The following is a 51,303-nucleotide window of genomic DNA, read 5'->3' as shown; positions in this document are numbered from 1 at the left end:
GATAGTAAGCCCTTTGACAGAGAATACGCTAATCCCCTGCTTGCGGCTTTTCTCGGAAGTGAAGTTTTCCAGCAGGATATTGTCAGACCATTGGTGTCCTGCCAGGTTCCCGCCGATGGCAATGTTCTCGCCCCAACACTCGGAAACGGTGAAGTCGGATAGGGTGATATTACTGCAAGATGTCAACCTGATACCGTACCCTGTCTCCCCGGTAGTGCCGGTATGCGTCAGCCTGTCGCCTTTAATCTGCCCGCCGACAAGGGAACTGTCAGACACATTGTAGAACCAGACTACCTGATACGCCCCGGAAGCGTTGGTAATAGCCTGTAAAATGGCATCAGCATGAAGGCGCAGGTGCACGCCGCTTTTCGGCCTTATACCTCCGTTGCCGGATGTACCCGCCGCATTGATCATGTACGTTCCGGCAGGGAAGTAGACTGTCCCACCGCCTGCCTGATAGGTGCTGGTTATAATGGCATTGATAGCCGCCGTATCGTCTGTTTCCCCATCCCCTGTAACGCTGTGGGCGGTGACATCAATCCAAGTCGGGTCAACCGCAGGAGGGTCAGGAGTATAGACATTATCAATTTTCGGGTATCGGGTATCGCACCATGTCAACAGGTCGGCGTCCGAACCGGCTAGAATATCCGGGTCGATATTGCCTGTCAGGTGGATTGCCTGAATGTCAGTTATATGGTAAGCCGCCGTCTGTGCCGTTGACCTGCCCGCAATTATGCGAAGCCCTGTCGCCCCTGCCGGTACGGTCACAATCGCGCTGGTGTATCGCCACTCTGCACCTAGGGAAGCGTCTGCAAAGGTCTTGACAACCGTCCCCATACTGCCAGCAATGCCGATGGACATAAATATGTTGCTTGTCAGTGAGCCGGAGTCAAGCCAACACCGGGCGCGGATGAACACCTTGTCCCCTGCTGGCAAAGCTATGTCCTGCCGGGCGTAGGTTGTCTTGTTCGCGGAGGTATTCGACAAAGAGTAAGAGCTGTGGTCGGTGCTAACCTCTATCGTCCCGCCGCTGGTGGTGACATACCATCCTGTCGTACCGTTGGTGAAACTGCCGTTGGCTGCTAAATCAACAATGCGGTCGTATGTGTCGGCGGGCGGGTCTGCAATAGGATTGACAATCGGTACTCCGAGTACGTCCTTGATGTTTTTGATTGCCCTGTTCGCTATTGCCCGCCGTGGCTCTGAAAGCGCAAACCTGATGTTTTTTGGTGCTGTCATAAAAAAACCACCCCTTTCGAGTGGTGAGTTTTTAACAAATGCTATTCCGTTAGTTAAATATCCCATACCCTATCTACGCCTGCACCGTACCTGGTGGCATAGAGTTTGCCGCTTGCCCTGTCCACGGTAAAAATGTCGTAGGATGTTTCATCTGCCGTGCCTGCAACTTTGGTATTTTTCTCTGCCCCTTCCGGCGGGTTATTGTAAGTTGTCGAGCTAATACTTATATTCTGTGTTGAGATTTTCAGCACTCCATCCGCGCTGGTAGAATAGCTGTAGTGAACGTCACCGGCAATGCAGGCAACGACGGCAACCGCACCCTGCGCGGAATAATCATACTCCACGCTATTGTAAGTGTGCGTCCCCCCTGCATCGAGAGCCAGCAACCCCGCCAGCAAATCAGCATAATTTGTAGTAACCTGTACCGGCACATGGCTAAAAAGCACAGTCGCCCAGTCCGTTGGCACGGCTTTCCCGGAAAAGTCAAAAGCGGTGGAAAACAACCATACTAACTGCTCCGCATTAAAACCATGTGAATTGATTGTGATAGCGTCATAGTCTAAATGGCTGTCAGTGTTTAGGAATATCGCCCTGATTTTTTGCGATGGGAAGTCGATATAGCCATAAGATTTTTCCTTTTCGGCAGGGTTTACTATCACATTGCCGGTATCCGCTTTGCCCCCTGTCCTAATGTAAAATTCAGTATTTGTCAGCCTTTCTTCGGGGTGGTCAGCAACGCCATCGGTTTCCCGTGGGTTAACATCGTGATTGCCCTTCAGCCAGAACCGAGGGGCATTCCCGGCGTATTTACTTACCGCTTCCCGAAAGGCCGCTATCTGCTGGAAGCAAGTCGTTTTGGTTGTATTGATTGTATTATTAAGTACATAATCACCGCCCAAAACCAAATAGTCGATGGCGGTTTTTTTTGCAATTTCGCTGACTGATATTAAGGCATGATCAGAGCAAGCTCTGTTGTCCACTCCGGGGTAGGTAGAATATTCTTCGCCGTAATGGAAGTCTGCCATAAACGCGACAGACAGCGTATCTGCGTTTTGTATTTCAAGTAGATTTTCAACAACTGCATCCACTTCGGTATCGACATATACCGGATACCCGCTGTCTATTGTTACAACTTTGTAAACCTTTGCCACTCCGTTATAGGCAGCGACATCTGATGATATTGATTCTGCCCCGTCAGGGACAGACAACAATCGAGTGGTTGCTTCTTTTACCTTGTATGTTATGCCGTATCCAATGTATTCAGTCGCATAGCCGGTAGCATCTTCTAAAAGCATTAAGTTGTAAAATTCCCATTCTCCAAGGTATTGCCCTGCCGTATCGCCGGAGCCTAGCCCTATCCGCAACTCTACTTGGCTGGTGCCCTCGGCGGTTGCAAATTGGCTGTGAACAATTCCATTAGCATTCCCCGCCCCGGTAGTAATGTTAACGCCGTTTTCAAAAACATATATTGCCGGGCCGTAATCCGGTGCAAAATTCATTGTGATTTGGTAGCTTGTTGACGGCTTAACAGGGATGAAAGCTGATACCCTGTAGAGATAACCTGTCGCCCCTGTGGTCTTTCGTTTTGCCGTAAACCCTGTGGCAGTTTTCGCCAACACTTTTACATTTGTCGCGCTGTAAGAGGTTGGGGTGCTGACAGATTGCCAATCCAACTTGTTCTGTGTTTCAATAAAAATGTCTGCATCCCCAAGCTCCGACACCAAATCAACCTTAACAAGTTTTAAATCGGTATCGGTAAAAACATAGGGGAGTGTTCCTAATTCCCTGTACCCGCCATTGTCCTTATTGTGTTCTTCAAACAATTCCAGTTCTTCCGTGTCGATCGTAGATAAATCAGTTTCAGACACTGGCAATTCTACTTCCCCGCTTGCCGAACAGTTGGAACAGGTTGCCACCCCATCTGCGTAGGTGATAAAGTCGGCGGCTGTGACAATCTCAGGGTTCAGTTCTGCCCCGCAGTCGCAGACAATTATACTGCCGTCCCTCAGTCTCATCTCAACCACCCTAACCCGCCTAATCTGTTCATCGTGCCGTCAAACCAAGTAGGTATGTTGTTGTCACACCATGTCAGCAAATTAGCATCGGAAAGCGCGAGTTCGGGCAGGCCGATTATCGGTACCAGCATGACTTTTTGTACCTGCATAACTTTGGTGTTTGCTGTTGCCGCATCAGCGTAAGAGTGTTTTATTCTGATGCTTCCCGCCCCGGATTGGTTGGTTTGTGTAAATATTCCAGACAGTTTATATACGGTGTTTATCGTGGGAGTGGCGACAATTGCAGTCTCTAATATGTCACCTGTCCCTGGATATAGTTTTAAACTTAACTGCTGTGCATCTGCATTAGTTACCATACCGTAGCAGACAGCGTAGAATTTTGAACCTACACCATTGGCCCACAGCGCGCCGCCCGCCAACTGTATCTGCCCGCCGTAAACCGCCAGGTTAGTGCCAGTCCCCGTTATAGACAATATGTTATTTGCAACAGATACAGTGCTATTGGTGCCAGCCCAACCAGTAACGCCCCCGCTAAAATCACTATTGGCAGGGATGTTAGTCAGCCTAAGACTCCTTTTCAGTCCCATGACAGCACCCCCTACGCCCAGACTTTAATCTGTGCCGTGGCTCCCGTGGTGTCGGAGATAAGACCGATATATTTGCCTGCTGTGGATTGCATTTCGAGGATGTTCCCGCCTGTCAGATTCAATTTAAAACCGTTGTTGGCGGTGACTACGGTAGTTGCGCTCAATGCGAAGTGCCTCACCCATACGTTACCGCTGTGGACGTTGAGGATGATGTCATGCCCGCCCAGTTCAAACACCACCATGCCCTTGCTGATTTTGGTTGCCACGATGGTGGTAATTGCCTGGTCGTGGGAGGCTTCGCGCACAGTGATTGTCCCAACGGCAGGGGTGATGTTCTGCCCGTAGATGTCACCGAGGAATACACCGTAGATGTTGTCCCAGTTGACTTTTGTCGTCGCTTTGGCATTCGTGCCTGTCAGCGTCACGGTTTCGTAGGCAAACGCCCCTGTGGTGATTGTCGTGCCGAAAATAGTACAAAGGCCAACGTCAGATGCAGAGTCGGATATGATTTCTACACCGTCATTGGCGGGTTGGTTGGTAAATCCACTCCATGCCAGCACATCGAATATGGGGATTGGGTATGATGGAGTTCTGCCCACCTGCTTGACAGGCAAAGCCTCGGCATCCGTCAACTGATGCCCCTGTATGTCGACAGGGAGCATGATTGTGGCGCCTGTCATACTGCAATCTAATGGATTGGTTGCTGTTATATCGTTTCCGTTTTCATCTACTAATTTTGCGAGCATTTGTTTCACTCTCCTTCTTGCAGGCTTTGGAGTGCTTTAGAAACACCCCATGCCCCTCGAATGACTTACCGCACCGCTTACAGGTGACTTTCGGCTTTTGGGTAGCCGCCTTTGTGCCCTCGGCCGTTGGGCGCACAGGGGCATTCATCTGCCTTAGTTCCTGTAGGATGAGGTAAAGTAGCTTGTCTGTTTTGCTGAATAGCTGTTCTGGATTGATATCCATGTGCTACCTCCAAAATAAAGAGGGGGAAGGGCTTTGCGCCCCTCCCCAAGTTGTGTTTCCAATCCTATGAGTCTACTGCCGGTTTGATGATGCCGGAAGCGCCTAGCGCATTGCTGCCGTAGTTCTCGGCTGCTGCCAGAGCAGCACCGACAACAGGGGCGGCGGTATCGAGGATACCAACGCACAGGTTGCGAGCAACAAAGCCGGTGGTGTCTGACTTCATGTTGATTACAAGACCAGCGTCAGTGTCAATGTTGATCAGGCGGTTGTCGTAGATGTCCGCAAAGATACCAGCGCCGGTGATGCCGTCAATGCAGGCGGCAGAGTAGTTGCCGTGGATGTAGTTGCCGATAATGCGGCAGTTGGTGTGTGTGCCGACAAATTTAATTGCAGAGGCACAGCCGCCGGTACCTGCGCTAATGACGGTAGTAAATCGGTTGTTTCTAATCAGCACATTGTCTGCGCCGGTTGCCAGCGAAATGCCGATAACCAATTCTTTGTCTATCGCACTATCGCAGAACCAGCAGTTTTCAACCGTCAGGCCCGTACCGGCAGCGGAGGCGGTAATGCCTGCCGCTATATTAGCCAAAGCGGCAATAACCTTGATGTTGTAGAAACTGACATCAGCCGCAGTAACGGTAATGGTCGCCGCTGTAGCAGTACCAAGTGTGATAGTCGGGATAGCCGCACCCCTGCCGATACCAATGATGTTGATGCCTGCTGTGTCGCAAACCAAACCGGCAGCATCCACCAATGTTTCCGCATGGTAGGGCGCAACCAGGATGTTATCACCGTGACTTGCGGTACACTTGTTAATCGCGAGGTCAATCGTGGTCAGGGCGGTTGCCCATGACAGGCCGTCATATGATGCGCCGCCGTGTACGCTGTCAACGTAAAATGTCTTGCCGGGGCCGAGCAACATGCTTGATGTGGTTAGCACCTCTACTTGCGCCCCGGTTGAATCCGAAGTATGCAATGTCAAAGCCCTTCACCTCCAAAGTAAAAGTAAAAGCACCTCGCTAGGAGGTGCCTTGCCATTGTTTTATTTTGTTCAGCCTTTCCTCTGTGAAGAAAGGTTGTTTCCTGTACCATGTTTCCATGTCGGTGGAGTTCTTGCTGGAATTGCAGGATCTACAGGCAGGGATGATATTCTCACGAGTAAACCCGCCGCCATTATAAACAGAGATAACGTGTTCCCTGTGTAACCGCTTTGATTCCTTCCCGCAGTAAGCGCAGGAGTGGCTAAAGAAGTCTTTGCACATACCCCATTCTTCAACGGTTAATGTGAAGGGGAGGGATTTTTCTAGGGAACGCCGCTTGTGCCTTTTGATAATGCTCCATTCCCTGCATTTGTCTTTGTTGTTGGTTTGGTACTCTCTTTGATATTGCAGGTAATGTTCTCTGTTTTTCATGTAGGCTTTTTTGATTGACTCTTTGTGTTTAAGCGGATTCGCGATCCGACTCTTTTTCTGTTTAGCGAGAAGCACATCCCTATTTTCAAGGTAGTATTCCCTGTCTTTGTGTGGGTTTCTTTCTCGCCATCGCCTATGAATAGCCAGTACCCTATCCCTGTTTTCTGCCACCCATTTATTTTTATTAATGGACAACATCTTCTGATTTTCCTTGCTGTATGCTCGCTGCTTAGCAAGAACTTCTTCATGATTCTGCCAATGGTAATCTCTCGCCGCAGATGCCATACACTTCTTGCATACAGAGTTTAAGCCATACTTACAACCCTTGTGTTTACTGAAATATTCTTCGGTTGCTGGCAATTCCTGTTTGCATTTAGTGCAAGTGCGTGTTGGGATATTTGGCATAATAAAAACACCTCCTGTAGTGCTTCCTGATAATTTTAGTATGGGCAGGCTGTCAGGAAACAGCTTTTCGGGAGCGACCCTATCCCATGCCTATATTATACCATACTTAGGGGATTTATGCTGGAATATTTACCACACACCACCGAAAATCTGTAAATCCAGAACTGGATCTGCTATATCCCTTAATTTTCCAGCCGTCTGTGTTAAAATCTTTATCTGACTTGATTTCCAGGGGAGCCCTGTCGATCCAGAAAAGGCACTTCTTCATGTATGCGGAGTCAATCAGGAACCAGGCATCTGTATCGGTTAACCACCTGGATACAATAACGTTGAACTTATTGTAGTAGGGGTTGGCGTTATTGTCACCGCTGTTAATTTTACCCACAGATTGAACTATCTCCCAGGCATCATTTCGCAGGGAGTACGGAACGAGAAGCGTATCGCCAAACAGGTTGGCTTTCTCCCCGATGTCAGTCGTAAAGTCATTCATCATTTCTTCTGCAATTTTCAAGTTAGCAACGGTTAACGCCCCATGCAGAAGATTATCCTGTGTCGCTTCCCCTTTGCCTGTGTGCGAAGTGTGGGCGTGTGAACCCAACGCCAGCGTATCTGCACCAACACAGGTGAAGGACTTGCCCGCCAGGGTGAAGGTGGTATCGTCAGCGTAGTTAAACGGCGCATGAACGAACTTCTCCATCGTGCGGTTGTAGGCATCGATGAGGTTGCCGGATTGATTCTCCATATCGAGCAGGCGGGCATCGTCGATTGTTTCCCTGTCGATTTCAATACCCTTTTTGAATACCTGGTGGGTGAAGGTCTTGGTATAGCCTTCCTCCGGGCCTTCGTCATACGGCACAGGGCCGTTGGTTGCTACGAAGTCGCTAATGCCTGTCATGCCCGCTACAGACTCGCTGTAGTGCTTGGAAGTCTTGACGTTAAAGAGGACTTTCTTCAGCGAAGTCTTGGCGAAGTCGCCTTCCTCTTTTTCCATGTAAGCCATCAAGGGGCCTTCAAAGCGCCCAATGGCGGCATCTATCTTGCCAACTGTACTGGTTACAATCATTGTTTATTCATCTCCTTTAGGAATATTTAGCTTACGATTACAAACCGTGTTTTTGCCTTCAGGGTAGTCGAGTCGAAGCCAACCAGTTCCAACTTGCCCCCGGAAGTGTTAACAGCATCGAGAGTCAGGCCGGTCGCGCTAATGCGTAGTGCCTGGTTGCCGACAAGGGATATTGCAGACGTTATCTGCCCCGCTGATAGGGCGGTTGTACCATCGGCGGCAGTCGCGGGGGATACCAGGATATCTCCCGGCAGAATGCGAATAAAGGTAGCCTTCTCGCCGGTAGTGTTCCCCTTCACGATGATGCCGTGCGGTACGGTGGTTGCCCCGGAGAGTGTGGCGGTGGGATAGCCTGCGCCCGCTGTCAGGGCAACGAGTTCGCCGGTAGTCACTGTGGATGCGCCAACTATGCAATCTTCTGTAAACAGGCCTCGCCCGTCATATGTGCTTTCAATTGAGAACATTCTTTTTCATCTCCTTTTAAAGCCGATTAACTAACTATTGGAATCCTCACCCTGGCATCGTTGTTGCTGGAATCAAAGGAAACCAGTTCCAACTTGCCGCTGCCGCTTGCGGTAACGCCATCGAATGTCAGGCCGGTCGCGCTGCTCTGCAATGCCTGCGAACCCACAAGGGCAATGCAGGCGGTCACTTCTGCGGCAGACATGGCGGTTGTGCCGTCTGCGGCGGTTGCTTTTGCCTTCAGGATGTCGCCGGGCAGAATCCGTACAAATGTGCAGGTAGCGCCGACTATGCCGCCTTTGACTACAATCCCGTGGGGGACGGCAGTTTCGCCGCATAGTGTGGCTGTTTCAAGCCCTGCGCCTGCGGTGAGGGCGATTAACTCACCCGCCGCAAGGGTGGCTCCGGCGGCAATGCATTCCTCTGTGGTAAGCCCCCTGCCTTTGACTGTGCTTTCTATGATGAAACCCATTCGGTTCACCTCTTATCCGTAAAGTTTCTTATGGTACGCCTGTGCTTGTTTCTTGTTCATCCCCATGTCGGCATACATGGCATAGGTATCGGCAGGGATATGGATATCCCCGCCGCTGTCACCGGCCCCGTCACCCTCCGTTTTCAGGTGGGCTTTGCTGCCGATGTTGTTGAGTGTTTTTTGTTTGACTGATGCGGCAGTTCTCTTTTTCAACTCCGCACGGTTGACTGACTCGTAAGCGTCAAGCAGGGTATAGCCCTTCTTGGCTTGGGCGCAGATTTTATTCCAGACTTCCTGCCCCACCTCGGCGGCGAAGGAATCGAGGTCTTTGAACTCCGGGTACTCTGCCTGTAACTCCTTGAAATAGTTGTCCACATCGCCCATCACTTTTTGCATTTTCTCTTTTTCTGCGGTGGTTCTTATCATGCCGTTTAAGGCTTGCTGAAGCTGGTTGTTCATCTGCTCCAAGTGCTGAAGTCGCGGGTGCTGTGAGAAGGCTTGGTCAAGAGTCTGTAAAAAAGCAGGGTCGTACCCCTGCGCTTCAAGCTGCTTGAATTTGTTGGTGTACTCCTGCTGCGCCCTCTGTATCTGCGCCTGCTGCCGGTTGGTTAACTCCTGCGCGTGTGTTGCCTTTAGCGCCTGTTTGTAAGCGTCCCAGGTGTAGATGCCGTGGGATGCGCCGAACATATCCGCTATCTCTTTGTCTTTTTCTGCCAGCGCTCTCTTGGCTTCGTCAGCCTCGCGCCGGAGTTTGGCAAAGGCGGCATCTGTCTCTGGTGTCTGCTTGCCTTTTTTCTGCTGATCGACGGGTTCAGCATCAAGGGAATCTCCCTCGCCGCTTTCGTCTGCGGTATCGTCTAGGCTTTCGCCTGTTTCTTCCGTGTCACCGGAGGCTTCGGAGGTCGCGACATCTCCCATTCCGCTTTGAAAGTCGCCGGTATCAACATAACAACCGTGTCTGTGCATCATTGCTTTAAATCCGAACATAAATTACCTCCGCGTTTACGCTCGCCAGCGATATGCACCCTTTGAAGCGGGTGAGGCTTGCCGCGAATCGGCATGAGAAAAGGCACCCGGGTTGGGTGCCTTACTTCTTGGAACCGCCGCCATCCCGGAGGTCGCTGCCGAATTTGATTTTGCCGGTCGAGGCCGGTTTGCCGGTTGCTTTGCCGTAGTCCTGATTGCCGCCCACGCCCATCTGGGAGCCGCCTTTCTGTTGTCCAGCCACTGGTATCACCTCCTTAATTTAGTCCTGTAAAACACAAAAAAGCCCTGCCCTCCGGTTAAGGAGAACAGGGCTTCGTGAGCCTCTAGCTTGATTTATATTCAGTTAATTCCTTGCACCTAGGGCACTTGATGCAGATGTATTCCGTAGCGCCCCTTGTTTTTGCCAGTAGTTTGTTACACCGTACACATCTGATTTCCTGCATCGGCATTCTCCCTTCGGTGTTCTACGTTGTCGGCATCTGCCCCGGTATCTGCGGTTGTCCTGCCTGCATTTCCGCTTTTAGTTTAGCCGCCAGTATGTTGGGGTCTAGCTTCAAGCCTGCCTGCGCCCCTAGTTGAATCTGCCCATCTAAAGGCAAGTCCTTGAAAGCGATTGACGCACTAGGGGGCTTTTGCTGTGGCTGTTGCTGTTGCGCCGCCTGTGCTTCTGCCTGCGCCGCCTGTTGTGCCGCCTGCTCTTTGGCCTTCGCCCTGTCCAGCATAATCTTGGCGTTGGGGAAGCCAATGGAGTCAAGCACCGTCCAGTAGGCAACTTCATCCATGCGGTCGCCGGAGTTGTTGGCGGCATCCAGGATAAACCGCTTGTCCTTGGGAAGCCCTGTGTCCGGCTGTATCTTGATGCTCCATTCAGGATAGTACCACTCCCCGGCATCGTCGCGTCTAAGCAGCTTGGATTTGTCGAAGAATCCAAAGATGGGGTTGTTCATGGCATCCGTTTGCCGGAAGGGGCGAATGTCATCGATGTATGCCATCATAAATTCAAATATCATCTGGTAGAGTTCGGTATAGGCAATGTGCTTCTCAAACACCTTGACGCTGATCCTGCCCGCCGTGTTCTGCGCCAGCAGTTCAATCGCCCTGCCAGACATACTCGCGCCCTCTGAACGCCCCTGCGAAGCCTCTGTTATGCCTAAAGCGTCCTTGGCGGCTTGGACGTAGATAGTGTACATTTCGATCAACGACTTGTCGTTGCTTTTGAGGTCGACTACTTTGATATCACCTTGGGGGTCGTCAACTTCAATTATCTTGGAAAGGGCATTGTCCAGTTTGGCGGGGATGCCTGCGCCCTTGCGAACGAATATCTTGGTTGTGCCTTTAACGTGCTTTTCTTCTTCTATAGAAAGCATCTTCTTGATGCCTTCCTGCTGGTCGCTGATTATCTCCGGGTCTGACTTGCCGTAAAACTTCTTTTCGCGGGGGATATTGTACCATTCGATGAATGGGAAGTTTTTAGGAATAGAGCGTTTCACTGTGACCGTTTCGGTTGTCGGCTGTCCGGGCTGGCCATCCGGGCCGGGCTGTGCCGGTATCTCAACTTCCAGCGTTTCATCTTCCGATATTTCGCCAGCTTCGTCGCGGGGATAAAAGAACTTTGGCATATCCTTTAGGATTTCATCATTCACCCATGCCATCAGGCCAACGTCATTATCCTTGTCTTTGTACCAGCACTCCACCACGGAAAACAAGCCGTTTGAGGTGGCCTCGTTGTTGGTTTCCGATAATTCTTCTAGGTAGCCGTACTCGTTGCTTCCATCCTCCAACTTGTCGCGGAATTCCTCGCCGTACATCCTGCATATCTGGTCTACGGTGCGGTTGGATTCGATGTGGAACATATAGTCCATATCCTTGATGCGGTAGACATTCGGCTGTGGGATGATGTTGACCGGGTGGGGGTTAAGTATTTCAATCCTGCCCCGGTATTTGTGTGCCGCGTAGTCCGGGTTGTACCGCACTTTGAACACCGACAGGCTGTTCTTCTTGGCAATGCGTTCGTTCTCGGAGTTGATGCGTTCCAACTCCGGGCCTTCCGCAATGGCGCATAGTGTACCCTCAATCATCTTCTTGTTCTCGTCGTTGTTGCCTTCAACCGGCTCGACGGTGGGCTTAGGTACGCTTATGTCAATTTGCGATTCTATGAGTTGAAAAACCACGTTCACGACTTGGCGGGCGTTTTGAGTGCCCTGAACGTCGGTATCGTCGCTATAACGGTTGGAGATTGGCATATTGCCCGCCAGCGTTTTGACTGTTTTACTGCCGTTGTACTGTGCGTCATTGGCGGCGCAGATGTCGCGGAAGGGGCCGTGTTCGATTAAGGCATCGTCAAGGCGTTTCTTCCACTTCTCCAGCTTCGCCAGTTGCTTATCTTCTGCAATTTGTTCTTCGTCGCCCATTAGCCGTTTCACCGCCTTGCCGATTGCTTTTATTGGTTTGGGTATTTTCATCTATACACCCGCCTTTAATACCTATCAGGGTTTGCTAAAATCATCTGGTCTATAATGTCGCATTGGATATGCCCTGCAAGTTCCTGCCTTGTGCCAAAGTCACACTCAAAATAACCTGTCATTACCGAGCCGTCATCAAGTTTATAGGCTATCAAGATGGATTTAATATCGTTCTCCTTGATTACCCCTTGACACTCTCCGATAAAGGCCAAAGGAGTGTCTGCCAGCGTTGGGGGGAAATGAATGATTTTAGCCATTTACACACCCGCCTTTAGCGTTTCAAGATAATGCTGCAATGCCCTCGGATCTTCGTTTAAGTCTTTCATCAAGTCAGGAGGCAGGTCGGTTAGAATCCTGCTTTCAAACCTCTCCGTCTTGTAAAGCCGTTCCATCAAGCCATATCTCATTTCATCGAAGCTATGATCCTCCTGCGTTGTGTCTATATCTTCCGGGTTCCTATCGTCTAAAATTAATTCAGGAAATGTCCTAATAAACTCCTGACAGGTATCAAACACATACAGGCCGGGGTAGCCTTCCTCGTCAAACTTCAGCCTGTGGTGTACCTGCATCTTGCCTTGGATGCGGTTGTTCCTGCCCTTGCGCCAGAAGATGCCCTTGCCCTGGAAGAACTCGCCTACAGATGGCCCGCCCACTTGCGGCTTGGCCCATATCGCAGGGTCACCCACTCGCCACCGGGGCTTTGGCTCTCCTGCCTCGCGCTCCAAGATGCCTACCGCCACTTCAACCGGATCCATCTTCAGGCCAACATCAGGCTCGGATGCGCCGTACCATTCGCGGTATCGGTATATCCTGCCGTCAAAGTCTATTGCCCACCACCCCACAGAGAAGGGCTTGGAGTAGCCCCAGTCAAGGGTGGTGAAGCGCTCCCAGTTGGCAGGTATCTCAAAGGGCTTGATAACATGAGTAAACTTGTTGTCCGGGTTGGGATAGTTGCGCCATTCGGAAAAGGCCATACCGGCAAATACATCCCAGTCGCCATCGTAGAGTGCCCGCTTTAGCTGGTCAGGCAGGCCCAAGAGATTTGCTTTATAGAAAGGGTCGGCATCCATTAGAATCTGATTGTCCTCTACTCTGGCAGGGATGAACATACGCTTCCTGGTTGGGACTCCTGCCATTGCCTGTGCGGGGGTGGGTTCTGCCAGCCATCCCTTTTCAGGCGGCATGACTCCGATTTTCCACCGGGATTTGCACCAGCTGTGGCCTCTACCGCCAGGATTTGTGGCGGCAACCACCTTTGACTTCACGCCGCCCTTGATGTTCCTGTTTCTCGACAGCAGGTAATCATACGGCTGTATAGGGAAGTGAGTCAGTTCATCCCATGCTATCAAGCCGTATTCATGCCCCTGGTAATCTTCCTCATCCCCGGACTTGTCCAGGCTGCCAAACTGAAGCACCGCACCTGTTTTCTTGAACACCCACTTGTGCTTGGTTTCCGAGTAGGTGGCGGCGGCTTTCGAGATTAGTTCCTTGCTTCTAGGGATTGGCTTGCCTTCAAGTTGGGGGAATGTCTTTCGCAGAAACAACGAATTAACGCCGAATTGCTGGCAATATAAAATACAGGCGATTAGGAGGGCATCAGTTTTACCGCCGCCAGCGGCCCCGCCGTAGAGTATTTCATCTGCCCCCTCCGGGTCAACCACTTCCCATAAAAACCTCTGTTGCCTAGGTTGGGCTACCCACTCCCTCGTAGGTTTTTTAGTTGCCATATCAACCCTCCAATTAAAAAACAAAATAAAACCGGCCATAGATCGTACAGCCGGATTCTTATCCTACACATGGCAGGTAAGATGCTCTTTAGCGGTTAATGTAAGGTGGTAAAATTGTAAGAGTAAAGGAAATAGGCCCCCGCTACCAACGATAGGCCTATTTTCCAAGAGGAATATTGGAGGGGTTTCCCCGAAGATTCGGAAACTCTGTTTAGATCAGAGTATGCGACATGGACAGCCGTAGGGTTCGAATCCCGGCCCCTCCGCCATTTTTTATTGTATTAACACTTTAACATAAAAATCCATTATAGTCAAGTATTTTGAAGAACAAAAAGTGCTAGCAGCAACTAGCACTTAGGAGAAGATAAGATATCGCTAAATAATCTTCTGGCACTCCTAGCTTTATTATACACGAAATCAGATAATATCAACCAAACGACTAACTTTCTTCGCTCCCTCTCTTGTTGGGTAGTATAGCGGAGCCATGCTCCTTAATTTCTCTCACCCATATGCCCGGGATAACTAAATAATCATGACTTTGGTCTCCTGGATAGAGTGTGTAGTTCTGAAGTATAACTATGCACTCTTTTTTCTTTTGCAACAACAAACCATAGCTTATTTGCGGGACTAATGAACTAGAAAAATCTTTTGGGAAAGGACACCCCTCCGCACGACAAGCATCTAGCCAATGGACTTCAACAATTGGTAAGCCTTTCAAATAATCATCTCCTTAAATTGGAGGTTTGTTAACTAATTAGTGTTAGCTTTGGTTGGCAGAAATGGCCTGACTTTCCTATGACACAAGGTAAAGATTACTATTGGGGATTGTGTACTCTTTGTTTACTGGAACATTCCGTGTTTCGTACCAAAGAGAAAGCTCGTGGTTCTTGCACAACCACGAGCTTAGCAGAAGACGGAAAGAAGCGCCTTCGGGCGTTTCTTTCTTTATATTCATTGTATTATTCTACATATTTTATTATATACCTTTTTTGTTTTTTGATATATACGTGTCGTTATGGTATAATTACCCTCTTTTATTTTAACCACTCCCCCGGTTATATTCTCCCCATTGTAAATAAATAGGCGGGCGCGGTGGGAGGGCCGCGCTTTCGGTGATCAGCCTAGCCTATTAAAATTAATCTCTTTTTTTATCTACGGTGTATGTGGTATCGCAAATATCCCGCCTTATCTTGCGGATGTCCGAATATTCTTGTTCGTACCTTATCGCCTGTACCGGACTATATGAGCAGTCCCGGTTAAATCGCTCATAGTCCCTCATGTCGTTCATGTTCTTGCCGTAAAAGGCTATGTTGCAGTTAAGGTGGTATCTGTGCGGCCTGCCCTTGCCTGCGCTGAATTTACCGATAACCCCTTTATCATGTAGGGATGTCATTGTTTCAGACACAAACCCCAACGAAAGCCCCAGGTACTCCGCTATGTCGTGGGTGTTGACTGCATAACCCTTCTCCGGGTGGACCAACATAGTGCCCTGCCAGTCAAGGAATACCAGTAAATCAAAAACCAGGGCTTTTTCGCCCTGGCTCAGTTGTTTTAGTTTTACCAGTTTTAATAAGTTAGGCATCCACACTTTAGCGAACGGAGGGTTTTCTGTTCTGTGAGGCTTCTCTGTGGCACTCCTATACCCATGTGTTCCGCTGCCCTTTATTTCACCTGTGTCCGGCTCGGTAAAAGTGCGCTTAATTCTGCCGTCAGGTAATGTTGTTTCTGTCATGAGTACATACTTTTCATCAGGCATTAAACATACCCCATTTACCAGATATTAGGCTAAAAGTGTTCGCCAGCGTGAACAAAGTGTTCGCCAGCGTGAACACTTAGGGTATCTCAGCCCTTGGTATTGCTGAATCGCCCTTCTTGTCTTCTTATCTTTATGTTTGACTTGTATTGCTCATGCCCCCATAAAGGGGTGGCAGACGCAAGAGGAGGGGTGCGCCTGCCGGGAGAGAGAGGGTAAAGTTGTGAATTTTTAAAGGGTAACTCGTATGTTGCTTGTATCTGGCGCTACCCATTGATGATAAACAAAAGGGCTGGCATAGGGTTCACAGGGAGTTGTCGGAACATATGGCGGGTAGAATAAATATGGCTTGTCGTATTCCCTATTGATAATCTCCTTTATAACCTTACCGTCCTTGTCATATTCGCGGGTAATTGTTTCACTGATTAAGCGTTGCAATCTGCTCACCTCTGTAAATTTTATTTTTAAAAATTTGACTTGTGATATATGAGATTGGGTTTCTAGAAACCATCATCAGAACGCAATGCTTTAAGAATATCAAAGAAATAACAAGCGTCTGAAAAGCCTAACGCTTCCCATGCTGGAATAGGGTTGCCATCTGACACAATTTCTTTCGCTTTCTGGCATACCCGCAGCAGCCGAGTCATTTCATCTGCTGTTAGGGTGAGTTGGTAGGATGGAGTGTTGACTTTTTCTATTAGCATGGGATACCTCCTTAAAATTGATGCTGTTAGGGTATGGTGATATATACTACCCAGAGGAAACGGGACTCCCGCCCGTTGACACATGGGGGTAGGGGGTGGGGGGGGTGTCTACAATTACACATCCACCTGCCCCATCAGCGTTATGCAGCCCTGTCGGCACTGGTAAACTGGCTGCATCTGACTACCATATCTAGTATGTCAGACATAGTCAAATAGTCAGAGATTATGTCAACTTTGAGAGTGTAGTCATATCAAGGGTTACAGGGTTTATCTAGGTGACATAGCGCCTATTATCGGAACATAACTCCAAGATTTAGGAGATATTAGTCAGACTTTGGCTTGTCACCTAAGATGATGGTGATGCCGTCGCCTGATAGATCCATGTCGATACTTTGCTTGTCTGACTGGTTGAGAATGTTTTTGCCTAAGAATATCTGTAAAGCAGGGTTTTTGCCATCAATTGCAGACTTCCACTGTGCCCGGCGAAGGCTTTCCTTGCCGCCTTCCCTTTTTTGTTCGTAGACCTCCGCAAATGTTACACCATATTCCTCTTTAACTCGCCTCTCCAACGTATCAACACTAATACGCATTGTTGCGGCTATCTCTGTTTCAGTACATTGAATATTGCATAAGTCCTCAAATAGCACCTTATCAAATGGAATTACCGGCCTGCCCATCTGTGCCAATCAACTCACCTCTTTCTGCCACACCGCCATGCATCCCTTAGAAAACAATACCAACTCTATTGGCAGGTTGAACCTGTTTACTATTTTCGTGAAGGTGTCATTTATCTTTGTGGTTAATATAATGGCTTTATTAATCTTATACCCTGCTTCTTCAGCCGTAAGATAATAGTCTAGCATTTGGGATATGGCGCTATTTATTTCCCTGTATGTATTCCTAGGCTGCTTTATCTCTAATAGCACAATCCCTTTATCTTTCTCCTCAATAAGAAAATCTATCCTCGGTTTGTTCTTCCCAAACATTTTCAGCCTCACAATATAACTTTCCCGGGTATGCGATTTATAATCAATCCCAACTTCGCTGCAAAAGCTTTCCATGTTATCTTCTATGTAATTACAAAGATGTTTTTCATCCTTGAAATGGTTTCCATCGTTAAAATAATCCTTAATCTCGGATATGTCATATTCGCCATCCTGAAACTTGCAGGGCCTACCGCCTAAATTAACCTCATCAGCCATACATCTCACATCCTATCTATAATCTAGTCTTACAGCATCCATCCTAACGCCAGCTAATCATCAGCCTGGTTGTTACATCCTGTCTATCTAAGTCAATATCCCGCCAGTCAGAATAGCCAAAAGACACAGCCTCTACCCACCTAACAGCACTTTTATCAGCCATCTCTTTGGGTATCTTATCAAAGTTGCGTCTTGCCTCTTCGCTCGCAAACGCTGTGCCGGTAACCTCAATATAATCCCCATCATCCCCAAATACGCTAGCCTTAAACATTATTCTGCCTCCCGTTGTCTATTCTAGCCCTACAGCGTCCACTCTAACGCCTTATAATCATCAGCCTGGTATGTTCCCTATCCCCGCTCATCCTCACCGCCTACCCATTCACCCTGAATCTGCGTCTTATACTCTCCCTCTGCCCGTTCCACTAATTGCGCTTTTAATTCATCATCCAACTCAACTGCATTTCTCACAAAATCACCGCCTTTTCTATAGAAGCAACGCAAATTTGCAAACTTTTTTCCCCTACAGCCACCTGCCTTTGCAGGCTTTTTCAGCACATCTGCAAAAATAATTTGCAATAATGTGTTGACAAGCTAGACAGATTGATTTATCATGTAATCAAGCCAGCTAGACAGCAGGCAAATAAGGGAGGGAAATTAAAATGAAAACTATCAACGAATTTATCAACGCCAACAAAATCAGAATTACCAACGAATGGGCAGACACCAACCGCAACAATCCAGATTGGAAAGATGCCAACCATTACAAGGTAGTATTAAAAATGGACAACCGCCAACTCACAACTTATTTCAGCCAGGGCTATGGCATCAGCGGAGAACCCACAGCAGAAAGCGTTTTAAACTGCCTTGCTTCCGACACATCAGGATTTGAAAACGCCCGCAACTTTGAGGATTGGGCCAATGAATACGGATACGATACCGACAGCCGGAAAGCTGAAAGAATCTACAGGGTAATTGAAAGACAAACCAAGCAGTTAAAGCGTTTCCTTGGTGATAAATACGATGAACTGCTTTATGATACTGAAAGCCTGTAACACTTAATAAATAAAAAGGAGGCAAACTAACAATGGCACAAATTGCTCTTAGCACCAAACTATCAGTAGAAACCTACCAGGCGCTAGACGCTCACTGTAAAGCCACAGGCGCAGTTAAGGCGCAGGTGGTGGAGGAGGCAATTAAGATGTATCTGGCGAAGGGAGGCAAGAAGTAAGAATGACAAGAAATCAAATGTTTGTTGAGGGACGCGATTTATGGCATGAATACGTAAGGGTTAACGGATATTCTTTTGAACCTAAAATACAGGGGATTAAAAAACTTTCTAGATTGCTCGATTTAAAACAATGCTATATAAGAAAGTGCATCAACACATATTTAGAAGTATAGCACCCGCAAGGGTGTTTTTCTTTTCCCGCATCCGAGTAGAAAAGCAACATCCCCAAAGGGGAACCGGCGGGACACGTTGCCGCATCCGCGCCGCTTGTAAATAAAAATACCCCCGCCGATTGGCAGGGGATTGGTTACAAATACCAATTATATTTTACAGTCAACCCATAGCATTGTCAACATAATATTTTTATATACCCTCCCACACATTAACAACCACCTTTTTCTGTTGCCCCTTGCGCTTGCGCCCGCTTTTGCTACTGCCCTTAAAACACGGCACCCCCGGCGGCATAACCTCCACCTCTCGCCTGTCTGGCGGCCTTGTCTGCGACAGGTACAGCCAGCGCTCATCCTCGCCCGCATAGCGCACCAGGTATGTAGGGCATGACACGTAGCACCTAGGGCGGGTACAGCCACAGGCGGCCTGCCGTTTAGCCTGCGAAAAAAGGAGTTCCATGTCTGTCAGTTATGCCACCCCCTTATAAATCTAGTCCATTAAACAACACCACTAGCAACAACACCCCTGCGATACATAACAGCCAGCTAATCATCATCATATTCCCCCTCCCACAGCAGCAAATCCACAACCCGCCTGTTGTAATTGTCCCATACCCTGCACCGCCGCCCGCGATCAGCGCTGCACGTTTCCCAGTGCTTGCAGCAACTACATGATTTATCGTTCATGCCTTGCCCTCCTGCCCTACTTGCTCCGATTCCTCAAGCCATGCGTCTATGCAAGGCAAACACGTATAGGTCGACACAGGCTTGCCTTCCATGAACCCGGTTTCCCTTAATGCGTATGCGCCTATTGCAATCTCCGCTTCACATGTAGCACATTCATGTTGTTTGCGGCACTTTACTACTTTTTCTTTTTTATTTTCAAGATCATCATCCATGTCTGAATAAAATCCGCTATCGAGATAATCCTCTGGTTTATATTTCATGACTTGCCCTCCTGTTCGATAATCCAGAGTAACGCTTGGCCGGCAGCTTCTTCGGGGGTGTCGGCGTTGAACTCCTTTTCTACATCAAGCATAGTAATCTCTAAATATGACTTATACTCTTTTGTGTTTCTTGGATGGTATCTAAATAGCCCATACCAATGTACTCTCTTCTCAATCCCTGCCAACAGTTGGGAGAGGGAGGGCGCAAAGACATATCTATCAACCTGATCTACGACAGTAAAACAATTCATACCACTAACACAAAAGGGTTTGTCTTTGCCCCCCTTAAAAGCCCAATCGCCCTCTTTCGGCCCCCACTTCAACCCCGCCGCTTTCAGCTTTTTCGCTAACTCAAGAGATATCATATCTGCGCCCCCTTCTGCTTGGTTTTAGCCTGCAACACTAGCAGTTTGCCTATAGCGGTATCAAACTCTTTTTCATCCTCTGCCTTGTACGCATAAACAGCCGACTCCATTGCTGCTGCCATTTCGCTCATTAGGCCAATGAGTTCATCGTCATATAAATCCATTAAACTGCTCACCTTGCCACCCCTTTCACTCGCTTATCCAACATCACCAACCACCGACACCGCCCGTCATGCTGCCGCCTATCGTCCATGCAGCCCTTTTTCTCTAGCCGTTCGGGTGAGAGCTTGCGGGCAGGGTAACTTTTGGTGCAATAGGGCGTCATGCGCCTTTTGCCTTTGTGATGGCGGCTTCGAGCCTTTCCCGTGCGCAGGAATCACACAGTTTCCATGATATTGTCGGGATATTTGTGCCGCATTTTTCGCATTTCCCAATTTGCGTCCATGCGCCCCTTGTAGGGTCGCACCGCTGAAAACATTCCTCTGCCGCCTGCAACAGTTCAAAAAAACCTATCTCTACAAGTAAATTTTCAGCATCCTCATGGCACGCTTTTTTATCTGGTATGCGTAACTCATCATAAAACATTGGGTATATCATCCTTGCCACCCGCTCAATTATCGCCTGCCTCATGCCTTCACCTTCTCATAAATAATACTGCCCTTTGGAAAATATGGTTTTTCATCGTATATATTAAACTCCACTACAACACCAATATCCTTGCCGGTAGCCACATCGAAGTGGAAATCAACGATTGCCTCCATCCATTTGCCGTTATCGGCTTGACGTAGGTATGCCTGCCTCATTGCCTTACACCTCCCATATTTGCACATCTACCCTCGGATCGCCATATTCCTTGCCTGCTATCAAACTCACAACCTGACTGTCATCTGCGAATATCACCCCTGTTAAGGCATCTAGGGTTGAGCGAGTTATTTTGTCCACATCCGGCTTTACCGTGTGATAAGGGCGTTTCTTCTCGCTGACTGACTTGGGGCGCAGGAAGTAAAAATCAAGCCTGATTCCGATGCCGCCTACCCATATTTCAGGCGGGCGGTGCTGTTGCGCTGCGTAGGCTACAATCTCCTGCCACGGCTTGACTTTCGCGTTCGCGCTTGTGGTAATTGCCCTGCCCTTAACAACGAATGATTTTGTCGAGCCTTTAGGCTGCGGTATGCCGTATGCGGTAAATTGGATACGCTTGCTCATTCATCTACCCCCATCCAATCCCGCCAATGCGCCATACACCCTGAATATTCCCAAGCGTTAGGATAAGGGCATTTCTTCTTGCCGTCAGGGACACATTGAGGAGGTTTATGCCGTATTGCCCTCTCAAATAACATCTTGATAATCCTCTCCCTCTCTGCCTTCGCGCCCCGCGCCTCCCAACTGTCAATGATAGCATCCATATTCGCCTTTGCCTGCTCCCTTGTGTCGCCATACTCGCCAACATAGGCTAAATAGCCATTTCCCCCGCCCCGATTGTCGCAAAATGACTTTATTACAATCACTTCCCCGCCGCCTCCCTGTTCAGCCGCCCATAAACACTCTCATCCTCATCCCGCTTCTCCCACCACCTGCACAGCCCTATCCTACTATCAGCAATTGGCGTTTTCATGGCCTCATCATCGAGGCGCTGGATGATGGTTTTCTGTGCGGGCTTAGTCATGACAATGCCTCCCGTTCACATATGACTTCTCCCGCCGCTTTACAGTTGGTGCATTTCATGATGCCTCCACCAGCTTGCGCCCGCACATAGGACAGTAATTAATTCTAGTAGTGACGGTGTAACTATTGGCTCCATCGTTTGGGACATTCCATGTGAGAGCAGTTAAAAGGCTTGTGTCGCATGGATTCAGTTTTATATTTGATACTGCTTTATTATTAAAGCGTTGTGTCCCAATGTTTCTTGTATCCCCATATGGACTTTTATTGCAATACAAACAACTCTTATCCAAAATATCACCCTCCTATTTGCCGTTTTAAGCTGTGGATAACCTGCTTACCTTAAAATGATACACCCGCCAACTTTGCTATCGTTAAAAGGGTAATTCTGTACTTCTGGTGGCATTTACATCCTCCCTACTCCATGCGGATACCTCAACTCTGCCGACTCTCCACCGCCTGCCGGACTAATCCTGTTCCACAAGTCCAACTCGCCTGCACTATGTCGCGGGCAGGATAGCACTGTGTAAAGCGTTACCTCGTAGACTATCCCGCCGCCACCGCTATATTTGTAAGGCTTAGTTTTATATGTAGCACCCATCCTATCCAGCACATCCCCCGCCCTGTCACGAACCGCCCGCATGAAGGGGCATTTTATGGCGGTTGCGTTTTTACAAGTCGGGCAGGCGCTTTCTGTCAGCGCATCGCCCTTTCGCGGCTTGCGTTCGGGGTAATATCCCCGCATTGAGGTGATACCTGCGTCAAAGAGTGCCGATGATACCCGCCATTGTGCTATGTGCAGGGATCTAGCAGCCTTCTTGACGCTGCCTGTGCGGTAGTAGGCGGCTTTTAGGGTGTCGATGTCGGGGAGGGGCTTGGGTGTTTTCAAAACTCTAGCCTCCCTGCCCGAATAGCCGCGACAAGCATCTCAAACCCTGCCCTTGCCGCCGGTGGGACTGTATTCTTGGGCTTGTACCGCTTCAGCTTCAACTTGTTTACCTTGCTCCTGAATGCCCTGTAGCCATGCCCCGACTCTGCCGCTAGTTGGCGGTCGGGGATTTTGCCGTAGTTGGCGGTTATGTGTGCTATTTGTTGGGGTGTCCAGGGTGTTTGCTTACTAGAAGTCAAAGTCACCATCCACCACCTCCCCGCTCGCCATCATCTTCCCATCACTTTTAAATGGATACTGCACACCAGACACCGCAGGCAGCCCCTTATACTCACCCTCACCCTTCGCACATAGGCATCTGCCGTATCGCTCCTCTTTGTCTTGCAGCACCATGATTACGCCAATGTCACAGTTGGGGCAGGGCGGGTAGTTGTTAGCCATTCTCCTGCTCCTCCATTTCTTTTTCAGCTTCGTCTTTCCCATCCTGCCTAGCATTATCCAAGCACCCTTCGCATGGATCAACGGTAACTTTTAATCCATATCTGCCACTTGAAGCGGTTTCGCTATTATTACAAAGCCCTGCACCGCATTTACCGCAGAAAACCTCAAATTCAACATCAAAAGATGGCACATTCTCACGCCCCTATTCTCTTAACTTCAGCACTCCCGATAAACGCCCGCACCGCTTCAGGCAGCACCGCCTGATTGTTTTCCTCCACCATCAACGGATTGTACTCCTTCAGGAACCTGCCCTCTATGTAGGTGATATTCTCGCTGTAGCCAATCCCATCCAGCCCGCCGAACGCTAGAATTGCCTTCTGGATGGCAGGGTGCAGGGTAGAGGCAGGCTTATCGCGCCTGATGGCTTCGCGTACCTGCCCCCATGCCTCTAGTGCCGTGGGGGCTTTGTTGCCGGACAGGGACAATGCGGCTTCGCGGATTTTACCCACCGCAGGCAGGCAGGGGATCTCCTGCTGTGCCAGTGCCTTCATAAACGCCGCCTTCGCCAAGTCAGCAGGCAGATCGCCAATCATCTCAAACCATGCCTCTAGTGTGCCTGCCTTGACGGTGATGTTTGGGTAGAGGGCGGTTACGAAGGCGAATAGTTTAGATAAGTCGGATTTAGTCATGGGATGCCTCTATTTTCATTTCTATGGGTATCTGGTTCTTTTTATATATATTAATTATTTCGCTATCAGAACGAAGGGTTAACCGTCTTGCAAAATATGCACATGGCATAGCCCCTGCATTAATCGCCTCGGTATGTTGCCCACTTTTTTCGATTGCCAATAACATAAATTCTTTAATGCCCTCGATTACCACCGCTTTGTCTTCCCATCCCTCGATTGTAATTTTCATTCTTCTTCCCTCCCAAATTTTCTAATCTCATGCCATGCGTCCGGCACATTTTCAACCTGCTCATATTCATCCTCCCACCCTTTCCTATTCAACCAAGTTGCCGGATAGGGGATGTACTTGCCGCCTTCCTTTGTCCAATCGTGTGACTGTTTGCCTTTCGCTATGCTGTCAAGGATGGTTGTCAGCAGGGTATCTGTCATGCTGATTTTCGCCCATGCCTTTTCAGCGTCACCCTTGCTTTTGCGTTTAGGGTATACAGACCAGAATATATCAAAGGCGTTTTGCGCAAGTGTTTTAATAGGTTCCGGTTCTAGTTCCGGTTCTAGTTCCGGTTCTAGTTCCGGTTCTAGTTCTAGGGGGGCAGGGGCGGGACTTGTCCTGGACATTTCCCGGACAATGTACTTCGATTTACGTCTATTGAACCGTCCTTCGTCCACAACCTCCACCCATTCAACCCACAAAGGCAAGGGAATACTGGCTTTACTAGGCGGTGTCGGCTTGTCAAGCGTCTGGTGTTTATGAAAGTTCACCATATAAAGGTATGGCTTGCCTGCCGACATATAACGAATTAGTTTCTTTTGTTTAAGTATTTCATCCCGCCACTTGGCTATTTTATCAACAGTTATATCCTTGTCTAAAGGGGAGGGAAATAAGTGGAGTTTGAAAGCAAAGGGGCTATCTTCCAAACAGCCACTATCGTCCGCTAGTTGCGTTAACCCCTCATATAGCCATCGTTTATCTCTTTGCCATTGTAGTAGGTCAGGATCTATCCAGAATGTCGCCTTGATCTGCCGGTTGTGTAGCCTCATTCGCTTTATCCCTCTCGTATTCAGCAAGTTTTTTAAAAGTGTCCATCGCATACTTAACTCTGTCTTGTATGGTTTCTGTTAGCCTTTTAAAGTCAGACAATAGCGATTCTGCCGTCCTGGTATAAGATTCAGAACTTAATTCAATAACCATATTAATATTGTGTGAATAAAAATCTAAAAAATCAAAATGTCTAATAATACTTATGGCATTGTCACTTAATTTACTTCCTATTAACAAACCAGTAACATTGTCAATGTTTTTAAAACAATCGTTGGGATTATCGCTTTCTTTGCAGTGGATGATTAGATCATTCATACACCCAATGTATCTCATTATTTGCCCAACTGCGTTTTCGTCTATAACCCCCTTTTTAATCTCAATTACAACCAATGTGTTAGTTTCTTCTTGATAGGCCAAAATATCAATTATGCCATAGCTTGTTTGAAATTGTCGCTGTAAATACGTCAAGCCAAATTCTTCTGACAACACATCTTCATCTGCAAGATAATCTTCAATGTCTTTTTCTGAATAATCCATATCAACTACCCCTTTCACCCTACCCCCTAATCAACTGCCCTCCGCACTCCCTGCAAGCCCACTCCCCATCCTCATAGCCGCAAGCAAGGCAGATGTATTTAGCCATTAGATGCCTCCCTCTCTACTGGTAGCAGGCTCAACCTGTAAATTTTGTCGATAACAGACCATGCCGCTAGCCGCCCCACTTCTATTTCCTGCCATCCCACCGTAAGGTCGTTGATTGCGTTTAGCCTGTCGCGGCAAAGTTTATTCTCTGCCTCCAACTTGTCTGCTCGTTCACGGTGTTTATTGAGCGCATCACAGGCCCTTTCATATGCGTAAGCAGTTGGGTATCTGTTGCACAATGCCTCCAACTCCACTATCCTAGCCAGCGCGGTTGTGAGCAAATCGTCCCGGCGGCTCACCAGGGTAAATCCCCTTCGCTCAACTCAACGCCGCCCTCGTTCTTCATCCCAAGCAGTTTGTTTATATAGCTATTCTGATAGCTTTCCGTCCCTTTGGTTTTTGTTTTAAGCTGTACCTCAACCACCTTATCAAGCAGTTCCGGCAACACATTCGGCAGTTCGCTGACTTTTTCCAGATTCAATCCGCAGCGTCCGAGATCACGCTTCAGAAATTCAAGGTTCTCTTTGCTTTCAAGACCAGAATATCTGAAGATATGCCTGCCCTTAAATTCTTCCGGTGCTACTGCGATTAAGTCCCATTTCATTTGCAGGCGGTTTCCTTTTTTACTTTCTCCAATTTCAACTTCGTTGATATAAGCCTGATATGTTCCATCCGGCAGGTCAGCGTATTTGTTTTCTCCTGTGTCCTCTGGAATCTCTTGCCATACATCGTCAAATTGTGCTAAAGCCTCTGTGAATTCACTCATTATTATTTATCCCCCTTATTATTTTCTATGCCGTAAAAGGCATTGCTAAAGATGGTAAACATTTCACTCTCTTTGGCTATGGGTAATTCAATTATTTCAGGGATGTTACGCTTTGTTTTGTCCTTTGCTGTCCAATAAGCGGAAGGCTTGGTTTTTATTACCCTGCTTTCCACTCCTTCTTCGGTGGTTGTGTCCATATAAAGGGTAATGTCAGCAAGGTTCATTATTATTTCATTGCCTTGCTTGGAAAGGGTAGGAACGGCTTTGTTGTATGATCCTGTCCTTGTTTTGATTTCTTCAAACTTGGTATGGGATACAGCAACCAATCCATAAGGCAGTAAAGCTAGTTTGGTTATAACCCTCATAAACTCATCCCGCACCATCGCCCAGCCCTGTCCATAGTCTTTTTCAGCAGGCCAGTTTATTTTGTTTTTCTGGCAGATAAAATCAAGGCAGTATTTATAAAGGTTATCCACGGTGTCAATGATAATCGTTTTAAACTCATGCTTCCCTTCGCTTATTTCTTTAGCGAAAAGCAGAAAGGTATTCCAATCAGGAATGGGTGTATTCCATGTGGTTAATGAATTTAATCCTGGTTCTGTTGCAGCGAATATTGGGTTTGGAAATTGTGAGCAGAATGTTGATTTACCTATCCCTGGCATCCCATGTAGGTAGATGATAAAATCTTCAAGGTTTTCCTTTGGTGTGGTTTCTTTAATTGGCAGCACAGCCATTGTTATCCTCCCTTAATTCAATGTTTTGCTCTTGCCTCATATACATATCTATTGCATCAGGTTTTTGACAACAAAGAGGCATATAGGGGCAATTTCCCCAATCCATGCAGCGACTTGTATTCTTATACCAGAGGTTTTCACGTTTACACTTCAACATATCCTGTGTTAAATCCCACAGTTCGCTTTTGAACTCTGCTAAATCATCCTGTGAGCGGTATAGTTTTTCAGAGTAGAAGTAAAACTCTGGCCTTTCCTTGTAGTCTGCTGTCAGCCTGTCAAGATACTGGTAGATGGTTTCCTTTTTTGTCTGCTTAATGGTTGGCTTCCGCAGTATCCGATATATTACGCCTGCTATGTTTATTTCTAATGCTGTTTGTATGCCATGTATATAGGTTGTAACCTGTGTGTCAAGGGATAGCTTATCTATGTAGCTTTTCCCTATCTGCCCCGCTGTTTTGTATTCCACAAGCCACCATCTGCCGTCAATTAAAGCTAATCCATCCACTTTGCCAGATAGTGTAAATGATTTACTTTTTGCCCCTGTATGCGGGTTTATTATGTCAACTTCAAATATCTGTTCTGCCCTGTATTCCTCCGCTTCAGGAAAGCATCTGCCATATAATCCAAAGTATCCCTCTAATATGGCCTGTACTATCGCCTTGTTGGTTTCCAAGCTGTCAGCTTCATCCTGACTGTTTGGGAACGCTTCAGCGAATAAGGCAAGGGCATCCTCAACGCTGCCTGTTTCAAGTCCCTTGTGGACGGCTGAACCTATGCCTCTAGCTGTGTTCTGAAGGCGCGGTACTAGCAGTTCATTGTTGCGGTAATGCCATGCTTTCCGGCAGTTTTTAAACAAGCCGATTGAACTATTTGTTAGCAGCATTTTTCTCCCTCCACCCCTTGTCATATTCCCAACTGATACAGTCAATCACATCGGTAGTCCTGTCATCCTCAATGTTAAACTCCCGGTAAATCAGCGTTATCGCCTTCGCCGTACAATGCCCTGCTGTGTGATGTATGCAGGTGTTGGCGTTGCAGGTGATGTTTGTCATATAATCAGATTCCCCCTTTTCACCCTCTCCACTTTCCCTGATGGCAGCAGCACCCTATATGTGTCCCCAGTAACCCCCTCATGCGGCCCGCTGATTATCGTTAGCGGTATGCCAGGTAGCATGGCGTGTTCCACCACCATCCCCGCTGGCAGGGGTAGGTTATCCATGAGGCGGGGATCACCGTATTTAGGGCCTAGCAACCTTCTGCCTTGCGAAGCGTTTTAGATGCCGTATCTATTACGGCATATCCCACCTCTGATAAATTAATTGCTCCGCTTCTGGAAATATCAATCATAAGATCCGTTAACGCTTTCAACGCCTCGTACATATCAGGGGCGGCGGCTATCAGGTTAGCGTTTTCAACCATTTCCGGCACTGACATTGACTGCGCCGGAAGTATTACATCAAAAGATCCGACAATCGCGTTTTGCGCTGTCTCAAGGTCGAATGCTGTCGCGATTGCCTTCCACGGCCCCGGTGTAAATTTCATCTTTACCCCTCCTCAATTTTCACCATTACTTGCCTTCTCCCAAAATCCAACGCCGCCGCATGATCCTCAAACCACACATCCAGCCGATTCCCCCTAATGGCAGCCCCTCGATCTTGTACCACCCTGCGCCCTATCCCCTCAATGATTACCCAGGTTCCTTCAGGCAATACATCCCAGTCAGCCGATACAGTTTCACTGCTGGCCACTTTGCCGCTGGCCGTTATCCCTGTTTCAGAATCGCAGCAAACCGCGCAGTTACAGTATCCGGTAGCCTCGAACATCACCGCCGGCCTCTCCCCGCCGCGCGATACTTCAACTGGGGTAATTACCACCTTTGGCAAGTCGGATAGCGGAGTCCAGCAGGCTATGAGGATGATGGCGGCTAGGATGCTAGCCCTCAAATTCTGCCTTCAGCCGCAGAAATTCAGCATGACGCGCCTCGCGTTCGGGGTCGTAGGATTCGCCGGAATAGTAGGAGCCGAGTGTTTTAGATAGTGCTTTCCTTGCATCGTCTATATTTCTGAAGTCGCTTTCTCCATCTGTGCAATCGCCCCCATGATGTTTGGCATATTCACACTTGACACATCCAATCCCAAACCCATATACTTGGCAAAAATAACAAGTATCCGTAGAAAGCGGCAAGCCTCCAACTATCCCCAACAGCAACCCTTTCTTTGCCTCCATAACCACCTCTGGCCTATCAGCCTTCTCAATCGCCGCAACAGCCACCGCAAACATCCCCGCGTATTTGTCGGCGCACTCGCGCAGGGCAGAGGCTACCGAGTCGCGGGCGGTGGTGTTTATGAGGGTGGGGATGAGTTCGATATATTCAGGTTTTTCCCACCTACCGCAATTCTCTTTACAACTAACAGGCGGTTTTGCACTTTGTAATTCATGCGTATAATTGGGAGTGTCATACTCAATGCCATACTCACCGCTCTTAAAGGCCCTTACCGTACCTGTATCACCATTCCGCTTATTCCGCACCCTATCGCCCACCTTGAACATCGCTTTCTCCTCCTCCATTTTTGGCTTCCAGTTATCAGCGTCGCCGCTTGTAAGCCAACTGCACTTTTTGCAGATTTCTTCATTTTCGCCCATTAACTGTGATTCCGTCGGATGGTATCTAGCACAATCGCTACACAATCCATGTATCATTTACCCTTCCCCTCCCTCTAGTCCCTCATAATCCCTCTGTGTCAGCAGGCAGTAAAACCGCACGCCATCCAGCGTCCTCGACATCTCATGCACCGCCATCCGTCCCTGCCCAATCTGCCGGTGGACTGTCTCGCCCGGAATCTGCTCCAAGGCGCGATAGCCTAGCACGTGAACCTCGCTTTGGCTGATGGCAACCGGGACTGTTAGTTGGCTTACTGCTGCCCATGCCGCCTTTATCGCTTGCGTTGCTTCTGTCGCCTTACTCATTGACATAACCTCCGATGGCTTGTTATAATTTCAGTAACATTTTCCTTGATGCCGCCTTGTGGGGCGGTTTATTTTTTCTCAATGGCATCCCCGCAGGCGTGGCACAAGTATTTACCGCGGCCAATTGTGTAAATAAGAAACCCGCTACGACCACGAACCTCCTTGCCGCATTGGGCGCATATCCTCTTATGTGGACGGATATTTTCAAAACGAATCGCGCCTTTTATCATCCTTCGCCCTTCCCCTCCTTCCTGCAAAAATAACAAGGCTTGCTTTTGGCCCAGGTATGCAGCCGCCCGCACACAATGCACCTGTGCCGCTTGCCATATGTCTGTCCGGTATGCTTGGGCTTTATAGCGCTGCACACAGTCCATATACCATCCACAGCCACGCTGCCGTCAGCACCGCCAATTTGATGCGCCTGTCTATGCGGCTGAACCAGTCGAGGAAGCCTGCTGCTGTGTCGCGGTGGGTGGGCTGCTTGTAGATGTGACGGATTTCGTCGGATGATACGCGGCTGTTGATGTGTGTTACTGTTGCTTTCATGTGTTATCCCTCCTTGTTGCCAGCATTGATAAACTCGACCAAAGCCTGCACCGCAACAAAAGCCATAAACTGTCTGGTGCATTTAGACGCCGAAGTGATTTTGTCGCCCGTGTCAGCCTGTAGGTTAAAGTTTGTAATGCCTTCAGTCACCACCGCTTCTTCTTTCCATCCCTCAATCGTGATCTTGATCAAAATAACCACCTCGCTATCGGCTCGCCTGCCCACATCGCTAATGTCATCCAGCCGCAAAATATGACGAACGCTGCTATCCCTATTGGCATTGTGTTCCCTCCCTATTAACTAATATTGTTTCACCAAGTGCGGTAACTGCGTTGTAGTAAGCATGGTATGCCGCCTGTTCGTCTTTAAACACACCTAAATGCTTTTTTTGCCCGTTAATCTGGATTTGTGCCAGCCATTTATTAAGGGGTTTATGCCAATGAACGCCAAGGTATTTTGAAGTTTTTTCGTGGTGTCGGTTCTGCCCGTTCTGTCTGTGGGTTACGTGCCGGAGATTTTCGCGCCTGTTATCTACCCCATTGCCGTTGATGTGGTCTGTCACAAGCCCTTCTTTTTTGCCGATAATCGCATGATGCATTTGGATGTTTTCCCTTTTACCGTTTACGGTTTTTGACATCCTCATGGCGTAAAAAGTATTCCAGTGTTTAATGGCACACCACTTCCATTGGCTCAGCCATTCAAAGTCATCATCATCCACAAGTGCAACTTTACCCTGTGTCAATGGAATCTCTTTCATTGCAACTCCTCCCTTTCGTTCTCTTGTTCCTGTTTTCTCTTTCTTTGGTGCATTTCGACAACAAAAAAATAGCCAACATCCCTATTAAGGTAATCTGCTATTTTATGAGCTGTCTTTTCAGTTGTCGTACACTTGCCGTTGATGATCGCATTAAAATAAGGTATGCTAATGCCTGTAGCCTTTGCAAAGTCTGTTTGCGACATCAATTTCCGCATTACTGCGGTTGCCAGTTTGTTCCTTTTTGTAGCGTATACTGGTTTCAAAGTTTTCCTCCTAAATGTAAGCTGTTTTCTAACTCTTGAACAAATAATATCATACTTTTCGTGCTATGGCAAGAAAAAAATAATATAAATTTAATATTTTTTTAATACATTTCCTGTATCATGCTGTATAATGAAGTTTACAGACTATTTATATAAAAGGAGGTGCTTATTGTGAAGATGAAGCCTGAAGAACTACAACGGCAAGGTGCATATATGAAAAGCCTGCGGAATGACAGAGATATGACTTTAGAGGATGTCGAGGCAAAGGTTGTTGTGAATAACTCCTATCTGTCCCAGATTGAACGTGGGATCAAACGCCCCGGTACTGATACGCTTCGCAAACTCTCACAATGCTACGGTGTGCCTTTAAATGAATTGCTGGTACGCTATAAGCACACCTTGCCTGATGAAGTGCCAGAGAATAAACAGGAAGCTATATATAGGAAGATGGCTGAATTTAAGGACAAGTTTAATGAGCTGCAAAACCTGATTAACGGAATGTATAAATAATGTCGTAATTTGTCGGCAAGTGTCGGCAGAGTACCCTTTTAATTCCTTCCCCATAGGAGTATAATATTAAAAGAATATATGTTCGTTGATCCAATGACATACGGCAAAGGCAGTACAGAAGGGGAGGGGATTGCAGTTAGCCTAGAATTAATGGTAGCAGTCACGAAGTCGCTTCCTAAAGGGAAAGAATTTATCTGGCTGGCAGACTTGGGTGTGTTGATGGTGCTATCCAGTTTGGCTAAAGATAGGATGATGGAGATAATTTCAGACGCAATAAGAGAAAGCCCCTCTAAATGAGGGGCTTGTTTTTTTCTTGCTATTGCTTTTTGAGTACGATATATGGTATAATTATAGAAATATAACTTCATAAATCAAAGAATCTCCACGGCGGCGAACCGGGAGATTCAGGTGGGAAGTGCAACAGACACCGCCCAAAGAACTGTTTATTGTTATTTTAACAGTAAACATTAACTGTGTCAAGACGGTGACTGTGGAAATTCTCACAAGTCACCTTCATTTATTTTTGAGGGTTGCTAGGTGTTGGTGCAAAAGTCCTCAAAAAGCACTTCCGGGTAGCGTTCGTGATGACGTCCGGTAATGTAACAGTCGCGCCTCCAGGATAGAGCGGAATCCGTCTGCTCTTATCCCTTGTATCGAAGAACCGCCAGGATGCAAACAGGTGATGACACGCCCTCTGGACACCGCAGGGATGAGCCATGTGCAATAGAGGATTCATGTTGAGCTGTTACAGGCTGACCGAGCAGCGCACCAAAACGGCATGAGCGCAGTAATATGTGCCTCGAAGCGAACGACCGAAGCGTTATACGGATTGTTTGTTTTTGAGTATCCCTTTTTGCAAGGGGATCTCTGTCTTTACTTCCCTCGCGTTGCCGGATTGCTTGTAAGAAACGAAGTTATCAACAGAAAGGGTGCTAAAAATGAAAGATGTTCAAATTCACTATGCAGAAAAAAACAATATGCCTGACATTAAGTGGCGTGAAGAAAAAGGGAAGATGATATGCCGTGGTTATGGGAAAGGCCCTAAAAACGTGTTAGTATTGACTAGGCATGGGACAGTAGTAGTGCCACGGGGGAATATTAAATTTTGTTAATAGACAGAAAGGCTGATAACATGAACCACCTAACCATCATCGAAGCCGCCAAATACCTCAACCGCTCAACCAAAACCATCCGCAAATACATAAAGGATGGCAAGCTAACAGCCGTCATGGATGAGATACCTGGTGGGCATAGGTGGATGATACCTGTGGAATCCCTAGAAGCGTTTTTGGTATCCCCTTCCACTTCCAACGGAATTACAACGGTAGAGTTACAAGGGGTTGCACCTCCCCAGATGGGGATGGAAGTGCTGGAAAACCTCATAATGGGGATGGAAGTCAGGCTGTTGGAGGCTATAGATGCAAGGCTGGAAGGGATGGAGAAGAAAAAACCTAGCTTTTGGGCTAGGCTGTGGGGGAAGGGTTAATTTCGTTGTCATATGCCTTTATGACTTTATGAAATTCACGCATCCATGCAACCGGCATAATCCCCATGCCTTTTCGTGCTAGTTCCACAACTGCATCAGCCAGTTTCAATTTAGCTTTGAGGTTTTCTATCTCAAGCCTATCCTCGTCAGATTGTAGTTTTCTCCCGTTTTTTGTTCCTTCATCCCATAGAAAATGCCTCAATTGTAAATCTTCTACCATCTACTTCTCCCCCTTCCTCGCTTCATCTATAATCCTGCGTATGAGTTCGGCTGTTAGTGTTTGTCGTTATTACGATCCAAAAACTCCTTAACCGCATTTTCGACAACTTCCGACAGTGAAACAAACTTCTTCGCGGCATACATCCTTAACCGCTTCAAGGTTTCAAGTGTGAGGTATATTCCTACGAGTTTTTTATTGCTGCCCATCTTCAACGCTCAACCCCTCGTAAGCAAAGATATAATTCAGGAAGTGCTCACTCCATCCGCTTATTTCTGCCGTCCAGACTCCTTTGTAATTAATGCCCCTGGCATGAGAAGAAACATCAACGATATAGTTTTTGTCCCCAAACGGTTTCGGAATTTGACGGCCCGGAAGATCGCAATCCTGACTATCGGAGAAAATTATAATTCTATCCGGCTTTTCGGTTTCATGTTCCTTTATATATTCAAGGCACTGGCGGGTAAATATCCCGCCTCCACCCAGCCGGCCCCTAGCGTTTTTAACTTCCTCGCAAAGCGCAAACCCCCGGCGCGGTTTTAGTTTTTCTGTTTGGTGGATCCTTCTACCATCGTCCCCAGCAGTTGCATACAAGGAAATATGTTCGCAGGTTTCAGAAGCAATCAAAGCCATCGTCGCGGCGGCATCTAATCTGTTGAACTCGCTTCTATCGCTAACCGGCTGTTTCATTGACCCGGAAACATCTACCACAAATATAGTATAGCCGGGAAGTTTCGGTACTTGGGACAAACCCCGCAGCATTACACTTTCAATTTCCCTTTCCCAACTCGGAGCGTGTTTTGCGGCGGCAAAGTAGTTTAAAGGCAAAAGCCAGCGCGGGTTAATAGTATCAAATCCTTTTTGCATCACAGAGCGGCTAACCTGTGCTTGCTCCATGTTCCGCAGATTCCGCATAAAGGCCAGCGCCCCCAGCTTCCCTTCGTCGATTAAGCGTGTCCATGATTCCCTTTTGTCGTTTCCTGCTGACAATGCAACTTCCCAGGTATCGGGAACTGTTAATTCGTTTTCGGCAATCTTTTTAAATAGATCCTCTTTCTGGCCAGGGTGCGGGTGTACCATAAACAGCACATCACGAAGTTTTATTTGTTCGTCCCTGTTATATTTGGCGAATTGGTATTCGTTGAAATTATGAAACGCTTTTGCCAATCCGAGTTTTACCTGTTTGGATAGCGACTGCCTGCCATCCCGCCAGTACAGCGAAATAAACTCTGTCAATTCATCGGCTCTTTTGATGATTCGCGGCAAAAGTTCGCTAACGATTCCTTTATGTGTATCAATCCGGGCCATTTCGCGGGCTATGAACAAAGGAATATGCCGCAGTTTTTGCTTTTCTCTTGCCTCAACCGCAATAGAAAATACTTTGCCCGGAGATACTTGCGGGATAAGGTTTTTGATATTAATAGCACTAGAAACCCCATCTTCATAAAAATTATCCTCCCACAAAAGACAGGCCATGACAGCGCGCCGCAAGAGTTCTTCTGCACCCTGTTTAGCAGCGAAAGAACCATAACCTCCGGCAACTCTTTCTGTTTTGTCAACTCGGTAATCAATGGGTTTTTTGTTGGTTTTCATAAATACCTCCTTAAATAAAATAAAATCTTCGGGGAATAAACGCAGAGAGTAACGTAAGCGCTCTACCAATTGAGCTACAGGGCTTGCGCCCTGGCAGGGCTTGAACCTGCAACCTCTCGCTTAACAGGCGAAGTAACTCTATGCTGCACCACCGAAGATTTTTGCCAATATAAGCGGGGGAACAGGCGGCAACGGTGTCTGTATCAATCCGCAATTGAAGGAACCGTTGCCTACACCACCCAAATGTATATTAACATGTTAATATATTAATAGTCAAGAGGTACTTTGAAATTTCTACAAATAAAAAAAGCCGCCCCAATCAAAGGGCGGCTCTCATATCTAATATCTAACTTGTCCTGCCGTAACAGCTATGTTGCTCAAAACCTGAAACAAATCTCGCGGGTCATCCTTTGTCCTGCCGTAGTTGATAAGCCGCTGGATGTCATCTAAAAGTTTGTTATAGTCTGCTATGCTCACAGCCTCGCCCCTTCCGCACATTAGTTGCAACTCTATCCACTCCCACATCAATGCAGATACAGCCTGTTCTCCAACACCTGATACTTCGCAGTTTCCCACCCCGCCGCCTGCTCCTTGACGTAGACAACCACCTCATAATCTCCGGCCGGCAGCTCCGACAGCGTTATAGTAGCATCAGGCCCATAGTCCCGCACACAGTACCAACTGCCGCTGAGATCCCGCAGCCACCATTGGTACACAGGACACTCCACGTTCACAGCATCAACAGTCAGCGTAAAATCAATCTCGCTAATGGTGACACTTGGCACAGCAGGAAGGGGTTCCGGCTCCGGCAGAGGCTCGGGCGCCTTAACAGCAACCTCCCACATCTCAATTACAGGGTAGTCAAGCGGCATAAAACAGTACCCACTATAAGCCCAACCACCGCCCCAAGAGTTCAACACCCGCCAATACTCCACCCCGCCAATGTTACGCCAGCCGCAGATAGTCATTTCGTGATAGCCATTAGGTGTAACAGTCGTGTCCGGCATCGGCAGGATACCACTGTCACGCACATCATAAAACTCGTCATAGACAGGTATCATAATCGACACAGCCCCGGTGTGTATCAGGCAGGACTTAACCTCGTCAGGCGTATAAAGGTGCCTGCTGCTGTCAATCCTGTGCTGTGCAGCGGATACCCTCATCTTGTCGGTTATCATTTTTCTAAGTACAGGGTACTCATTCCGGGCGGGAAACTCGCTGTCTAAACAAGCCCCGTCCGTCTGCAAGTTGGCCAATGCTTGATACGGATACATCCCTTCACCCTGATAGTCGGTTACCTTGCGGTTGCCATAAATAAAAGCCGCGCTGTGACTGTGAAAGTCGCCATCAGCCACAGCCTGCATATCAAGCACAGCCCGCAGGGAGTACGATACGCACATACCGTAACCGTCCTGATCCAATACGAACGGCAACAACGGTAGGGTAAATTCAGCCGGGAAGTCCTCATCTACAACTGTGTCCTGCTGGACTGTGGCGGTTATGGGGGATGGATGCGCGCCCAAGGGCTTTAGGGAGTAATCCTCCGCAGATGCAGAGGATGTCAGGGACAGTATGAGTAGTAATGCAAGGAGTAACTTTTTCATGCGGTTACTCCCCTTTTGCTGTCCGAATCACCTTGGTAGCCTTAATTCTGCCATAGAGGGATATGGCTCCACCGATAGCCGTGACAGCCATAAAAACAAATTCGACAATCTCTGCCTGCGCCTTTTCGTCAATCACATATCCCGCCATGCCCGCTACGGATGCCGCGATAATAACCAGGCTGGACAATACGCCTTTACTCTCATACCACTGTTTAGATTCTTCCATTTTTCTTACCTCCTGATAATTTTTTATTAGTTCCAGTTTGATGAAATCTGATGGCTTGGAGGGTACATGACATCACCCCTTATACTCCTTCTCACACTTCTCGCACCACCACACCCGCCCATAGCCTATCTGTACAACCCACACAGGCAGGAGTGCCGTTCCGCAGGAGGGGCATCTCACCCCTCCCACCCAATGGCAGGATTTAGATTGCAGAAATCCTTATAATAAAACAATTCTGCTTCAGCCCTTGCCTTAATAGCATCGTCTTTGTTTTTAAAATAGCCCAAACTTATATGTTTCCCCCTATAACTAATTCGGGCCATCCATGCCCCGCCCCATCTTTTTTCACGGTATACGCCAGTATGCCCGCTAGTGTTGTCTTTACGGGGTTTTGTTTTATTTAACTGGTTATCCCCACAATCACAAATACGCAGATTGGATTTTCTATTATCTTTTCTGTCGTTATTTATGTGATCGATTTGCATCTTCTTCCAATCTTGCCCATGAACTCCCATAAGGAGCCTGTGGAGAAATACCCTCTCCCGTTTCGCCCCTTTTTGTAAGCCTGTTTCAATGTACCCTTCGTGATTTTCATACCACGTAAAATCTTTAATTTTTTCAAGGTCGCACAAATCAACAAGAAACTCTTTACCAGTATTTGTTGTTAATCCTATGACAATATCACCATCAAACTGATATTTATTAAGTTTTCTTGGCCTACCTGTTGGCTGTGTCATTCTATCCCTCCCACCTAGCAGGGCCATTTGGGCGAAAATCACCGTGGGTAAATCCCTGCTCGCGGTATATGCCGATACCGTCAAACCCTGCCTGCTCCATTGCCCTTGCAATCGTATCAACGCTAATCCCATCGGCATACACATCAACCGCAGTACCATACAGGTGTTGGCTGTCCTCCACACCGCCACATTCCGCATTGTGAGCAGGGCATCTACAGCCTGATAGAATGTGCAAAGGGCGCATGATCCGCGCCCTCACAAACTCACAGCCGCCTTGTAACTTGGTGTTGGGGATGAACAGCCCACAACCGCACTTGCAGGTAAATTCGCTGTCGTCAAAATGTGCCGTTGCCATCAGCCCTTAAACCCCAATTCCACCGCCAATTTCTGCAAGTTTGCGGGCAGGCTGGACAATGCCACTTTGCGGCCCTTGCCGTGGTTACCGTTGCCTCCGAGGTAGATAGTGCCTAACTCGCAGTCGATAAAAGCGTCCTCCGCTTTGATGATTGCTAGGGGGATGCCGTTTGATCCGGGGATGTCGGTTTCGATGATGGGGCCGGTGGTGGATGATTCCTCTGCTGTTTCCTTTTTGTCTACGATGTGGATGATGCCGTCTTTGCCTTTGTAAGCGTAATTCATTTTGTTACCTCCTGATTTTATTTTATCTTGCCAGCCACCCAACGCCCGCCGTCAGTGTGGCAATTAATAAGACTGCCCATATCGGCAGTCTGTTAGCGTAAGCTGATTGCATATTGTCGAGTCTGTCCATTATCCTGTCAACCACCTCGCCATCTTTGGTTTCGTGGGCCTCCTGCCTGTTTTTGATTCGTTCCGCGCAGGTAAATAGAGTGGTTATCTTTTCCTCTGCTCGTGCTACCCGCTGTTCGATTGCTTCCGTCAATGACGCACCACCCCCTGTAAAATTATGCTATAATATTCTGGCAGCCGGTCAGAGGTCGCGCTCTGGCAGCCTCACACACCATCCCGTGAGGCGGCTGCTTTAGTTTGCTACAATACTTCCGTTTTTGTTCTTGCTCACAGTTAAGCCCCTACTACGCAGGATTTCTGTTTTGACTGTCAGGGCAGCAGCATCCATGATTTTGTTTATCTCTCCAACCGCCTTGGCTGGATCTGTGGTGTTAACCGCCGCCAACTTTTCATTGGTTATCTCCCCTATGCGTTTTTGGAATAGGGCATATTCATCGGTAGTAAGTTTAATAGGATCTTCCTGCCCGCTTACTTTGAATGATTTATACTGCTTAACAGACCTTGGGAGTACTGTCTTGTCGCCTGTGGCCTTATACACATCCATTATTTTCTGCTCAACAGGCGAAGGAGTAAATTCTTTTGTCGTGCTAGGATTGAAATATGTGTTCCAAATTGAATTGCCACCCTGGACAGAGGGCATGTCTTTACCTAAAGTATCTGCCCTGGCAGGGAGTGATTTACTCAACCAGGGTATTTTTGCTTTTATCTTGTTGCCAATTTCTCCGGTCGTGCTGTCGCTGTATGTTTCCCTTGTCTTATCGTCAACGCTCTTTGCTACCTGCCCGCTTAAAGTTGGCACAAACTGTAAAGGCGTTTGCAGGACAGTATCTAAAATCCCCTGCATGGCATCATAGCCGCCCATCATCTTTTGTATCCCCTGCATAACGGACTGTTTTAACAGAGTGTTGCCACCGCTTTTAATCGCCTCTACCACCATATCAGAGGCTTTTTTGCGGTCTTTGATTCCGTTGTAGATGTCTGCCCCCATAGCCAACGCCACACTTATTGGCTGTGCAAAATCATATGTTCTGATTACATCGCCTTTTTGAGGGGATGGGTCATTGCCTGTAACGAGCCTTTTGGCTGCGCTCATATTAAACGAGTAGGGCATCTTCCCAACGTTCCTATTAAACGCCGCAACATCGGTGTCTTTATCTTGTTGGCCTGTAATTACACCGGCTTTGCATAAGTCATATCCTAACAGGATAGTAGCCGAACCGACAACAGACCGGCCTATTGCGTCAACAACGGCCTTTTGATCAAAAACACCTTTTCGGGTACTGGTATATGCGTGTTTAGCTGCCGACAAAAACCCAACAGGGCTATAGTCAACCGCTTTATCCATAATGTTTCCAAGTGTCTTAACGAAGGGGATATCCACATTCCCTAAGCCCCATTCTTTAGTTCCAAGGCCAGCCGCAGAGCCGACATAATTAAGCCCGCCCTGTAGGTATTTAACGCCCTTCGCTATATCGCTGTCGTTTTGGAATGTCCGATGTTCTGCTACACTCCTGGCCGCCGCATCCATTGCTTCTGTTGGGGTGTCTACCTTGTGAATTTTCATCTGTTGGCGTAGCGTGTCCCTGTATGCCGCTTGGTAGAATGGTACGTCACCGGCTTTTAACAGCGTATTTGTTGTGCCTTCTAACGCCTTCCCTATTGGGCTTTTAAACGACTTTCCGCTTCGTATTTCATACTGCCCGCTTGGAGTGGTGTCCACCCCATGTTTAACATCGGAATATACCCGCCCTGCGCCTTCCACAAACCCCTTGCCTTGTGTTATCGCCCCTTCAATAGAGGGCATCAAGGTGGTTCTGGTGGCATCTTTAACGCCTCGTGCCTTGCGCCCTGCTGTAATTGCCATATCAGCCAATGAGCCGGGAATGTCTTTGATGTTTTCAAAAGCGGCAAGAATGACGTTGCCGCCGATATTTCTAACATGAGTTTTAGGATTTAGCAGCATGGCAATTCGCCGGAATGAGTCTACCTTCTGCCCCAAGGTCGCAGGCTTCAACAAGGATAGAATCTCTTTCATCTTGCCTCTTGCTATTTCGGCATCCCTGCCCTTTAGCGTCTGTGCATCATTCGCCAGTTTCATTAACTGCTTTGCCATATCCTCCGAGAACACCGGCAAACCTAGTTTTTCAGCCACAAGTCGCCTATACTGCCCTTTGGACAATGCGCCCAAGTTGGAAAGTTCAATCATGTAATCATCAATCGCCGGACGCTTGCCGAAGTGCTTTTTACCAAACTTCTGATCGAGTATCTGCTGTTTCTTTTTGGTTGCTAATTGCTCAAACTTTGTGCCTATTTCCATTGCAAGGGCTTGGGCGTCCCGTTCTGCCATTCCACCCATATCAACGAGTTTTTTTACTAAGTCATTCCCCGCCTTGGTTTGTACGGTGTAGTGTTCCCTCACAATTTGAGCAAGGTCGACGCCTTCGCCTTTTATCCCCGCCCTTGTTATTTTGCCAATAGACGCCTCTGAATATGGGATGTTTATATAGTGAGCAATAAACGAATCAACGCTATCCATAATCCCTGGATTGTCGCCATACTTGGCTTGAAGTGACTTCTTCGCTTCGTCCCAAACAGAACGATATTTCTCTTTGTTAGCAATAGCCTCTTGAACAAAAGCCATTTCATCACGAGGCAACCGTTTTGCATCCTGCTTTGGTAGTACCTCTTTGGCTTTCTTAAACAGGGTATCTATCATGTCTTTTATGGGATCGGCTTCTTTGTCTTTGGACTCTGAAACGTGTTGTTTAATCCGTTCTGCCAACATATCGGGAGCCAGTTCTTCTTCGGTTAACACGGGTGTTTTTTCTTTTGATGTTTTACTTGGCTTGCTTGTCTTGGTGGTCTTGTTAATTACTTCTTCGACAACCTCTTTGTTTATCTCATCAAAAGACAGTTGCACATCCTCGCTTGCTTTTGTGTGCCTCTGCTTTGCGGGGGCAGGCAGTTTATCGTATGCCTTTTTAGCGTCTTTTGCCGCCTTCATCCCCACTCCTTCGGGAGTGAGTGCGTTGAATAACTTTCCTGCCTCGTTGTACTGCCCTGCTCCAGTCGCTTTTTCTGCAAGGGTTTCGTACACATCAATAGCCTTTGACATATTGCCCTGTTCTTGCAGTTTTACAATTACCTCTTTGCCTAATCCCATCCTGTAGGCGTTTACATCGGTAGTGTGCAGGACATAATCAACAGACTTTTCCAGTCCTTCATCAGCTAGAAATTGTTTTGATCCTTCTTCTGTCATGGCATGAGTCTGTTTTTTATACCCGCCGGGGCCACCTTCAAAAGTATCAACCAACAACCCAGCTTTAGTTTCGGGGTGCGTCACGGGTGATTTCATCCCTGTTACCATGAATGAACGTACTTTTTCTTCGCCCATCTGCGCCTGCTTTTCAGGTATGGTAAATTTCGCCGCCGATATTGAGCCTTCGCCCAGGAAGTCGCCCTTGCCCTTAATCGGCACAGCCTCCCCTATATCCGCTTTCATCTGCGCCAGCACATCGGGATGAGTAGTCTTGACGCTCTCGATTCCCTTCGGCAGGATAGTTGGTTTGATAGTAGGCATTTCCACTTTAGGGGCAGGGGCTTCCATAATAGGCAACTCCACCTTAGGATTCTTAAACCCTTTCAGCGCATTACTCGCTTTCCCTATCCCATACGGCAACATCCCCAACAGCGCATTACTACCCGCCGCCGTTGCCATCTCGCCTGCGTCCACAGGACGGTTGTTAGCCACCGCCATTGTCGCTTCATAGGGGATGGAAGCCGCACCGAGTTTCAAGCCTGTCTGTGCGAACGCAGGCAGTTTTGCCACCTGCGGTATCAGGGATAAGCCTTTCTCCGCTAACTGCTCACTCCCGCCCCACAGCTTCGCCCCTGCGCTCTGCGGATTAGCCGTAAACCCCATCAGCCCGCCTGTTAAATCTGCCGCCATATCCCCAAGCCTACTGCCTGTGGTGGTCTTGTCGGGGTTATCAACGGTAGTCATAACCTCCGCACCTGTTTGCCCTGCCCTCTCGATGAAAGGAACATCCATCACCGCATTGCCTGCCCTGCCTAGAGGGGTGAATATCTTGGCAAAGGTGGGATGCGCGGTCATCCATTCGGTGTTGAGATTCTTGAATTCAGGCTCGTATTCTGCGGCTTTCATTTGCAGGGAGGGGTCGCCCACTTCAGGGTCGAAGCCTAAATCTATCTTTGGAGATGCCGCTAATGCCGCCAACCCACTTTTGGGTCTGCTCGCTAAATCTTGTAATCCCACGGGGAAACACCCCCTTTATAAGCCATACTGTGCAGGGTCAAGCCCATCTTCTATTAATCCCTGCCTTATTTCTACATCGGAATAACCGTTTGCCCTTGCCTGCTGTATCATAGACGATGTTACATCACCGCCGCCCGAAGCCTGCTGCGGCTGCTGTTGCCCGCCGTATGTCATCATGTAGGCGCTTATAAGATCCTCTAGGCTCCAAGTGCCTTCAGGAGTGCCTTCCTTGCCGGTGTAAAGGCGAGGGTCATTGTATGCCGCCGCTTTAGCTTGGTCATATAGAGATACCGGCTTAGGTGTACTGCCACTCCCGCCGCCGCCACTACTCCCGCCATACGGAGCGTTAGCACTCCTTTGGGTGTTGGCAAGCGTAGCTTCTGCCTGTGCCCTTGCCAGCGGCATATACCAGTCCTGCCCCTCAACAGAATTAGCCGCCGCCGATTCCTCACTCTGCCGCTTGTAGGTCGGCAGGCCAGCAGAAGTCATATTCGGCAGGGAGTTGACAGATGAGGGGGTTACTCCCTCCTGTATCCACCCGGCCTTCCTCGCTAAATCTAAAGCCGCATTATGATAAGATTCTGCCGCCTGCATATCCCCACTTGTCGCCGCCTGCGTGTAGAGTTCGCCAAACTTGCGAATCTGTGGGGTGATGTCGCTTGTAGAGGTGGGCGCTATCAGTCCTTGGTCGGCATACTGCTGTGCCAGTCTATCAGCCTGTTCCTTCTCCTGATTAGCTGAAAATGTGCGGTCGTTGTTGAATTGATTAAGCTGTGTGTTATAGGCAGACATCTTGTTTTGATATTCCTGCAATGCCTGATTCGCCTTGGATTCCTGTTCAGCATCGAATAGTTGATGTGTCTTGACTCCCTTTGTCCACTGCATCCCATATTCACTGCCAGCATCGTCATTCCACTTCTTAGCCTTGTACGCCTCATATTCTGGCGCTATCGGCATGGTTGACACCGCTGAAGCGGATGGGGTGAGGGATGCCCTGGGTTGTACCTGCGCGAGCAGGCTGTTTATCTTGTTCATATCAACCGCCATATCAATACCCCATTTCCTTCAGTTTTTCAACCATGACAGCCTTTTCCTCCGGCGTTAACCCGCCGGGGTCAAGTCCCGCCGCCTGTATCATCGAGTCGTTTTGGATGGTGTCAGAGGAATAGTATTCATCGAGTTTCCCCATTGACTTCGCCCGCTGATAAGCGTAAGTGTTCTCCGGCAGTTGCGGTGTCAGCGTCTTATTCCACATGGCAGATGCGGTTTGCTGTTCCCTGCCTGCATCGTAGTAGTTAGGGTCTACGTTGAGGTTCTCCCCTCGCCTGAAGCGCAGGGACAGGCTGTAGGGGCTGTCATTCTTGGCATAACTGGAACCCATCTCCGGGTCTGTGCTGCCATCCCCTGTTTTGCGCCATGTCCCGGCGTTGGGAATGAATGTCACATTCCCCTCCGGGTTGGACAAGGTACTGTCATACCGGTTAACCCCGCCGCTGCCTAGATTCTCAAACCGTGTTGCCGTAACATCCGTACTCCGTGAGCCATCCCCACGAGTAAAGCCATTAGGCAGGGCGTTGATATCAAGCAGGCTGTTGCGGTACTGATTGATAAGGTCGAGATCCATTTCAGACACAAGCCCGGTATCCTTGATGCCAGTGTAGGGTGTAATAGGTGTGAGGGAAGGGGTATAGCCACTACTTCCACTACTCCCACTATCGCCGCCGCCAACCCTTCGCCAATCGGAACTGTGCCCGCCGCTGTGTCCTGTAGCACCTGGGATAACAGGGCCGATGAAACCGGATGAGCCGGAAGAACCGCCAGAGGAACTCGAACCGCCCCAAGATGTATTGCCCTGTCCCGATGCCGTAGTACGGACACCGCTTGCGCTTTTCTTCTTGTTGCTGCTGGAAGACGATGTCTTGTTGCTTTTGCCTGTAGATTGGTCGCTGGATTTCATGTTTTCCCTCCCCTCTATGCCGCCGAAACGTCGACATTGTATTTGGCTATCAGGGCTTTAATATAATCCGCTGTGCCTGTCGGGAGAGTCGCCTTGTCGGTAATCGCCATGTAATTGGTGAACAGGTTCATAATCAACTCATTGCGGGCATTGGCAGTCAGGTAATCCAAGTTGCCCTGTGACTGCTGAATATCAGCCGCTAACTGTTCCCTTGCGATAGCGTTAGCCTCCTGATTCTGCGCCGTATCAGCCGTTAGTTTGTCCCTGTTGAGGGCGGCCGTGCGTTCGGCCTCCGCTATCTGTTGTGCCAGTGTTTGGCTGTACTGTGAGCCTGATTGCGCCAGGGACTGGTCAAACTGACTGCCCTGCTGTGTCAATTCCCTTTCAGCCAGAGCGTTAGCCGCCGCTGAATTTGCCGCTTCCTGTGCAAGCGCCGCGTACTTGTATTCGTTCTCCTTGCCTGCCTGTGATTCTGTAAAGCCGAACTCCGCATAGGGCAGGGCGCGGGTGTAGCTGTCAAGAAGTGCCTGTGTTCTGATGTCGCTGTTGGCGTTGATTTCCTGCTGTCCGAGATTGCCGATATTCTGAATAGCCTGCCCGCTTCTGTTCATACCGAGTTGGGCGGCGTACTCATTCTGCTGTCTGCCTAAATCCCCATACTGTTGGGTATTGGCGCGAATGTCGCTTTCCATCTGCGGGGTATATGCCGAATAAAGCTGGTTGGCAATACCGGAAATATAATCAACGTCGCTGTAAGTGCCTGTGCCGCTTGTTGCCGCTGTTGCCGCTGTAGTACCTGTTCCCGCCGCCGTTGCTCCTGTAGTGCCTGCCGCCGCCGTGTTGGTAACAGGTGAGGTAGTTGCCGCCGCGCCGGTTGCCCCTGTAAGGGCGCTGCCGCCTTGACGTTGCGCCTGATATGCAGATTCTTCCTCCGGCGTTGCTGCGGAAACATTAGAAAACGTGCCGTCGTTGAACATCATCGTCAGCCGCCCGGTAGCAGGATTCACCTTCCAGCCGGTCGTGTCGGTGTATTGCCCTACCCCCGTTCTGCTGTCGAGGGCGAAGGTTTTCTGTGGGGTTGCTGCTGTTGCCAGGGTGCCGGTTGTCCCGGTGGGATAAACAGGGTCGGTCGTACCTCCGGGGGTTTTATCGTACCCGCCTGTCAGCGTATCTGCCCCCGTGCCGGTAGTCAGAAGCCCTGCTGATTTAGTAAGCCCCACAGGGTCGGTTGTCCAGCCGGGGGTCTTGTTGTCTGTAGTTGCCTTGACCCCTGTGTCTCCCGCCAATGTCCCTGCTGCCGTTCCTGTGTACGGCGTAGATATACTGCCGCCATTGACAGGAGAGGTTGTCCACCCCGCCCCGCCACCGCCATATCCGGGCGTTGAACTGATAGCGGAGGCAAGTTGCTGTTTCGCGCCCCCGCTTACAGGGTCAGTTGTATATGCGCCTGCCAGTTGTTTCTTCTTTGCTTCTTCTTCTGCCGCCTCATACGGCGAGAGTGTTGCCGTTTTTCGTACAGTTGAGCCTATTGTTGCCAATTTCAAACCCCCTTTCGGATCTGATTACTCTAAGGTATTTGTGTAGTCCATCTTAGAATCTATATACAGTCTAAAATTGGACAAAATAATATTATTGCCTATGCCTGCAGCGTACACATATACTTGCAGAACAGAACCATTGTCTATAGCAATATCCTCGGAAAACTCGGTCGCTGCTCCGTCTGCCGCTATTGATCGCTCCGTCCCAACAGGGCTGCCGTTTTTATAAATCTTCCCGTATTTAATATCTGAACCCGGCGGCGAGTTAGCCGCAATTGTAAACTTTACCCGCACGACACCCCGGACGTTGGCGGTTGTAATTTCCTTTGCCTTGGTTGGGTCGGTGCCTACCGTTTTAGCCGCATCCGTGTCGTTTGATGCCCACAGGTCGTCCCCTGCGGCAACAACTATAGGCACTCCGACACCACAAATACCCGCCTGACTTAAAAAGCTGGAACTCAACAACCCCTGCATTATGAAGTCACCTCGTTGATCCCCCAGATGTAATAATCCATATCGCTGTTAACCTCGCCCTTGACTTTGATAGTTAGGCCGGTAGTCACAGGCATATTGAGGCCGGTTCTAATCAGGACGTCCCCCGCTGGTATCGTCATAAGATAGGGCAAAATCCGCTTGTCGTCTACCAACAGCTCCGCTTTTCTTGCGGAGGCGTTGGCGTTGCTGATACAAAACCCCTGCATTACAAAAGTGGTTGAAGCGGCTATTGTTGCCGCTGTTGCGCCAGCGGTTGCCAGCGTCCCGGAGTAAGCCTGATCCGTATATGTCTTAGCCAATATATCGCACCCCCCTAGTTGTTAAAAATTGCATATCCGCTGTCGCGGCTGTATGGGCTGTCACAACGTCAAGTATTGCACCCGCCGCAGTAGAAAGTTTGGCATCAGTTATACTGTCATCCGGGATGCCGCCCAAAACAACTGCATCTATAAGCCCCTTCAGGCTTTCAAGCTGTGCCTGTACCGTTGCCCCTGTTACCCCTGTAATGGCAGTAGTGCCAACCACATCAGCGCCGGAAGAACCGTCTGTTACCGCTTTCAGTACAGTCATAATGTTCTCTAAAAGCGCCTGCACCGTCGCGCCGGTAAGCCCATCAATGGCGGTTGCGCCGACAAAATCAGCGCCGCTTGCGCTGTCCGTTACCGCTTTTAAGACGGTGACAATGTTCTCTAAAAGTGCCTGTACCGTGTTCCCTGTAAGCCCTGCAATGGTAGTAGCCGCGACATGATCCGCGCCGCTTGCCCCATCTGTAACCGCCTCAAATATTGCTTTTAGGGCGTTCAGGTGTGTCGTTATCTGGTCAAGCGGAACCATGAGCTGAAGCCGCGCCGCCGCCCCGCTTGCGGGGTTGGGGAAGGTTGTCGTATTGGAAAACCCCGTTGCCGGGGTATACGCGAAGGTAGGAATCGTCAATGTTTATCACCCCTTTGTTTTTCTGGTCAGCGAATAGCAAGCTTCCAAATCCATGATTGATAGGTTTTGTCCTACCTCGTTATTGCTAACCATGAATTGGAAGTAAACAGACTTTTTAACTTTCGGCTTAAAATGAAGCGTCGGAGGGACGCTGTAGGCTTCCCATGTGAATAAGTCCCAAGAGAAGTAGTCCCACGAGAATGACTTGCTTGTCGCTGTCTTAGTGGAAAGCACCGCCCCTTTTCTGTCGTAAAAGGTAACTGTCAGTGCGACATTGCCCGCCTCGCGAGTCCGTATATACAGGTCAGAAATATGCTTCTCCCACTCCGGCAGGCCGAAGTGAAGCAACTTGCATTTCCAGTATGAGTTAATGGCAACGCCGTTATCCGAGAATATGGCAGGCGTTAACTCCTGCACAAGCCCGGTATCCCTGTCGCCGTAGTAGCAAGTGCCGTCATCCACAAGCCAGCAGTTGGCATTGATGTTATCCCACACGAACCACGCCAGTCGTTCCTCGTCCTCGCTTGCCTTGCCGGTGTAGCTGAAAGGTGTCAGCGCATAGTCCCAAACATAGGCGTTGCTACCCACACAGATGATGTACTTGCCGTCCCAGTCAACCGAGGTAGCAAGCAGGAGGTTGGCGTTTGTTTCGTCTAAAAGCCCTGCCCTGCCGTACCCGCCGTTGATGTTGCCGCTTAGAGGCGCGACATTCTTTTCAGTCCGGGTGTCTGTCGCCGTCATGACAAAAGCCCCTGCATAGGAGTTGCAGAAAACAATATTGTTGTCAATCGTCTGAATCGTATAAGGCATATCACAGCCCACAGTTGAGTTGAGGGGGTAGGAAGCAAAGTCCATTGTGGTAGATCCGACGTATTCAATGCGGGAAATAGAACGCTGTTTTAATAGAACAAGCTGGTCGTACATCACAGAAAAGCCGGTGTTGAAGTCAGCGTCACTACCCACCATAAACCAGTTGGGGGTAGGCCAGTACAGGGCGTTGGCAACCTCGCAGTAGTAGACTGTCGAAGCGTCACCGCCTGTCAGGAATACCCTAGTGTCATTAGCGCCGCCAAATATGACAGCGTACTTGTTCTTCTTAATGTAGGTGGAGTCGTTGAGTCCTGTCTTTTCTGCCTGAATGATGACATTGTTCGTGCCGGTAGCCGGTGCGCCATGAGGGGATGTCCCTGCCGCAAAGTCAACCACGCCGGTAGTGCGGTTGACTGTGAAGTGCGTTCCTTCCGTTTTTGTTACCCCTGCAATCGTCGCAGTTACAGTCACGGTTGACAGTCCGGCATATGACAGGGTAAAGGCGGTATCAGAGTTGTTGCCGTTGAAACTATCCCGCCATGAGTTGGACATGAGATTGAGTGATTCGTTGATAGTGCCTACCCCTGCGGGCGTTCTGGCCTCGCTGATTATCGGGGCGTAGCCGACAACCGCCGCCGCTGTGGTGCCGTTGTACTGGATGAAGTTTGTGCCGTCGATGTAATACCAAACATCCCCAAAGGTGAACGCCACTCCCTTAGCATTGGCAACGCCGCTGTAAATCTCTATCGGCTGTGTTGTACCTGTTTGGGTGTAGAGTTTCGTACCGTGATGGATAATGCGCTTGGTAGTGCCTGCCAACAGCTTGTAATCGTAGATGTAATGCACCGCACCTGCCCCTAGTGTCGTGTCGTATACCTCTGCCTGTCCGGGGCGCTTTTGCAATGCCCCCCTGTCATCACAGCAGGTATTCAGCGAGTAGGGGGATTGGCTGTCGGCTATCTGTGATTGTTCGTATTTATAGGAAACCCCTCCGTCGATGAGTTGCAGACGGAAGGGTTTTGGAGAAGATGGCGGTGTTAACACATTAAATTGTTGGTACTGCCTCACCACGTTATCACCACCCTGTCACATTGGCTATTTCGCCCACATACCCCGCAGAATTGGCCAGCAGTTGGGACTTGCGGAACTCGTAATCATTCATCAAGTCACCGCCGAAAGTAAGGCCGCTGCCACCCTCTGACTTTAGTATCTTGGCCGCAACAAACAGCGGTATGATGTTAGCCGCCTCGTCGCTCACCCTGTAGGTGCTGTTAACCGTGTCAATGCCGAATACAAGGGCATCGTCCGTAGCCTCTACCTCTGTAAAGGTGAACTTGGTAGGAAGCCGCCAGTAGTGGACAATGAACTCTGCCGGAGCATCGTACCTGCTGATGCGAAGTTTGTTGTCGTTGTCGAGGGTGTAGCTGGTATAGGCAGAATACTTGCCTCTGCCGTACTTCACCATCACCTTGTCAAGCTGCAAAAAGTCAGTCGGCAGGGCATACTCAAAGTAAGGCCGGTACTGTTGGACAAGTGCCGCCGTTGCGAAGGTGTAGGGGTAGAGGACATAATTCCTGAAGCTGAATGCGTAACTCCCGGTAAACCTCAATCTGATAGTGTTGGTTGAAATTGAAGGGGTTATCAGCCTGCGGTACTCGGTGAGGGAAGTCACCGTTGACGCGATTGTGATTGTTTCAAGTGCGGTGTAAGTGGTAGAACCCACCACCGCTTCTTCAATTACCACTGTGCCGGGACCGGTTGCTTCAAAGAAACAGGACTTGGCATTTTCCAGGGTAATTGAAATATCCGCCCCATCAGGAAGGAATGTCTGTATCTCGGAAGTGTCCGAACCCTCATAGACAGGGGAATGAATGATGTACTGTTCGCCGTGTATCTTAGCTGTGGTAGTCGCTAAATCCACCATAGCCCTGTTGGTGAAGTCGTAAATCTTGGCGGTTACATCGGCGGTTGTCTGGATAACGCCAGATGTGTCAAGCTCGTCAAGCAGGGCAAGGGTAGACTCCCTGACATCCCCAAAAGTTAATGCCAATAAAAAAACCCCCTTCCAAAGAGGAATATGTTAAACAGCGCCGCTTCCAATCTGTACGTCGTCAACGGTAATGTTCAGGTATGGGTAATAAGCGTTGCTTGCTGTGAAGCCTGTGCCGTACCGTATCTGCCCTGAACCGTTGCCGGTTACAGTGCAGTTGTTAATTGTTATCGTGACAATATCGGTCATGGAGCCCGCCGCCAGATGATAGAACCACCAGTCGATGCCCCACCCGTCGTTGTCGATTATCTGACAGTCCTCAACAAGCACGTTCTGGACATACCGGGGATACGCTTCAGGCTCAAAGTCAATGCCTGCCTTGGGATTAGTACCTGCCTGCCCGCTTAACAGGCCGGTTTTCTGTAAGATACCATTTCGGATAGTAAGCCCCTTGACAGAGAATACGCTAATCCCCTGCTTGCGGCTTTTCTCGGAAGTGAAGTTTTCCAGCAGGATATTGTCAGACCATTGGTGTCCTGCCAGGTTCCCGCCGATGGCAATGTTCTCGCCCCAACCCTCGGAAACGGCGAAGTCGGATC

The 51,303-nt window shown here is 48.7% G+C and carries 66 protein-coding genes and 1 tRNA gene; 6 read left to right on the top strand and 61 right to left on the bottom strand.

The annotated features are described in order from the left end of the window. From M0R80_13825 to M0R80_13755, 15 genes are all read right to left on the bottom strand, one after another. Positions 1–1,305: glycoside hydrolase family 55 protein (locus tag M0R80_13825; GenBank protein ID MCK9460712.1), on the bottom strand; the 1,305-nt coding region annotated here is incomplete at its 3' end. After that, the gene (locus M0R80_13820) at positions 1,293–3,254 is read right to left on the bottom strand and encodes a metallophosphoesterase (GenBank protein MCK9460711.1); all 1,962 of its coding nucleotides are present in this window, start codon (positions 3,252–3,254) and stop codon (positions 1,293–1,295) included. The genes M0R80_13825 and M0R80_13820, both read right to left, overlap by 13 nt. Continuing rightward, positions 3,251–3,841, bottom strand: coding sequence for a hypothetical protein (locus M0R80_13815; GenBank protein ID MCK9460710.1), 591 nt, complete (start codon positions 3,839–3,841; stop codon positions 3,251–3,253). The genes M0R80_13820 and M0R80_13815 overlap by 4 nt, the downstream gene beginning before the upstream one ends. Before the next feature lie 11 nt (positions 3,842–3,852). After that, on the bottom strand, positions 3,853–4,596 hold the full coding sequence (locus tag M0R80_13810) for a hypothetical protein (protein MCK9460709.1): 744 nt from the start codon (positions 4,594–4,596) through the stop codon (positions 3,853–3,855). Between the two features lie 278 nt (positions 4,597–4,874). After that, complete coding sequence (locus tag M0R80_13805; GenBank protein ID MCK9460708.1) at positions 4,875–5,732, bottom strand: hypothetical protein; 858 nt, start codon at positions 5,730–5,732, stop codon at positions 4,875–4,877. A 97-nt stretch (positions 5,733–5,829) separates the two neighbouring features. Then, positions 5,830–6,507 (bottom strand): HNH endonuclease, encoded by a 678-nt coding sequence (locus M0R80_13800; GenBank protein MCK9460707.1) that lies wholly within the window; start codon positions 6,505–6,507, stop codon positions 5,830–5,832. Between the two features lie 235 nt (positions 6,508–6,742). After that, the gene (locus M0R80_13795) at positions 6,743–7,690 is read right to left on the bottom strand and encodes a Mu-like prophage major head subunit gpT family protein (protein ID MCK9460706.1); all 948 of its coding nucleotides are present in this window, start codon (positions 7,688–7,690) and stop codon (positions 6,743–6,745) included. A gap of 26 nt (positions 7,691–7,716) precedes the next feature. Beyond that, positions 7,717–8,154, bottom strand: a complete 438-nt coding sequence (locus M0R80_13790; GenBank protein ID MCK9460705.1) for a hypothetical protein — start codon at positions 8,152–8,154, stop codon at positions 7,717–7,719. A 26-nt stretch (positions 8,155–8,180) separates the two neighbouring features. Continuing rightward, positions 8,181–8,624: a hypothetical protein gene (locus M0R80_13785; GenBank protein ID MCK9460704.1), complete on the bottom strand. Its 444-nt coding sequence runs from the start codon at positions 8,622–8,624 to the stop codon at positions 8,181–8,183. 12 nt (positions 8,625–8,636) lie between these two features. After that, positions 8,637–9,611 carry a hypothetical protein gene (locus M0R80_13780; protein MCK9460703.1) on the bottom strand — a complete coding sequence of 325 codons (975 nt, stop codon included), beginning with the start codon at positions 9,609–9,611 and terminating at the stop codon, positions 8,637–8,639. Positions 9,612–9,711: 100 nt separating this feature from the next. Continuing rightward, positions 9,712–9,852, bottom strand: a complete 141-nt coding sequence (locus M0R80_13775; protein MCK9460702.1) for a hypothetical protein — start codon at positions 9,850–9,852, stop codon at positions 9,712–9,714. 82 nt (positions 9,853–9,934) lie between these two features. Further along, positions 9,935–10,054: a Com family DNA-binding transcriptional regulator gene (locus M0R80_13770; protein ID MCK9460701.1), complete on the bottom strand. Its 120-nt coding sequence runs from the start codon at positions 10,052–10,054 to the stop codon at positions 9,935–9,937. 21 nt (positions 10,055–10,075) lie between these two features. After that, entirely contained in the window at positions 10,076–12,073 is a 1,998-nt protein-coding gene (locus M0R80_13765) for a hypothetical protein (protein MCK9460700.1), read from the bottom strand. Between the two features lie 14 nt (positions 12,074–12,087). Further along, positions 12,088–12,330: a hypothetical protein gene (locus M0R80_13760; GenBank protein MCK9460699.1), complete on the bottom strand. Its 243-nt coding sequence runs from the start codon at positions 12,328–12,330 to the stop codon at positions 12,088–12,090. Beyond that, complete coding sequence (locus M0R80_13755; protein MCK9460698.1) at positions 12,331–13,800, bottom strand: terminase family protein; 1,470 nt, start codon at positions 13,798–13,800, stop codon at positions 12,331–12,333. A gap of 178 nt (positions 13,801–13,978) precedes the next feature. Between M0R80_13755 and M0R80_13750 the strand changes: the two genes are divergently transcribed. After that, a tRNA-OTHER gene (locus M0R80_13750) sits at positions 13,979–14,069 on the top strand. An 866-nt stretch (positions 14,070–14,935) separates the two neighbouring features. Here M0R80_13750 and M0R80_13745 read toward each other — a convergent pair. The 6 genes from M0R80_13745 to M0R80_13720 all read right to left on the bottom strand — a co-directional run bounded on the left by M0R80_13745 (position 14,936) and on the right by M0R80_13720 (position 18,035). Continuing rightward, on the bottom strand, positions 14,936–15,556 hold the full coding sequence (locus tag M0R80_13745) for a hypothetical protein (GenBank protein ID MCK9460697.1): 621 nt from the start codon (positions 15,554–15,556) through the stop codon (positions 14,936–14,938). 497 nt (positions 15,557–16,053) lie between these two features. Further along, a complete protein-coding gene (locus M0R80_13740; GenBank protein MCK9460696.1) occupies positions 16,054–16,257 on the bottom strand; it encodes a hypothetical protein in 204 nt (67 codons plus the stop codon). A 323-nt stretch (positions 16,258–16,580) separates the two neighbouring features. Further along, positions 16,581–16,943, bottom strand: a complete 363-nt coding sequence (locus M0R80_13735) for a hypothetical protein (protein ID MCK9460695.1) — start codon at positions 16,941–16,943, stop codon at positions 16,581–16,583. Then, positions 16,944–17,459: a hypothetical protein gene (locus tag M0R80_13730; protein ID MCK9460694.1), complete on the bottom strand. Its 516-nt coding sequence runs from the start codon at positions 17,457–17,459 to the stop codon at positions 16,944–16,946. 43 nt (positions 17,460–17,502) lie between these two features. Continuing rightward, positions 17,503–17,730 carry a hypothetical protein gene (locus M0R80_13725; GenBank protein ID MCK9460693.1) on the bottom strand — a complete coding sequence of 76 codons (228 nt, stop codon included), beginning with the start codon at positions 17,728–17,730 and terminating at the stop codon, positions 17,503–17,505. A gap of 77 nt (positions 17,731–17,807) precedes the next feature. Next, entirely contained in the window at positions 17,808–18,035 is a 228-nt protein-coding gene (locus tag M0R80_13720; GenBank protein MCK9460692.1) for a hypothetical protein, read from the bottom strand. Between the two features lie 83 nt (positions 18,036–18,118). Between M0R80_13720 and M0R80_13715 the strand changes: the two genes are divergently transcribed. Both M0R80_13715 and M0R80_13710 read left to right on the top strand, forming a co-directional pair. Next, entirely contained in the window at positions 18,119–18,511 is a 393-nt protein-coding gene (locus M0R80_13715; GenBank protein ID MCK9460691.1) for a hypothetical protein, read from the top strand. A gap of 32 nt (positions 18,512–18,543) precedes the next feature. Continuing rightward, complete coding sequence (locus M0R80_13710; GenBank protein ID MCK9460690.1) at positions 18,544–18,687, top strand: ribbon-helix-helix domain-containing protein; 144 nt, start codon at positions 18,544–18,546, stop codon at positions 18,685–18,687. An 853-nt stretch (positions 18,688–19,540) separates the two neighbouring features. Here the strand turns inward: M0R80_13710 and M0R80_13705 are convergent. From M0R80_13705 to M0R80_13590, 24 genes are all read right to left on the bottom strand, one after another. Beyond that, positions 19,541–19,804, bottom strand: coding sequence for a hypothetical protein (locus M0R80_13705; protein ID MCK9460689.1), 264 nt, complete (start codon positions 19,802–19,804; stop codon positions 19,541–19,543). Then, complete coding sequence (locus M0R80_13700) at positions 19,801–20,169, bottom strand: hypothetical protein (GenBank protein ID MCK9460688.1); 369 nt, start codon at positions 20,167–20,169, stop codon at positions 19,801–19,803. The genes M0R80_13705 and M0R80_13700 overlap by 4 nt, the downstream gene beginning before the upstream one ends. Beyond that, a complete protein-coding gene (locus tag M0R80_13695) occupies positions 20,166–20,345 on the bottom strand; it encodes a hypothetical protein (GenBank protein MCK9460687.1) in 180 nt (59 codons plus the stop codon). The genes M0R80_13700 and M0R80_13695 overlap by 4 nt, the downstream gene beginning before the upstream one ends. Before the next feature lie 145 nt (positions 20,346–20,490). Further along, on the bottom strand, positions 20,491–20,799 hold the full coding sequence (locus M0R80_13690) for a hypothetical protein (protein MCK9460686.1): 309 nt from the start codon (positions 20,797–20,799) through the stop codon (positions 20,491–20,493). Continuing rightward, a complete protein-coding gene (locus tag M0R80_13685) occupies positions 20,796–20,972 on the bottom strand; it encodes a hypothetical protein (GenBank protein MCK9460685.1) in 177 nt (58 codons plus the stop codon). The genes M0R80_13690 and M0R80_13685 overlap by 4 nt, the downstream gene beginning before the upstream one ends. A gap of 4 nt (positions 20,973–20,976) precedes the next feature. Continuing rightward, positions 20,977–21,375, bottom strand: coding sequence for a RusA family crossover junction endodeoxyribonuclease (locus M0R80_13680; GenBank protein ID MCK9460684.1), 399 nt, complete (start codon positions 21,373–21,375; stop codon positions 20,977–20,979). Between the two features lie 298 nt (positions 21,376–21,673). Beyond that, the gene (locus tag M0R80_13675; GenBank protein MCK9460683.1) at positions 21,674–21,835 is read right to left on the bottom strand and encodes a hypothetical protein; all 162 of its coding nucleotides are present in this window, start codon (positions 21,833–21,835) and stop codon (positions 21,674–21,676) included. A 402-nt stretch (positions 21,836–22,237) separates the two neighbouring features. Next, entirely contained in the window at positions 22,238–22,720 is a 483-nt protein-coding gene (locus tag M0R80_13670; protein MCK9460682.1) for a hypothetical protein, read from the bottom strand. Between the two features lie 228 nt (positions 22,721–22,948). Further along, positions 22,949–23,203 (bottom strand): hypothetical protein, encoded by a 255-nt coding sequence (locus tag M0R80_13665; protein ID MCK9460681.1) that lies wholly within the window; start codon positions 23,201–23,203, stop codon positions 22,949–22,951. Between the two features lie 152 nt (positions 23,204–23,355). Next, positions 23,356–23,850, bottom strand: coding sequence for a hypothetical protein (locus M0R80_13660; GenBank protein ID MCK9460680.1), 495 nt, complete (start codon positions 23,848–23,850; stop codon positions 23,356–23,358). Then, positions 23,843–24,079 carry a hypothetical protein gene (locus tag M0R80_13655; GenBank protein MCK9460679.1) on the bottom strand — a complete coding sequence of 79 codons (237 nt, stop codon included), beginning with the start codon at positions 24,077–24,079 and terminating at the stop codon, positions 23,843–23,845. Before M0R80_13655 ends, M0R80_13660 begins: the two co-directional genes overlap by 8 nt. Continuing rightward, a complete protein-coding gene (locus tag M0R80_13650) occupies positions 24,076–24,765 on the bottom strand; it encodes a hypothetical protein (protein ID MCK9460678.1) in 690 nt (229 codons plus the stop codon). Before M0R80_13650 ends, M0R80_13655 begins: the two co-directional genes overlap by 4 nt. A 73-nt stretch (positions 24,766–24,838) precedes the next feature. Next, positions 24,839–25,444, bottom strand: coding sequence for an endonuclease NucS (locus M0R80_13645; GenBank protein ID MCK9460677.1), 606 nt, complete (start codon positions 25,442–25,444; stop codon positions 24,839–24,841). A 382-nt stretch (positions 25,445–25,826) separates the two neighbouring features. After that, complete coding sequence (locus M0R80_13640; GenBank protein ID MCK9460676.1) at positions 25,827–26,297, bottom strand: hypothetical protein; 471 nt, start codon at positions 26,295–26,297, stop codon at positions 25,827–25,829. Between the two features lie 2 nt (positions 26,298–26,299). Next, the gene (locus M0R80_13635) at positions 26,300–27,031 is read right to left on the bottom strand and encodes an ATP-binding protein (GenBank protein ID MCK9460675.1); all 732 of its coding nucleotides are present in this window, start codon (positions 27,029–27,031) and stop codon (positions 26,300–26,302) included. Continuing rightward, positions 27,012–27,914 (bottom strand): PD-(D/E)XK nuclease family protein, encoded by a 903-nt coding sequence (locus M0R80_13630; protein ID MCK9460674.1) that lies wholly within the window; start codon positions 27,912–27,914, stop codon positions 27,012–27,014. The genes M0R80_13635 and M0R80_13630 overlap by 20 nt, the downstream gene beginning before the upstream one ends. 362 nt (positions 27,915–28,276) lie before the next feature. Next, positions 28,277–28,573 carry a hypothetical protein gene (locus M0R80_13625; GenBank protein MCK9460673.1) on the bottom strand — a complete coding sequence of 99 codons (297 nt, stop codon included), beginning with the start codon at positions 28,571–28,573 and terminating at the stop codon, positions 28,277–28,279. Between the two features lie 2 nt (positions 28,574–28,575). Then, positions 28,576–28,854: a 3D domain-containing protein gene (locus M0R80_13620; GenBank protein MCK9460672.1), complete on the bottom strand. Its 279-nt coding sequence runs from the start codon at positions 28,852–28,854 to the stop codon at positions 28,576–28,578. 109 nt (positions 28,855–28,963) lie between these two features. Next, positions 28,964–29,674, bottom strand: coding sequence for a hypothetical protein (locus M0R80_13615; protein ID MCK9460671.1), 711 nt, complete (start codon positions 29,672–29,674; stop codon positions 28,964–28,966). A gap of 392 nt (positions 29,675–30,066) precedes the next feature. Continuing rightward, positions 30,067–30,363: a hypothetical protein gene (locus M0R80_13610; GenBank protein MCK9460670.1), complete on the bottom strand. Its 297-nt coding sequence runs from the start codon at positions 30,361–30,363 to the stop codon at positions 30,067–30,069. Next, entirely contained in the window at positions 30,350–30,544 is a 195-nt protein-coding gene (locus M0R80_13605; protein ID MCK9460669.1) for a hypothetical protein, read from the bottom strand. The genes M0R80_13610 and M0R80_13605 overlap by 14 nt, the downstream gene beginning before the upstream one ends. Before the next feature lie 3 nt (positions 30,545–30,547). Next, on the bottom strand, positions 30,548–30,736 hold the full coding sequence (locus tag M0R80_13600; protein MCK9460668.1) for a hypothetical protein: 189 nt from the start codon (positions 30,734–30,736) through the stop codon (positions 30,548–30,550). A gap of 79 nt (positions 30,737–30,815) precedes the next feature. Beyond that, the gene (locus M0R80_13595) at positions 30,816–31,301 is read right to left on the bottom strand and encodes an HNH endonuclease (GenBank protein MCK9460667.1); all 486 of its coding nucleotides are present in this window, start codon (positions 31,299–31,301) and stop codon (positions 30,816–30,818) included. After that, positions 31,298–31,564 carry a helix-turn-helix transcriptional regulator gene (locus M0R80_13590; protein MCK9460666.1) on the bottom strand — a complete coding sequence of 89 codons (267 nt, stop codon included), beginning with the start codon at positions 31,562–31,564 and terminating at the stop codon, positions 31,298–31,300. The genes M0R80_13595 and M0R80_13590 overlap by 4 nt, the downstream gene beginning before the upstream one ends. Positions 31,565–31,741: 177 nt before the next feature. On the opposite strand from M0R80_13590, the gene M0R80_13585 reads away from it, so the two are divergent. The 3 genes from M0R80_13585 to M0R80_13575 all read left to right on the top strand — a co-directional run bounded on the left by M0R80_13585 (position 31,742) and on the right by M0R80_13575 (position 33,560). Further along, a complete protein-coding gene (locus M0R80_13585) occupies positions 31,742–32,074 on the top strand; it encodes a helix-turn-helix domain-containing protein (GenBank protein MCK9460665.1) in 333 nt (110 codons plus the stop codon). Between the two features lie 78 nt (positions 32,075–32,152). Continuing rightward, positions 32,153–32,371 carry a hypothetical protein gene (locus tag M0R80_13580; protein ID MCK9460664.1) on the top strand — a complete coding sequence of 73 codons (219 nt, stop codon included), beginning with the start codon at positions 32,153–32,155 and terminating at the stop codon, positions 32,369–32,371. Between the two features lie 835 nt (positions 32,372–33,206). After that, on the top strand, positions 33,207–33,560 hold the full coding sequence (locus M0R80_13575) for a helix-turn-helix domain-containing protein (protein MCK9460663.1): 354 nt from the start codon (positions 33,207–33,209) through the stop codon (positions 33,558–33,560). Here the strand turns inward: M0R80_13575 and M0R80_13570 are convergent. The 16 genes from M0R80_13570 to M0R80_13495 form a co-directional block, all read right to left on the bottom strand. Continuing rightward, entirely contained in the window at positions 33,538–33,780 is a 243-nt protein-coding gene (locus M0R80_13570) for a hypothetical protein (protein MCK9460662.1), read from the bottom strand. The two genes, M0R80_13575 and M0R80_13570, sit on opposite strands and share 23 nt — an antisense overlap. Positions 33,781–33,972: 192 nt before the next feature. Continuing rightward, positions 33,973–35,370 carry a TROVE domain-containing protein gene (locus M0R80_13565; GenBank protein MCK9460661.1) on the bottom strand — a complete coding sequence of 466 codons (1,398 nt, stop codon included), beginning with the start codon at positions 35,368–35,370 and terminating at the stop codon, positions 33,973–33,975. Positions 35,371–35,894: 524 nt separating this feature from the next. After that, complete coding sequence (locus tag M0R80_13560) at positions 35,895–36,974, bottom strand: hypothetical protein (protein MCK9460660.1); 1,080 nt, start codon at positions 36,972–36,974, stop codon at positions 35,895–35,897. Between the two features lie 4 nt (positions 36,975–36,978). Next, positions 36,979–37,200 carry a hypothetical protein gene (locus M0R80_13555; GenBank protein MCK9460659.1) on the bottom strand — a complete coding sequence of 74 codons (222 nt, stop codon included), beginning with the start codon at positions 37,198–37,200 and terminating at the stop codon, positions 36,979–36,981. Positions 37,201–37,376: 176 nt separating this feature from the next. Beyond that, positions 37,377–37,937: an HNH endonuclease gene (locus M0R80_13550; GenBank protein ID MCK9460658.1), complete on the bottom strand. Its 561-nt coding sequence runs from the start codon at positions 37,935–37,937 to the stop codon at positions 37,377–37,379. A 354-nt stretch (positions 37,938–38,291) separates the two neighbouring features. After that, entirely contained in the window at positions 38,292–38,576 is a 285-nt protein-coding gene (locus M0R80_13545) for a hypothetical protein (GenBank protein ID MCK9460657.1), read from the bottom strand. Positions 38,577–38,937: 361 nt separating this feature from the next. Next, positions 38,938–42,981: a hypothetical protein gene (locus M0R80_13540; GenBank protein ID MCK9460656.1), complete on the bottom strand. Its 4,044-nt coding sequence runs from the start codon at positions 42,979–42,981 to the stop codon at positions 38,938–38,940. Positions 42,982–42,996: 15 nt separating this feature from the next. After that, the gene (locus M0R80_13535) at positions 42,997–44,016 is read right to left on the bottom strand and encodes a hypothetical protein (GenBank protein MCK9460655.1); all 1,020 of its coding nucleotides are present in this window, start codon (positions 44,014–44,016) and stop codon (positions 42,997–42,999) included. A gap of 13 nt (positions 44,017–44,029) precedes the next feature. Then, positions 44,030–44,938 (bottom strand): hypothetical protein, encoded by a 909-nt coding sequence (locus M0R80_13530; GenBank protein MCK9460654.1) that lies wholly within the window; start codon positions 44,936–44,938, stop codon positions 44,030–44,032. A 14-nt stretch (positions 44,939–44,952) separates the two neighbouring features. Further along, positions 44,953–46,476 carry a hypothetical protein gene (locus M0R80_13525; protein ID MCK9460653.1) on the bottom strand — a complete coding sequence of 508 codons (1,524 nt, stop codon included), beginning with the start codon at positions 46,474–46,476 and terminating at the stop codon, positions 44,953–44,955. Between the two features lie 24 nt (positions 46,477–46,500). Next, positions 46,501–46,950 (bottom strand): hypothetical protein, encoded by a 450-nt coding sequence (locus M0R80_13520; protein ID MCK9460652.1) that lies wholly within the window; start codon positions 46,948–46,950, stop codon positions 46,501–46,503. After that, positions 46,950–47,270, bottom strand: a complete 321-nt coding sequence (locus tag M0R80_13515) for a hypothetical protein (GenBank protein MCK9460651.1) — start codon at positions 47,268–47,270, stop codon at positions 46,950–46,952. Before M0R80_13515 ends, M0R80_13520 begins: the two co-directional genes overlap by 1 nt. Continuing rightward, complete coding sequence (locus M0R80_13510) at positions 47,263–47,805, bottom strand: hypothetical protein (GenBank protein ID MCK9460650.1); 543 nt, start codon at positions 47,803–47,805, stop codon at positions 47,263–47,265. The genes M0R80_13515 and M0R80_13510 overlap by 8 nt, the downstream gene beginning before the upstream one ends. A 105-nt stretch (positions 47,806–47,910) precedes the next feature. Then, positions 47,911–49,782, bottom strand: coding sequence for a hypothetical protein (locus tag M0R80_13505; protein ID MCK9460649.1), 1,872 nt, complete (start codon positions 49,780–49,782; stop codon positions 47,911–47,913). A gap of 7 nt (positions 49,783–49,789) precedes the next feature. After that, positions 49,790–50,764 (bottom strand): hypothetical protein, encoded by a 975-nt coding sequence (locus M0R80_13500; GenBank protein MCK9460648.1) that lies wholly within the window; start codon positions 50,762–50,764, stop codon positions 49,790–49,792. 30 nt (positions 50,765–50,794) lie between these two features. Then, positions 50,795–51,303 (bottom strand): right-handed parallel beta-helix repeat-containing protein (locus M0R80_13495; GenBank protein MCK9460647.1); only part of this gene is annotated, 509 nt, incomplete at its 5' end.

The sequence above is a fragment of the Pseudomonadota bacterium genome (assembly GCA_023229365.1).
GTDB lineage: Bacteria > Myxococcota_A > Polyangia > JAAYKL01 > JAAYKL01 > JALNZK01.
Note: the sequence above shows the minus strand (reverse complement) of the source record. Positions and strands in the feature narration are given on the sequence as shown.

Excerpts from the sequence above, each read along its gene's own strand:
- M0R80_13820 (MCK9460711.1), bottom strand. The coding sequence starts at position 3,254 with ATGAGACTGAGGGACGGCAGTATAATTGTCTGCGACTGCGGGGCAGAA.
- M0R80_13815 (MCK9460710.1), bottom strand. The coding sequence starts at position 3,841 with ATGGGACTGAAAAGGAGTCTTAGGCTGACTAACATCCCTGCCAATAGT.
- M0R80_13805 (MCK9460708.1), bottom strand. The coding sequence starts at position 5,732 with ATGTTGCTCGGCCCCGGCAAGACATTTTACGTTGACAGCGTACACGGC.
- M0R80_13800 (MCK9460707.1), bottom strand. The coding sequence starts at position 6,507 with ATGGCATCTGCGGCGAGAGATTACCATTGGCAGAATCATGAAGAAGTT.
- M0R80_13795 (MCK9460706.1), bottom strand. The coding sequence starts at position 7,690 with ATGATTGTAACCAGTACAGTTGGCAAGATAGATGCCGCCATTGGGCGC.
- M0R80_13790 (MCK9460705.1), bottom strand. The coding sequence starts at position 8,154 with ATGTTCTCAATTGAAAGCACATATGACGGGCGAGGCCTGTTTACAGAA.
- M0R80_13785 (MCK9460704.1), bottom strand. The coding sequence starts at position 8,624 with ATGGGTTTCATCATAGAAAGCACAGTCAAAGGCAGGGGGCTTACCACA.
- M0R80_13780 (MCK9460703.1), bottom strand. The coding sequence starts at position 9,611 with ATGTTCGGATTTAAAGCAATGATGCACAGACACGGTTGTTATGTTGAT.
- M0R80_13770 (MCK9460701.1), bottom strand. The coding sequence starts at position 10,054 with ATGCAGGAAATCAGATGTGTACGGTGTAACAAACTACTGGCAAAAACA.
- M0R80_13765 (MCK9460700.1), bottom strand. The coding sequence starts at position 12,073 with ATGAAAATACCCAAACCAATAAAAGCAATCGGCAAGGCGGTGAAACGG.
- M0R80_13760 (MCK9460699.1), bottom strand. The coding sequence starts at position 12,330 with ATGGCTAAAATCATTCATTTCCCCCCAACGCTGGCAGACACTCCTTTG.
- M0R80_13755 (MCK9460698.1), bottom strand. The coding sequence starts at position 13,800 with ATGGCAACTAAAAAACCTACGAGGGAGTGGGTAGCCCAACCTAGGCAA.
- M0R80_13745 (MCK9460697.1), bottom strand. The coding sequence starts at position 15,556 with ATGCCTGATGAAAAGTATGTACTCATGACAGAAACAACATTACCTGAC.
- M0R80_13740 (MCK9460696.1), bottom strand. The coding sequence starts at position 16,257 with ATGCTAATAGAAAAAGTCAACACTCCATCCTACCAACTCACCCTAACA.
- M0R80_13730 (MCK9460694.1), bottom strand. The coding sequence starts at position 17,459 with ATGGCTGATGAGGTTAATTTAGGCGGTAGGCCCTGCAAGTTTCAGGAT.
- M0R80_13725 (MCK9460693.1), bottom strand. The coding sequence starts at position 17,730 with ATGTTTAAGGCTAGCGTATTTGGGGATGATGGGGATTATATTGAGGTT.
- M0R80_13715 (MCK9460691.1), top strand. The coding sequence starts at position 18,119 with ATGAAAACTATCAACGAATTTATCAACGCCAACAAAATCAGAATTACC.
- M0R80_13710 (MCK9460690.1), top strand. The coding sequence starts at position 18,544 with ATGGCACAAATTGCTCTTAGCACCAAACTATCAGTAGAAACCTACCAG.
- M0R80_13705 (MCK9460689.1), bottom strand. The coding sequence starts at position 19,804 with ATGAAATATAAACCAGAGGATTATCTCGATAGCGGATTTTATTCAGAC.
- M0R80_13700 (MCK9460688.1), bottom strand. The coding sequence starts at position 20,169 with ATGATATCTCTTGAGTTAGCGAAAAAGCTGAAAGCGGCGGGGTTGAAG.
- M0R80_13690 (MCK9460686.1), bottom strand. The coding sequence starts at position 20,799 with ATGAGGCAGGCGATAATTGAGCGGGTGGCAAGGATGATATACCCAATG.
- M0R80_13685 (MCK9460685.1), bottom strand. The coding sequence starts at position 20,972 with ATGAGGCAGGCATACCTACGTCAAGCCGATAACGGCAAATGGATGGAG.
- M0R80_13680 (MCK9460684.1), bottom strand. The coding sequence starts at position 21,375 with ATGAGCAAGCGTATCCAATTTACCGCATACGGCATACCGCAGCCTAAA.
- M0R80_13675 (MCK9460683.1), bottom strand. The coding sequence starts at position 21,835 with ATGACTAAGCCCGCACAGAAAACCATCATCCAGCGCCTCGATGATGAG.
- M0R80_13665 (MCK9460681.1), bottom strand. The coding sequence starts at position 23,203 with ATGGGAAAGACGAAGCTGAAAAAGAAATGGAGGAGCAGGAGAATGGCT.
- M0R80_13660 (MCK9460680.1), bottom strand. The coding sequence starts at position 23,850 with ATGACTAAATCCGACTTATCTAAACTATTCGCCTTCGTAACCGCCCTC.
- M0R80_13655 (MCK9460679.1), bottom strand. The coding sequence starts at position 24,079 with ATGAAAATTACAATCGAGGGATGGGAAGACAAAGCGGTGGTAATCGAG.
- M0R80_13640 (MCK9460676.1), bottom strand. The coding sequence starts at position 26,297 with ATGAGTGAATTCACAGAGGCTTTAGCACAATTTGACGATGTATGGCAA.
- M0R80_13635 (MCK9460675.1), bottom strand. The coding sequence starts at position 27,031 with ATGGCTGTGCTGCCAATTAAAGAAACCACACCAAAGGAAAACCTTGAA.
- M0R80_13630 (MCK9460674.1), bottom strand. The coding sequence starts at position 27,914 with ATGCTGCTAACAAATAGTTCAATCGGCTTGTTTAAAAACTGCCGGAAA.
- M0R80_13625 (MCK9460673.1), bottom strand. The coding sequence starts at position 28,573 with ATGAAATTTACACCGGGGCCGTGGAAGGCAATCGCGACAGCATTCGAC.
- M0R80_13620 (MCK9460672.1), bottom strand. The coding sequence starts at position 28,854 with ATGTTCGAGGCTACCGGATACTGTAACTGCGCGGTTTGCTGCGATTCT.
- M0R80_13615 (MCK9460671.1), bottom strand. The coding sequence starts at position 29,674 with ATGGGCGAAAATGAAGAAATCTGCAAAAAGTGCAGTTGGCTTACAAGC.
- M0R80_13605 (MCK9460669.1), bottom strand. The coding sequence starts at position 30,544 with ATGAAAGCAACAGTAACACACATCAACAGCCGCGTATCATCCGACGAA.
- M0R80_13595 (MCK9460667.1), bottom strand. The coding sequence starts at position 31,301 with ATGAAAGAGATTCCATTGACACAGGGTAAAGTTGCACTTGTGGATGAT.
- M0R80_13585 (MCK9460665.1), top strand. The coding sequence starts at position 31,742 with ATGAAGCCTGAAGAACTACAACGGCAAGGTGCATATATGAAAAGCCTG.
- M0R80_13580 (MCK9460664.1), top strand. The coding sequence starts at position 32,153 with ATGTTCGTTGATCCAATGACATACGGCAAAGGCAGTACAGAAGGGGAG.
- M0R80_13575 (MCK9460663.1), top strand. The coding sequence starts at position 33,207 with ATGAACCACCTAACCATCATCGAAGCCGCCAAATACCTCAACCGCTCA.
- M0R80_13570 (MCK9460662.1), bottom strand. The coding sequence starts at position 33,780 with ATGGTAGAAGATTTACAATTGAGGCATTTTCTATGGGATGAAGGAACA.
- M0R80_13565 (MCK9460661.1), bottom strand. The coding sequence starts at position 35,370 with ATGAAAACCAACAAAAAACCCATTGATTACCGAGTTGACAAAACAGAA.
- M0R80_13560 (MCK9460660.1), bottom strand. The coding sequence starts at position 36,974 with ATGAAAAAGTTACTCCTTGCATTACTACTCATACTGTCCCTGACATCC.
- M0R80_13555 (MCK9460659.1), bottom strand. The coding sequence starts at position 37,200 with ATGGAAGAATCTAAACAGTGGTATGAGAGTAAAGGCGTATTGTCCAGC.
- M0R80_13550 (MCK9460658.1), bottom strand. The coding sequence starts at position 37,937 with ATGACACAGCCAACAGGTAGGCCAAGAAAACTTAATAAATATCAGTTT.
- M0R80_13545 (MCK9460657.1), bottom strand. The coding sequence starts at position 38,576 with ATGAATTACGCTTACAAAGGCAAAGACGGCATCATCCACATCGTAGAC.
- M0R80_13535 (MCK9460655.1), bottom strand. The coding sequence starts at position 44,016 with ATGAACAAGATAAACAGCCTGCTCGCGCAGGTACAACCCAGGGCATCC.
- M0R80_13530 (MCK9460654.1), bottom strand. The coding sequence starts at position 44,938 with ATGAAATCCAGCGACCAATCTACAGGCAAAAGCAACAAGACATCGTCT.
- M0R80_13520 (MCK9460652.1), bottom strand. The coding sequence starts at position 46,950 with ATGCAGGGGTTGTTGAGTTCCAGCTTTTTAAGTCAGGCGGGTATTTGT.
- M0R80_13510 (MCK9460650.1), bottom strand. The coding sequence starts at position 47,805 with ATGGTTCCGCTTGACCAGATAACGACACACCTGAACGCCCTAAAAGCA.